Source organism: Hydrogenoanaerobacterium sp. (assembly GCF_032017025.1).
Classification (GTDB): domain Bacteria; phylum Bacillota; class Clostridia; order Oscillospirales; family Ruminococcaceae; genus Hydrogenoanaerobacterium.
In genome coordinates, this window is sequence record NZ_DALZQO010000016.1 from 1 (window position 1) to 56,382 (window position 56,382).

Annotated in this window: 64 protein-coding genes, 2 tRNA genes and 1 pseudogene (1 of these 67 only partly in view); 16 read left to right on the forward strand and 51 right to left on the reverse strand. The window is 45.4% G+C overall.

From position 1 onward, the window contains the following. The 3 genes and pseudogenes from RTV33_RS10235 to RTV33_RS10245 all read left to right on the forward strand — a co-directional run. A partial coding sequence (locus RTV33_RS10235) for a spore coat associated protein CotJA (protein WP_312643967.1) occupies positions 1-596 on the forward strand: 596 nt, incomplete at its 5' end. Then, complete coding sequence (locus RTV33_RS10240; protein WP_312643969.1) at positions 593-853, forward strand: spore coat protein CotJB; 261 nt, start codon at positions 593-595, stop codon at positions 851-853. The genes RTV33_RS10235 and RTV33_RS10240, both read left to right, overlap by 4 nt. A gap of 3 nt (positions 854-856) precedes the next feature. Then, positions 857-955, forward strand: a pseudogene (locus RTV33_RS10245) (manganese catalase family protein); the annotation flags it as partial. Positions 956-1,030: 75 nt separating this feature from the next. Here RTV33_RS10245 and RTV33_RS10250 read toward each other — a convergent pair. The 21 genes from RTV33_RS10250 to RTV33_RS10350 all read right to left on the reverse strand — a co-directional run bounded on the left by RTV33_RS10250 (position 1,031) and on the right by RTV33_RS10350 (position 17,532). Beyond that, positions 1,031-2,842: a hypothetical protein gene (locus RTV33_RS10250; protein ID WP_312643971.1), complete on the reverse strand. Its 1,812-nt coding sequence runs from the start codon at positions 2,840-2,842 to the stop codon at positions 1,031-1,033. A 202-nt stretch (positions 2,843-3,044) separates the two neighbouring features. After that, complete coding sequence (locus RTV33_RS10255) at positions 3,045-3,869, reverse strand: glycoside hydrolase family 25 protein (protein ID WP_312643973.1); 825 nt, start codon at positions 3,867-3,869, stop codon at positions 3,045-3,047. After that, positions 3,859-4,320: a phage holin family protein gene (locus RTV33_RS10260; RefSeq protein ID WP_312643974.1), complete on the reverse strand. Its 462-nt coding sequence runs from the start codon at positions 4,318-4,320 to the stop codon at positions 3,859-3,861. Before RTV33_RS10260 ends, RTV33_RS10255 begins: the two co-directional genes overlap by 11 nt. A gap of 75 nt (positions 4,321-4,395) precedes the next feature. Further along, entirely contained in the window at positions 4,396-4,764 is a 369-nt protein-coding gene (locus RTV33_RS10265; protein WP_312643976.1) for a hypothetical protein, read from the reverse strand. 16 nt (positions 4,765-4,780) lie between these two features. Next, positions 4,781-5,323 (reverse strand): hypothetical protein, encoded by a 543-nt coding sequence (locus RTV33_RS10270; RefSeq protein ID WP_312643978.1) that lies wholly within the window; start codon positions 5,321-5,323, stop codon positions 4,781-4,783. A 12-nt stretch (positions 5,324-5,335) separates the two neighbouring features. Beyond that, a complete protein-coding gene (locus tag RTV33_RS10275; RefSeq protein ID WP_312643980.1) occupies positions 5,336-6,877 on the reverse strand; it encodes a hypothetical protein in 1,542 nt (513 codons plus the stop codon). A 10-nt stretch (positions 6,878-6,887) separates the two neighbouring features. Continuing rightward, positions 6,888-7,418, reverse strand: a complete 531-nt coding sequence (locus tag RTV33_RS10280; RefSeq protein ID WP_312643982.1) for a putative phage tail protein — start codon at positions 7,416-7,418, stop codon at positions 6,888-6,890. Further along, entirely contained in the window at positions 7,415-8,461 is a 1,047-nt protein-coding gene (locus RTV33_RS10285) for a baseplate J/gp47 family protein (RefSeq protein ID WP_312643984.1), read from the reverse strand. The genes RTV33_RS10280 and RTV33_RS10285 overlap by 4 nt, the downstream gene beginning before the upstream one ends. Further along, positions 8,454-8,873 (reverse strand): DUF2634 domain-containing protein, encoded by a 420-nt coding sequence (locus tag RTV33_RS10290; RefSeq protein WP_312643986.1) that lies wholly within the window; start codon positions 8,871-8,873, stop codon positions 8,454-8,456. Before RTV33_RS10290 ends, RTV33_RS10285 begins: the two co-directional genes overlap by 8 nt. Further along, a complete protein-coding gene (locus RTV33_RS10295) occupies positions 8,870-9,250 on the reverse strand; it encodes a DUF2577 family protein (protein WP_312643988.1) in 381 nt (126 codons plus the stop codon). Before RTV33_RS10295 ends, RTV33_RS10290 begins: the two co-directional genes overlap by 4 nt. Before the next feature lie 13 nt (positions 9,251-9,263). Continuing rightward, a complete protein-coding gene (locus tag RTV33_RS10300) occupies positions 9,264-10,244 on the reverse strand; it encodes a hypothetical protein (protein ID WP_312643990.1) in 981 nt (326 codons plus the stop codon). A gap of 3 nt (positions 10,245-10,247) precedes the next feature. Further along, positions 10,248-10,895 (reverse strand): LysM domain-containing protein, encoded by a 648-nt coding sequence (locus RTV33_RS10305; protein WP_312643992.1) that lies wholly within the window; start codon positions 10,893-10,895, stop codon positions 10,248-10,250. Positions 10,896-10,975: 80 nt separating this feature from the next. After that, complete coding sequence (locus RTV33_RS10310; RefSeq protein WP_312643994.1) at positions 10,976-11,584, reverse strand: hypothetical protein; 609 nt, start codon at positions 11,582-11,584, stop codon at positions 10,976-10,978. A 58-nt stretch (positions 11,585-11,642) separates the two neighbouring features. Then, positions 11,643-13,652 carry a tape measure protein gene (locus RTV33_RS10315; protein ID WP_312643996.1) on the reverse strand — a complete coding sequence of 670 codons (2,010 nt, stop codon included), beginning with the start codon at positions 13,650-13,652 and terminating at the stop codon, positions 11,643-11,645. 141 nt (positions 13,653-13,793) lie between these two features. Further along, complete coding sequence (locus tag RTV33_RS10320; RefSeq protein ID WP_312643997.1) at positions 13,794-14,162, reverse strand: phage tail assembly chaperone; 369 nt, start codon at positions 14,160-14,162, stop codon at positions 13,794-13,796. Continuing rightward, positions 14,159-14,593 carry a phage tail tube protein gene (locus tag RTV33_RS10325; protein ID WP_312643999.1) on the reverse strand — a complete coding sequence of 145 codons (435 nt, stop codon included), beginning with the start codon at positions 14,591-14,593 and terminating at the stop codon, positions 14,159-14,161. Before RTV33_RS10325 ends, RTV33_RS10320 begins: the two co-directional genes overlap by 4 nt. Positions 14,594-14,605: 12 nt before the next feature. Then, positions 14,606-15,439, reverse strand: a complete 834-nt coding sequence (locus RTV33_RS10330; RefSeq protein WP_312644001.1) for a phage tail sheath C-terminal domain-containing protein — start codon at positions 15,437-15,439, stop codon at positions 14,606-14,608. After that, positions 15,415-15,687: a hypothetical protein gene (locus RTV33_RS10335; protein ID WP_312644003.1), complete on the reverse strand. Its 273-nt coding sequence runs from the start codon at positions 15,685-15,687 to the stop codon at positions 15,415-15,417. Before RTV33_RS10335 ends, RTV33_RS10330 begins: the two co-directional genes overlap by 25 nt. A 136-nt stretch (positions 15,688-15,823) precedes the next feature. Beyond that, positions 15,824-16,021, reverse strand: coding sequence for a hypothetical protein (locus RTV33_RS10340; protein WP_312644005.1), 198 nt, complete (start codon positions 16,019-16,021; stop codon positions 15,824-15,826). Continuing rightward, entirely contained in the window at positions 16,022-16,789 is a 768-nt protein-coding gene (locus tag RTV33_RS10345) for a hypothetical protein (RefSeq protein ID WP_312644007.1), read from the reverse strand. 230 nt (positions 16,790-17,019) lie between these two features. Beyond that, on the reverse strand, positions 17,020-17,532 hold the full coding sequence (locus tag RTV33_RS10350; protein ID WP_312644009.1) for a hypothetical protein: 513 nt from the start codon (positions 17,530-17,532) through the stop codon (positions 17,020-17,022). Positions 17,533-17,739: 207 nt separating this feature from the next. Here RTV33_RS10350 and RTV33_RS10355 point away from each other — a divergent pair, with 207 nt between their 5' ends. Continuing rightward, positions 17,740-18,255 (forward strand): hypothetical protein, encoded by a 516-nt coding sequence (locus RTV33_RS10355; protein WP_312644011.1) that lies wholly within the window; start codon positions 17,740-17,742, stop codon positions 18,253-18,255. 456 nt (positions 18,256-18,711) lie between these two features. On the opposite strand, the gene RTV33_RS10360 is transcribed toward RTV33_RS10355, so the two are convergent. Together RTV33_RS10360 and RTV33_RS10365 are read right to left on the reverse strand one after the other, a co-directional pair. Next, complete coding sequence (locus RTV33_RS10360) at positions 18,712-18,882, reverse strand: hypothetical protein (RefSeq protein ID WP_312644013.1); 171 nt, start codon at positions 18,880-18,882, stop codon at positions 18,712-18,714. Positions 18,883-18,960: 78 nt separating this feature from the next. Beyond that, a complete protein-coding gene (locus RTV33_RS10365) occupies positions 18,961-19,170 on the reverse strand; it encodes a hypothetical protein (protein WP_312644015.1) in 210 nt (69 codons plus the stop codon). 157 nt (positions 19,171-19,327) lie between these two features. Here RTV33_RS10365 and RTV33_RS10370 point away from each other — a divergent pair, with 157 nt between their 5' ends. The 3 genes from RTV33_RS10370 (at position 19,328) to RTV33_RS10380 (ending at position 22,170) form a co-directional block, all read left to right on the forward strand. Next, positions 19,328-19,993, forward strand: coding sequence for a LexA family transcriptional regulator (locus RTV33_RS10370; protein WP_312644017.1), 666 nt, complete (start codon positions 19,328-19,330; stop codon positions 19,991-19,993). A 208-nt stretch (positions 19,994-20,201) separates the two neighbouring features. Continuing rightward, positions 20,202-21,629, forward strand: a complete 1,428-nt coding sequence (locus RTV33_RS10375) for a recombinase family protein (protein WP_312644019.1) — start codon at positions 20,202-20,204, stop codon at positions 21,627-21,629. Next, positions 21,622-22,170 (forward strand): manganese catalase family protein, encoded by a 549-nt coding sequence (locus RTV33_RS10380; RefSeq protein WP_312644021.1) that lies wholly within the window; start codon positions 21,622-21,624, stop codon positions 22,168-22,170. The genes RTV33_RS10375 and RTV33_RS10380 overlap by 8 nt, the downstream gene beginning before the upstream one ends. 67 nt (positions 22,171-22,237) lie before the next feature. Here RTV33_RS10380 and msrB read toward each other — a convergent pair whose 3' ends face one another. The 4 genes from msrB to RTV33_RS10400 all read right to left on the reverse strand — a co-directional run bounded on the left by msrB (position 22,238) and on the right by RTV33_RS10400 (position 26,264). Continuing rightward, positions 22,238-23,200 (reverse strand): peptide-methionine (R)-S-oxide reductase MsrB, encoded by a 963-nt coding sequence (gene msrB / locus RTV33_RS10385; RefSeq protein WP_312644113.1) that lies wholly within the window; start codon positions 23,198-23,200, stop codon positions 22,238-22,240. A 107-nt stretch (positions 23,201-23,307) separates the two neighbouring features. Next, on the reverse strand, positions 23,308-23,916 hold the full coding sequence (locus tag RTV33_RS10390; protein ID WP_312644023.1) for an HDIG domain-containing metalloprotein: 609 nt from the start codon (positions 23,914-23,916) through the stop codon (positions 23,308-23,310). Continuing rightward, positions 23,913-24,062 (reverse strand): CPC_1213 family protein, encoded by a 150-nt coding sequence (locus RTV33_RS10395; RefSeq protein WP_312644025.1) that lies wholly within the window; start codon positions 24,060-24,062, stop codon positions 23,913-23,915. The genes RTV33_RS10390 and RTV33_RS10395 overlap by 4 nt, the downstream gene beginning before the upstream one ends. Positions 24,063-24,158: 96 nt before the next feature. Then, entirely contained in the window at positions 24,159-26,264 is a 2,106-nt protein-coding gene (locus RTV33_RS10400; protein ID WP_312644027.1) for a thioredoxin domain-containing protein, read from the reverse strand. Between the two features lie 102 nt (positions 26,265-26,366). On the opposite strand from RTV33_RS10400, the gene RTV33_RS10405 reads away from it, so the two are divergent. Continuing rightward, the gene (locus RTV33_RS10405; protein WP_312644029.1) at positions 26,367-26,600 is read left to right on the forward strand and encodes a hypothetical protein; all 234 of its coding nucleotides are present in this window, start codon (positions 26,367-26,369) and stop codon (positions 26,598-26,600) included. Between the two features lie 133 nt (positions 26,601-26,733). Here the strand turns inward: RTV33_RS10405 and RTV33_RS10410 are convergent, their stop codons facing one another. The 10 genes from RTV33_RS10410 to RTV33_RS10455 all read right to left on the reverse strand — a co-directional run bounded on the left by RTV33_RS10410 (position 26,734) and on the right by RTV33_RS10455 (position 35,678). Then, a complete protein-coding gene (locus RTV33_RS10410) occupies positions 26,734-27,378 on the reverse strand; it encodes a GntR family transcriptional regulator (RefSeq protein ID WP_312644031.1) in 645 nt (214 codons plus the stop codon). A 42-nt stretch (positions 27,379-27,420) separates the two neighbouring features. After that, the gene (locus tag RTV33_RS10415) at positions 27,421-28,689 is read right to left on the reverse strand and encodes an L-serine ammonia-lyase, iron-sulfur-dependent, subunit alpha (protein ID WP_312644033.1); all 1,269 of its coding nucleotides are present in this window, start codon (positions 28,687-28,689) and stop codon (positions 27,421-27,423) included. An 18-nt stretch (positions 28,690-28,707) separates the two neighbouring features. Next, positions 28,708-29,328: a dihydroxyacetone kinase subunit L gene (locus RTV33_RS10420; protein ID WP_312644034.1), complete on the reverse strand. Its 621-nt coding sequence runs from the start codon at positions 29,326-29,328 to the stop codon at positions 28,708-28,710. 11 nt (positions 29,329-29,339) lie between these two features. Next, positions 29,340-30,347, reverse strand: coding sequence for a dihydroxyacetone kinase subunit DhaK (locus RTV33_RS10425; RefSeq protein WP_312644036.1), 1,008 nt, complete (start codon positions 30,345-30,347; stop codon positions 29,340-29,342). A 90-nt stretch (positions 30,348-30,437) separates the two neighbouring features. Continuing rightward, positions 30,438-31,148, reverse strand: a complete 711-nt coding sequence (locus RTV33_RS10430; protein ID WP_312644038.1) for an ABC transporter ATP-binding protein — start codon at positions 31,146-31,148, stop codon at positions 30,438-30,440. Further along, complete coding sequence (locus RTV33_RS10435) at positions 31,141-31,935, reverse strand: ABC transporter ATP-binding protein (RefSeq protein ID WP_312644040.1); 795 nt, start codon at positions 31,933-31,935, stop codon at positions 31,141-31,143. The genes RTV33_RS10430 and RTV33_RS10435 overlap by 8 nt, the downstream gene beginning before the upstream one ends. Beyond that, positions 31,932-32,948, reverse strand: coding sequence for a branched-chain amino acid ABC transporter permease (locus RTV33_RS10440; protein ID WP_312644042.1), 1,017 nt, complete (start codon positions 32,946-32,948; stop codon positions 31,932-31,934). Before RTV33_RS10440 ends, RTV33_RS10435 begins: the two co-directional genes overlap by 4 nt. Next, positions 32,948-33,823 (reverse strand): branched-chain amino acid ABC transporter permease, encoded by an 876-nt coding sequence (locus RTV33_RS10445; RefSeq protein WP_312644044.1) that lies wholly within the window; start codon positions 33,821-33,823, stop codon positions 32,948-32,950. The genes RTV33_RS10440 and RTV33_RS10445 overlap by 1 nt, the downstream gene beginning before the upstream one ends. A 113-nt stretch (positions 33,824-33,936) precedes the next feature. Continuing rightward, positions 33,937-35,124: an ABC transporter substrate-binding protein gene (locus RTV33_RS10450; RefSeq protein WP_312644046.1), complete on the reverse strand. Its 1,188-nt coding sequence runs from the start codon at positions 35,122-35,124 to the stop codon at positions 33,937-33,939. A gap of 59 nt (positions 35,125-35,183) precedes the next feature. Further along, positions 35,184-35,678 carry an L-2-amino-thiazoline-4-carboxylic acid hydrolase gene (locus RTV33_RS10455; RefSeq protein WP_312644048.1) on the reverse strand — a complete coding sequence of 165 codons (495 nt, stop codon included), beginning with the start codon at positions 35,676-35,678 and terminating at the stop codon, positions 35,184-35,186. A gap of 319 nt (positions 35,679-35,997) precedes the next feature. Between RTV33_RS10455 and RTV33_RS10460 the strand changes: the two genes are divergently transcribed. Beyond that, the gene (locus RTV33_RS10460; RefSeq protein ID WP_312644049.1) at positions 35,998-36,639 is read left to right on the forward strand and encodes a GntR family transcriptional regulator; all 642 of its coding nucleotides are present in this window, start codon (positions 35,998-36,000) and stop codon (positions 36,637-36,639) included. A 46-nt stretch (positions 36,640-36,685) separates the two neighbouring features. Here RTV33_RS10460 and RTV33_RS10465 read toward each other — a convergent pair whose 3' ends face one another. From RTV33_RS10465 to RTV33_RS10480, 4 genes are all read right to left on the reverse strand, one after another. Then, a complete protein-coding gene (locus RTV33_RS10465; protein ID WP_312644051.1) occupies positions 36,686-37,681 on the reverse strand; it encodes a spore photoproduct lyase family protein in 996 nt (331 codons plus the stop codon). Positions 37,682-37,739: 58 nt separating this feature from the next. After that, on the reverse strand, positions 37,740-38,873 hold the full coding sequence (locus RTV33_RS10470) for a DEAD/DEAH box helicase (RefSeq protein ID WP_312644053.1): 1,134 nt from the start codon (positions 38,871-38,873) through the stop codon (positions 37,740-37,742). A 205-nt stretch (positions 38,874-39,078) separates the two neighbouring features. Further along, entirely contained in the window at positions 39,079-40,146 is a 1,068-nt protein-coding gene (locus RTV33_RS10475; protein WP_312644055.1) for a hypothetical protein, read from the reverse strand. 364 nt (positions 40,147-40,510) lie between these two features. After that, complete coding sequence (locus RTV33_RS10480; RefSeq protein ID WP_312644057.1) at positions 40,511-41,242, reverse strand: HAD-IB family hydrolase; 732 nt, start codon at positions 41,240-41,242, stop codon at positions 40,511-40,513. Between the two features lie 218 nt (positions 41,243-41,460). On the opposite strand from RTV33_RS10480, the gene RTV33_RS10485 reads away from it, so the two are divergent. The 5 genes from RTV33_RS10485 to RTV33_RS10505 all read left to right on the forward strand — a co-directional run bounded on the left by RTV33_RS10485 (position 41,461) and on the right by RTV33_RS10505 (position 47,145). Beyond that, on the forward strand, positions 41,461-42,639 hold the full coding sequence (locus RTV33_RS10485) for an EpsG family protein (protein ID WP_312644058.1): 1,179 nt from the start codon (positions 41,461-41,463) through the stop codon (positions 42,637-42,639). Between the two features lie 180 nt (positions 42,640-42,819). Continuing rightward, the gene (locus RTV33_RS10490; RefSeq protein WP_312644060.1) at positions 42,820-43,737 is read left to right on the forward strand and encodes a DUF2935 domain-containing protein; all 918 of its coding nucleotides are present in this window, start codon (positions 42,820-42,822) and stop codon (positions 43,735-43,737) included. A 224-nt stretch (positions 43,738-43,961) separates the two neighbouring features. Further along, complete coding sequence (locus RTV33_RS10495) at positions 43,962-44,690, forward strand: phosphatase (protein WP_312644062.1); 729 nt, start codon at positions 43,962-43,964, stop codon at positions 44,688-44,690. 417 nt (positions 44,691-45,107) lie between these two features. After that, the gene (locus RTV33_RS10500) at positions 45,108-46,490 is read left to right on the forward strand and encodes a methyltransferase MtaB domain-containing protein (RefSeq protein ID WP_312644064.1); all 1,383 of its coding nucleotides are present in this window, start codon (positions 45,108-45,110) and stop codon (positions 46,488-46,490) included. A 16-nt stretch (positions 46,491-46,506) separates the two neighbouring features. Beyond that, on the forward strand, positions 46,507-47,145 hold the full coding sequence (locus RTV33_RS10505) for a corrinoid protein (RefSeq protein ID WP_312644066.1): 639 nt from the start codon (positions 46,507-46,509) through the stop codon (positions 47,143-47,145). A gap of 498 nt (positions 47,146-47,643) precedes the next feature. Here RTV33_RS10505 and RTV33_RS10510 read toward each other — a convergent pair whose 3' ends face one another. The 3 genes from RTV33_RS10510 to RTV33_RS10520 all read right to left on the reverse strand — a co-directional run bounded on the left by RTV33_RS10510 (position 47,644) and on the right by RTV33_RS10520 (position 48,872). Then, positions 47,644-47,898 (reverse strand): CPCC family cysteine-rich protein, encoded by a 255-nt coding sequence (locus RTV33_RS10510; protein ID WP_312644068.1) that lies wholly within the window; start codon positions 47,896-47,898, stop codon positions 47,644-47,646. Between the two features lie 782 nt (positions 47,899-48,680). After that, positions 48,681-48,756: transfer RNA gene (locus RTV33_RS10515), tRNA-Pro, on the reverse strand. A gap of 42 nt (positions 48,757-48,798) precedes the next feature. Beyond that, positions 48,799-48,872: transfer RNA gene (locus RTV33_RS10520), tRNA-Gln, on the reverse strand. 240 nt (positions 48,873-49,112) lie between these two features. Between RTV33_RS10520 and trxA the strand changes: the two genes are divergently transcribed. After that, positions 49,113-49,436, forward strand: coding sequence for a thioredoxin (gene trxA, locus RTV33_RS10525; RefSeq protein ID WP_312644069.1), 324 nt, complete (start codon positions 49,113-49,115; stop codon positions 49,434-49,436). 50 nt (positions 49,437-49,486) lie between these two features. On the opposite strand, the gene RTV33_RS10530 is transcribed toward trxA, so the two are convergent. From RTV33_RS10530 to RTV33_RS10560, 7 genes are all read right to left on the reverse strand, one after another. Further along, on the reverse strand, positions 49,487-50,563 hold the full coding sequence (locus RTV33_RS10530; RefSeq protein ID WP_312644071.1) for an FkbM family methyltransferase: 1,077 nt from the start codon (positions 50,561-50,563) through the stop codon (positions 49,487-49,489). A 4-nt stretch (positions 50,564-50,567) separates the two neighbouring features. Continuing rightward, on the reverse strand, positions 50,568-51,461 hold the full coding sequence (locus RTV33_RS10535) for a patatin family protein (protein ID WP_312644073.1): 894 nt from the start codon (positions 51,459-51,461) through the stop codon (positions 50,568-50,570). 156 nt (positions 51,462-51,617) lie between these two features. Next, positions 51,618-52,850 (reverse strand): putative glycoside hydrolase, encoded by a 1,233-nt coding sequence (locus tag RTV33_RS10540; protein ID WP_312644075.1) that lies wholly within the window; start codon positions 52,848-52,850, stop codon positions 51,618-51,620. A 56-nt stretch (positions 52,851-52,906) separates the two neighbouring features. After that, complete coding sequence (locus tag RTV33_RS10545; protein WP_312644077.1) at positions 52,907-53,500, reverse strand: Rnf-Nqr domain containing protein; 594 nt, start codon at positions 53,498-53,500, stop codon at positions 52,907-52,909. Then, positions 53,497-54,201, reverse strand: coding sequence for an Rnf-Nqr domain containing protein (locus tag RTV33_RS10550; protein WP_312644079.1), 705 nt, complete (start codon positions 54,199-54,201; stop codon positions 53,497-53,499). The genes RTV33_RS10545 and RTV33_RS10550 overlap by 4 nt, the downstream gene beginning before the upstream one ends. Beyond that, a complete protein-coding gene (locus RTV33_RS10555) occupies positions 54,134-55,165 on the reverse strand; it encodes an RnfABCDGE type electron transport complex subunit D (RefSeq protein WP_312644081.1) in 1,032 nt (343 codons plus the stop codon). The genes RTV33_RS10550 and RTV33_RS10555 overlap by 68 nt, the downstream gene beginning before the upstream one ends. Further along, the gene (locus tag RTV33_RS10560; protein ID WP_312644083.1) at positions 55,146-56,216 is read right to left on the reverse strand and encodes a 4Fe-4S binding protein; all 1,071 of its coding nucleotides are present in this window, start codon (positions 56,214-56,216) and stop codon (positions 55,146-55,148) included. The genes RTV33_RS10555 and RTV33_RS10560 overlap by 20 nt, the downstream gene beginning before the upstream one ends. Before the next feature lie 44 nt (positions 56,217-56,260). Between RTV33_RS10560 and RTV33_RS10565 the strand changes: the two genes are divergently transcribed. Next, positions 56,261-56,382 carry the start of an adaptor protein MecA gene (locus RTV33_RS10565; RefSeq protein ID WP_312644085.1) on the forward strand. It continues 499 nt past the right edge of the window, so 122 of the gene's 621 nt are visible here — the first part of the coding sequence; its start codon is at positions 56,261-56,263; the stop codon falls past the right edge of the window.

Here is a 56,382-nt window from a genome sequence, read left to right on the forward strand (position 1 = left end):
ATCGCATGATGCCCGCAGCGCAAGAGAATCGTATGATGCCCGCAGCGCAAGAGAACCGTATGATGCCCGCAGCGCAAGAGAATCGCATGATGCCCGCAGCGCAAGAGAATCGCATGATGCCCGCAGCGCAAGAGAACCGTATGATGCCCGCAGCGCAAGAGAATCGTATGATGCCCGCAGCGCAAGAGAATCGTATGATGCCCGCAGCGCAAGAGAACCGCATGGCACCTGCGGTGCAAGAGAATCGCATGATGCCCGCAGCGCAAGAGAACCGCATGGCACCTGCGGTGCAAGAGAATCGCATGATGCCCGCAGCGCAAGAGAATCGTATGATGCCCGCAGCGCAAGAGAATCGAGAAATGCCTAAGTTGGCTGGAATGCAAGAAAATAGCGCGATGCACGAAATGCATAGAATGCATATGCAAGAGAGAGCTGCCATGGGAATGGAAGATTGCTATATGCCCGCTCTGGCAATGGCGTATGTTCCTATGCAAAAATGGCGCGGCATCTATGAGCCCGACGTAGCATTTGCAAGAGGCACGCTTTTTTCTGAGCTTGACAAGCCTTTTATCGGTGAGGAGGTCAGATTTAGATGAGCAATGAACAAAAAGTATTAGCCAACCGCATTAAGGTTTGCGATTTAATTCTGGTTGAAACCGGCCTTTTTCTTGACACTCACCCTACCGACAAAGACGCACTGGCCTTCTTTAAAAAATATAACGACCTGTACACTCAGGCAAAAAATGAGTACATCGAAAAATACGGCCCCATTATGCAGACCGACTACAACGGCGGCGACCGTTGGAACTGGATTGACAGCCCATGGCCGTGGGAACACGAGGAGGATAATTGACCTATGTGGAAATATCAGAAAAAATTACAATATCCCGTTAAGATCAAAACTCCGAATCCTGCCAGCGCTAAAATTATCATGGCGCAGCTTGGCGGTCCCGACCGAAAAAGGTGATAGTGACTATTAAAACAGAAAAGCAAAGGGTGCGTCCTTGGCTTTTCTACTCATATCCTATATCTATCTGTTTTTCGTAATTTCACCGTCACAATATGGGCATGAGTTTTTATTCCACGCTCCAACCATTTTCGTAATATTTATAGATTCACCACATGAGGAACATGGATAAATTTCGCCCTCCTCAATTTGAATTCTCTTAATTATTTGTGTTGGGTCGTATATGTATCGACGAACTCGATCATGAATTATACTGTACTCTGTCACATATGTCATGCGTCGATCCTTAGAGTGCAAATCGTAAATAGTTGAATAATTTAAAGCATATATTGATAATTTATTTTCTTTATTGGAGTCCTTATGAGGGACATGGCCTTTACGAAAATGCAATAAACGGTGGTATATTAAGTCAGAGTATTCTACTCGTGATAAACACTCAATATTTGTTTTTGATTCTTCAATAGCAAGATGACTAGACTTTTTGCCTAGGCAAAAGAGTTCTAAGCTATTCCAAACTTGCAGCGTTCTTGAATTATCTTTAATATTACTTAACTTCTTTTCTCCATTATTCTTAATAGCTTCGATTACCATACTCTCACTAATATATTGATAGGGTCTTCCTGGCAATAGAGATCCCGTTCTATATGATTGATATTCAGACCAACACTTTAATAGCATAGTTCCAAAATCTCTGGAATTTCCCATGCTTGCAAGAATAAGAGTTTCAAAGTTATGAGAATTATTAAAAAGTATATCGATGTTTATTGCCTCATTGTCAAAATAAAAATATAATCGTTTATTAATAAATTCCCTAAAATAGTTAATACAGATTTCCTTATCTCTTCGTGAGTTTTCAAAAACCAAGTTTTCATCTAAATTAATGTAATGTTGTAGGTCAGCGCCATTATCTAAATAATGAAGACCACCACGATATGGAACAATGCTTATCCAAAAATATAACGGATTATCTATAATACGATCTATAAAAAAGGATAAATATTCTTGTAGCACAGGTTTATAGTATATTTTTTCCCATTCATCGACATAAAAAGTAATTGCTTTAATCTGTAATAATTGCATAAGATTTAAAAATTGATCACGAACAGAATTTATATTAAGGTATTTTAAATATGTATTATTAGAAGATATCCTTTGGGATACTTCTTCGCTAAGGCTTGATGATATGTTTGACTGTAATGCGGCACTCGTAAAACCTAGTTTAGCTTCTATTGAATTTACTAAACTTATTAAACTTTGAGTATACTCTTCTTCCCCAATGGTCCCTATTGATAAGTTGCCAAATGCTTCATTTCCATTCCGAACCACGCTTTTAAATTCTGTGAGTTTTACAATAGCCTCTCTCAAATTTTGAATTAATCTTTTTTTGTCATGATTAAATACTCCTAAAAGCCTACTTAGTAAGTCTGGATTTTCTAACTGAGATAATACGAGTTTCAACTGTTTTGACATCTCATCATACATAAAAATGCTGAATATGCGGTTAAATATTTCTTGGTCAATAGCCGTGGGAAAATTCAATCGCTTTATGTTAAGATATATACATAATACTCGCTCTGCTTTATTGTTATAGAAATTTTCATTAATTGCTTGCCTCGCTAATAATAATATATGTGTCTTCCCAGTTCCTCTTAAGCCAGATACAATCCCGCTAGCAGTAGTTGAATAGGCAATCAAATCTGATAACTGGTTTTTAACATCCACATGAGTCTCTTTAAGTTCCAATATTTTTTCTTCATCAGCGTCCATACTTAACTCATAATCAGCACGTAAATCAGAAAATGCCCGGTTCATTTTTTCTATAAAATCATCATCGTTCACAAATTCTTTTAGTACTACTCTTTCGGGTCTGCTCATATTTAAATCTTCCTTCCATAAAATCGGCATAAAGTTATATTTTACTATCTAGTAAATACTTTCCATCTGTATAATACAACTATACCATCCCTCAGAATACAAGTAAATATCTTAAATACCAATATTATGCAGCATATTTCTACATACTATTGCAGCAAAAAAGCCGGGGATATGCATCAACTGCACGTCCCCGGCTTTTACTTTATCTATTCGTATTTTTTACAAATTCGCCGATACTTCTAATTGTATTCTCGGCCTTGTCAGCTCTGGCATTTGCTGCTGTGAGCTGCGCCTGCAGCTCCTTGCAGTGTTCACACTCGGCGGGCGCTGGCCTGCTCCAATTGTTCAGCCCCGCGGCCTTTATGATTGCAGGGTAGTCTTTGTAGCAGTAGTTTACATCGCAGTTGGCATTTACGCCGCTGATCTCCCCGGTGATGGTGTAATCCCTGCCCTTTTCTCCCCACTTTCCCACAACTCCATGCTGCCAGATCCCATACTCTCCTGTAAAGCCCGGCTTATCTACACCGTAGTGAGCTACCCATATCCCATAACGCTTAATGCGCTCCGGAGCGTAGCGGTACAGCTGTGTAAGCGGCGATGCCGACATATACAGTAGTGCAAAGTAACCGGCATCCTCTACAGTGCTCATAAAAGCATCAATAATATCTAGCTGCGTGTTCAGCGGCAGAGGCTTATGGTATTTACCTTTGCTGTCGTATCCGCCGAGCTGTGTAACATCCTCAAAATCAAAAGCGACGGGATACTCAGGTCTGAGCCCCTGAATTACACGCAGAAAAAAATTAGCCTCTTTGCGGGCATCTGCTGCACTGGTGGCATAGCTGTAATGGTACAGCCCGTAGGGGATTCCGATTTTACCTGCACCGGCTACGTTATTTTTAAACTGCCTATCGATCTGCTGATCGTTGTCCCATCCATAGCAGGCGCGGATCATTACCGCGTCTGCATTGACTTTTGCCCAATCGATAATCCCTTGATGGGATGATACGTCGATAACTTTAGTTTGCATCCTGTCTTGCCTCCTCCAGCTTTGCCTTATCCTCCGCTTTACTCTTAATGTTTTTTACCAGTGGCAGCAAAAATGGCGGCAGCTCTACGCCGATATCGATAATGTTTTCCAGTATGGATATAATCTCATTGCAAATCAGCCAAACCGCTGCCAAGCAGGCCACAACAAAGGTAAACTGCAACGGGATGCCAATTGTGTTAGTGGCGTACATTATCAGCCAATCTACTGCGGCACCAAGCCCTACCAACAGCCACATGCACATCTTTTTTACGATGCCGCGTATACCCTTGTAGCTGCTTACCGTCTCTCCGCGGTATTTAGCTGCATATAACCCCGTTACATAATCGGCAAAATTTAACCCTGCCAACATGTACATTGGTATCGCTAGAATACCAAGCCAACTGGAAAGCGCCGTAAAAATTGCAATAAAAAAAGCCTTTACTTTGTCCACTTTTTACTCCTCCTTATTGTTTGCAGTCAACTGCAAAATCTCGTTTTTCACCTGTTCCTGTTCTTCCGCTTTGCTTTATACTTGTATTCCAATTTTCTTCATTTGCTTTTCAAGGTACGTAAACTGACCTAGGGTCGCGAAGATGCGATATTCTGTCTGTTCCGGTGTGTCTGGCGTACTAGGTTCAACAACTACAGGTTTTTCCAGAAATCCTGCATCGATAGAATAGTCAGAATGAGTGAATTGTTCTTTGTTATCGGTGACAATTGTTATTTCTTCGGTGTTTGTCTCGTTACGAAGTAAAGTTCTTAGATTATCGTAGTTTACTTCTGACGATCTGAAAACAAATTCTAAGCCTTCTCGCACCGAACCTTTGCAAAAAGGTTTCGCACCATTTACCATTATTATTGGCAGTTCCGTTTTATCTTTTAATATGATTTTCATATACAAGCCCTTCTTTCTATTTAGAAATATTTTGAATTGCTTTCTCGGCGCCGTTAATCTTAAGGTTTTTAATCGTGCCAGTGTTAGTGCCGTTTGTGGTACTGTATTGGTCTAAAACTATATAAAATTGTCCAGACCCAGTAGTGGTGTAGCTGACAGCGCCATTTATTGTTGAGCTAAAACTTTTTACAGTTGTACCACCAATAACACCTATGAACAGACCTCTCATACTGCTTAACGAACCATAATGTTCAAATGTTATAACTGCACCACTCGTAAGATTGCCTAACATAAAATTTACCGAGCCAGATTTACCTACCGTATTTGAAGTTACACTGTATGACGCAGTTTTTGTGTTTACATCACAGCTTATATAACTTCCTGTTGCAGCATATTCATTGAACCATGATTGTAAAATTTCCACGGCAGCATGTACTAACCTGTTTACACCTTGAGAGCCTTCGAAGCGTTTCTGGATTTGCCTGTTCACGCCTTGCAAGCCCTGCCATGCCTGTGAAACTGCTCTGTTTACACCTTGAGCACCTTGAACTATCGACATCTCAACACCACCTTAATACACATGGTGAATCCAACCTTCACCCAAGAATGATGTAGGTGCCGATTGACTTATTGTGATATTTTGAGTGTGGTATATCATACTACCCGCTTCTGCGGCGGCCTTATGAAACTCTAAATGGAAACCCCTATTATGTCTACCATCCCAAGTGTTAGATTGGTAAATCTGTAATATTTGCTTACCGCCGTTTTCTGCGTCGGACTGTGATGCTCCTGTCTGAATTACAACATCATCAGCTAAGTATCCAGCTTTTTTAAATACCATTGCCACTCCTGACCATGTTCCGACCGTATTGCTATGTGGGAGTATTGCATCTACGTTTCCGTAAACTAGCGCTCTTGCTTTTTGGGCAGTTCCTCCTGCTTCTGTAACAATTTTGGTACCCGCCGCACCAGTTGCTTCATTCATTCTTAGATGGAATCCATCAAAACCTGTGTTTTCCGAAAACAAATTCAACATATCATCAGAAGCATTTTTGACGCGCTGAATTACAAAATCAAAAGGAAGCGTTCCTGCTTTCTTTAAACGAATTCCAGAAACACCCGCTGTTTCTGTATTTAAGTGTTCTGCTGATACATTACCGTTTGCACCTAACGCAACTGATCGATATGCCTCATACACCTTACGTTGGTCTACCACCGTTACGCTCATGTCCTGTAAAATTGTGTTATCACAAGATACTGTAGTTATACCGTCGTAGGTGGTCAATTTGATGTTTGGGTATGTGATTAGGGGTACGGAGAGTTCGTAGAGAATTGTAACAGGCTTTCCTGCGGCGGTCTGATTTTTAAGATAGTCGTTAAACTTATTGTGTTTTTCAGTTTTCGAGAGATTGTCGTTCCAGCCAGATAAACGTGTTTTTTTAATAGATATATAGTATCTGTTATCTGAATCGAATACGCTTGCACCCTCAGCGGAAGAAGTATATGCAGTGTTGCCATCGATCAATGGAAAGTGAGAACTTGATTGCGTGTTCTGTTCCGCCTTTAATTGTACAGGTTTGATATTGGATATTCTAATTAGAAACGAAATAAAATCCGTATCTTCGTACATCTCGCTGTACACAAATCCACTTGCATCTAAAAAAACAGACTTACCAATCCGTTTTGTAAGTTTGCCTCCAATCCCGTCATACTCGTCGCACACACCATTTGGTAAGCTATATAATTCCGCTTGCAACGTGGCGGTATTACTATTACCCTTACCATCCGAAGCGGTAAACACGGGATTGATAACACTCTGAAAGGTTGCTATATTATCTGGACTGATTTCGGCGTCGGGGTTTGGCTTAGTAACCAGTGTGCGCCCCTTGATACTCGGCAAGAGGTAGTCCCCTGCTTTGGTGTTTGGGATTGTAACGGTTTTTCCCTCGTAAACACCGAGGTTGTACTTCACCCCGCTCTCGCCCCACCCCTCTAACTCCGTATCAATTTTATCCCAGTTGTTATTTAAAGCCTCGGTGATATTAAACGTCTTTTTCTTCTCAACTTCCGGCTCGTACTGGAACAGTTTTAAAAATTTAGTTAGCTTACTCATAGAGTCCCTCCTAAAATGCAAAAATATCGAGTGTCTTTGTTTCTATCTGCTCCAATGTCATTGTCTCGTGGATGTCACGGATGAGCAAATAGCTGTAAAGGTACCCGAAGGTGAGGTGCGCAGGCTTGATCTCTTTTACCGTTGCCGTTAGGTCATCCAAATTTGGCGGCGTTCCGAGCCGGCCGGTAAACTTGACCTCGAAGTGATACTGCTGCGGATGCTCAATCACTTCTACCTCGGTATCGGCAAAGCTTGCCGCAACATTTCGGATCATCTCTGCGGTAGCTGTTCCCTGCCCGCGCATCTTGCTGATAATGCGAGTGCGGCGGTATTCATACGGTTTGGTTGTGTCTGTTTTAATTCCGTAGGTACGCTCCCATAAATCCAGCCCCCATGTTGCCGTCATCGGGTCAAGCTGTTTAAAGTAATCGTCCCGTGCTGCCCATAACTTTTCAATTGGCACCTGCAGAGCATTCTGCCAATCCACCGTCTCGGGGCTATCCTTATAGTTTGGCGTAAGGTAATCAATCAACCGTCTCACGTCACAACCACCTCTCCAAGTATCGGCACTTGATCTTCACCGATCATTACATTATCCGTGCTACCGTTTACAGTTAGCGCAGTGTAATCGATCACCCCATCTACATCCAGCAGCATATAGGCAATGCGGTTAAACGGTATTTCATACCGCTCAAATGCAATTCCGCGTAAATACTCGCTTAAGCTGACCGCAAATTTTGCCTGCACTTCCTGTGGCGTGGTCTTGCTTTCAACTTGCACTTCGGCGGCAATTTCAATTTTGAGCTCCTCCGCATTTACTACCGTTACACCCACGCAAACAGGCCTGTTTTTTTCGATATGCTCAGCACAGGCGGTAACTACTACGCTGTCTACCGGTTTCCTGTCTGGTCCGGCAATCAACACTTTTACGGTACCTCCGCCGTGCGCGGCAGGGAAGATGCGGGCAGCGCCAACACCATTTACCTCAAGTGCCCACTGCTCGTAATGGTATTCGTTTCCGCTCGTGGGTGGTTTCTTTCGGTAGGCATCCAGCCTATTGACTAGGCTTTCGTCGCTTTCCGGGTCGGTGCCTCCTTTTACTGCGGCGGTATTGGTTACAGAAGTCACTCCGGGTATGCTTACATACTGCTGTGTGATTTTATCCGCCTCAACATTGTACTGTGCCCCTACCTCCTGAGCCTCTGCCAATACCGTGGCCAGTCCGCTACTGAGCACCGCATCCGCAACGGTGATAAATTGCAGCCCATCCGTAGTGGTAAAAATCGTCCCCGCCGGTATCCTTGTGCCATCTGTACCCTTGATGGTGAGCACCGCCTGTGCCTTTGTCCCTTTTTTGCGGGTGATATTATACCACCCTGCCTGCTTATCAATGTATTTGCCACTGGTTTTGTCCACGTAAAACAGCGGTATGGTTTCACGCATTCCGGTGTAAACCTTGTACATCTCCAGCGCCATCGCCGCAGTCATCTCCTGGATAAAACTGCCCTCGCGGGTATCAATGTCTGTTTCCATCGCAGCGTAAACATTCTGTTCGATGCTCTCCGGCGTTATATTGTCAAACATGTACCTTCACCTCCCCATATGCGGTAATCAATCGGCAGCTTATTTTCAGTGCACCCTCTGAAAATTCTACGTTAATGTCGTCAATCTCCTCAATATATGGGTTGATCTCCAAGCACTCCCGCACATAGCGCGCCGCCTCGCTGCGCTTCAGCTCTTCGGTAAATGGTTGCCCGATTAACTCCTCGCACTCGTTGCCGTACCCGTGGCTGTAAATCTCATAACGGAAACGCGGTACCTGCAGAGCTTTCCACGCCCATACAAGTACCGCCTCTGCGCCTGTTATAAATACAGGTGAGCCTCTGCTCCATATCGGTATGTTGTGCTCGTAATCCCATGCAACCTCGCGGTACAGCGGCAACTCGCTTGTCTGCTCTGCTGTTCCGCGTGGCTGAATAATTGGAAACAGGCTCATCCCATTTTCACCACCTTGCACAGTACAATAAAGGTTTGATCGTCTTCGCTGAGCAGCGCTACCGTGTCACCGGGCGCAAGGCTTACTGGGTGGCTGATTCCCGTGCTCAGCATCCCGCCTGTGGCTTCCAGCTTTTTCATGCTCCCCTGCTGACAGTCGCAAGTGGCGTCCAGCGTTCCGGTAACGTCCAGTAGCGATACCTTCTCCTCATGCCCCAGCAGCGCACGGTTTACATATAGGTCACTGCCCGACAGCGGTATTCCGCCTGCCTGTATCACCAAGGGTGCAGCGCTGGTCACCGTTCCGATGCGCAGCATTTGCTTGGCTTTCCCGCCCTTCACGCCTTCGGCCATCTTTACATATGGATTGTCCTCCAATGCTCATTCCTCCCTATTTGATGATTTCTCCGACGGTTTTTTCATCCATCATCGCCTTAAAGTTTACAATCAGCTTGTTGGTGTAAACTCCGTTTTTCCACGAGTGGGTATCAGTATCTATATAAAACAGCCCATACAGGCCTGTGTAAGGCTCCTGCACAACCACGCAGTTTCCTGCGGTGCAAGAGATATCCCCCAAGTTGTTTACGGTAATTTTTTGCTCCACGTCTCCCTCATCCAGCAGCTGCTGAGCTTTAGGTGCAACGCTTTCCTTGGTTTGCTTTATTGCCTGCTGCATCAGCCCGTACAGCTTAATATTCTCTTTGTGCTGCAGGGTTTGCAGCAGGTTTCCCGATTGATCGTAGACAGCGACCGAGTTTACCATATTCTCCACGCTCTCGGTTGTGGTGGCATCCATAAGGTTGCTGCCTCCGGCAATGATGATGGTGCTTTCTCCCGGCGCTTTTACCCGCACCTGCAGCTTGGTGCCTACAAAGCCGATATGATACTTTTTCTTTGTGACCTCACTCGCCAATGTGTACATCGTGCGGATGATATCCCAAAGCGAATATCCAGGGAAGTTTCGCGATATATTGGCCCCTGTCACCGCCAGCTCCCCCACCGGTATGCCATACTCTGCGCATAGTGTCCTCGCAACGCCCTCAGGTGTTGCGCCTACGTATTTTTTCGCCACTTCAATTTTTTTGAGGTAAAATCCACGGTCATAGCACACAAGGTCAATTACACTTGCTACGGTGCTCTTGGTACGGCTCATCACGTAACCATCAAAAAGGGTTTCCCCCTCCTCCTCCAGCACGATACCACAGCCGACTTTGCAATCAACCTCCGGCACTTTGCTGTCGTAAGGCGATGAGACCAATCCGATATCCAATGTGCGGGCGCATTGACGGTAGTCTCCTGACCAGTTGATTTTCGTGACCAACTCCGATAGATCAAATGTCCCCTCGCTGTTGGTTAAGTAAACCTGCGGCATGTGCTACACCCCCAGTTTGCTTTTGCTCGGTATATTGATTACTCGCCCCGCCATGATGATATTGGCGTTTGGTATTCCGTTGTAACGGGCCAGTGCGTTGTAGGTGGCAGGTTTATCGTTGCCATAGTATTTGCGGCAGATGGCGCACATCGTATCGCCGTACTGGATGGTATAAGCAAGGTCAGATGATAGCGTATTGCTCTCTCCGGCGCGTGGTTTGTTTACCGCTGCAGAGGTATCGGCAATCTGCACCGCCTCCAATGCCTTATGCTCGCGCAGCGTAATGGTGGCATATACGTCGTTGGTACCATCCTGCTCACCGTATGCGATACTCTCAATCCTAACCGGTATGTTTACAGGTGTATCACTAACGATAAATCTCAGCACCGTTCCCCGCAAACTCCACTTCTGAAAGGTTTTCACGTAGCCGTACGGTTCGTCCTCTGCATCCGCAAAGTCGTAATCCCGCTCTGGGAACATGCATTCCAGCTTTATGGTCGCCAGCGTCTTTTTTCCTGCAATATCCGCGTCGCCTACATCGTGGATGTTTACTGTTTCAATGCGGATTCCGTAGTCCACCACGAAACTCTCCGGTGTAACAGGTAGCGCCAATTCTTTGCTGCGGTCTTTAAAAATAAATCTGCGAAGCAATGTCTCCCTCCTCCTTTTTACGTACAAAAAAGCAAGCCAACGGATTTCTCCGCCGGCTCGCTGATATAATGTAATTATTTTTACTTACTTGGTTTAATTGGTTTAATTCCCTCCTTTTCAGATACTTCTTTTGCAGCATCGTCATCTGGCATAATGTAAAACGCACTGTACCCGTCGTTCGCCTCATTGAAAAAGTATCTTACATTTCCAGCGGTCGTTGCTCTTAAGTCTAGTATGTTTTGTGGGGCATCTTCAAAAATATATAAATTCTTCTCAATTTTCTCCACCATTCCCGGATTGAAAATATCTATAAGGAGTTCAATGTAATATCCGTTTCTGGCTGCCATTTCTTCATCTTTAGCATATAGGTTAAGCTCAACCATCTTAACCTTTCCCGCTTCTTTATCTCGGTCAGGAACTCCGACTCCTACCTCAATCTTAACAAACCTTTCATCCTTTTCAAATCCATAAACAATGGTTGATCCGTAATCAGTAATCTCAAGATTTGTATACCCGTCCGCTTCCGCTCTTCTGTTTATTTCTTTTATTAAGTCATCCGAAGTCACCTCGAACCATTTTTCAGTTTTGTTTTTTTGAGCTTCATATGCGTTACTCGTTGAATACGATGCACAACCACTAATCACAATAACGCAAATTGCTAAAATTAAAAGAGCTATTCTTCTTTTCATAATAATCCTCCCTATCGGATGTTTTTTCTATCATAACATAATAGGGATAATTTTACAATTATAGTAACTCTTGCGCCCTTATTACCTGTGTAGCAATCTCCCTAGCTATAGCTTCAATATCTGCCTCCTCTCGTACCATATAGTTTCCTCCCATTTGTATCGTCACGCTGGGTGTACTCTTTGCGCTGTACGCCCTGTTTTCGCTGGCTGTTAAAACCCGCTCACCCTCATGCAAAAGTGAGGGGAAACCATTGTATGGTACGTATCCCATACCGAACGCCTTTCCAGATGGCGGGCTTGATGCCGACGCTTGATTGTGTTTAGCAGCATCGAATCCATACTGGTTTTTTGCAACATCCTGTATAGCTTTGGCAGATTCCTCTGAGTTGATATAGCTTACGATTCCTCTTGTAAACTCCTGTCCGAGCTCCCAACCAAAGTGATTCCATGATTCTTTAAGCGTTTTTCCTATCCCTTCAATTAGGTTTTTGTCCGCTTCTTCCAGCTCTTTGTATGCTTTCGAATTTCGGTAATCGCTTTCTGCCTTTGTACGGGCCTCCATTAAAACCCTGCCGGCTTCTGCGCCTTGCAGCCCTTTTTCTTCTATCTGCCTAAACGCTTCTCTTTCCGCATTTCTGATTTGCCATTCGTACTGATTTTCCAGTTCAGCCTTCCATTCTCCTATTAAACGGTTGGCTTCTTGCATTTTTTGCCCGCTTTCCCCGCTTAAGTATTCTACTTGATCAGCCAGTCCGGTTTTACGCCGCTCGTTGTACCCTTCGCCCATAGCATTCTGCATTTCCTGCTGTAAGCCTTCTACAGTTGATTTTAGTCCCGCATAAGTCTGGCTTTGCAGTGACATTGCGCCTTCGTTGGCTTCTCCCATCGAATCCGCAATAATGCGAGCTGCATCTGCGCCGGGAATCAGCCCTCTGGATACCATTTCGGTAATCTTCGCTTTGGATTTTCCCAACGCATCTGAGAGATAATCAAGTGCAGGGATTCCGCGCTCCATCAGCGGGTTTAGGTATTCCATTGTGGTTTTACCTGTAGAGTTCATGCGTCCAATGTAGGTCGATACCATCGCCATGCTCTGAGTGTCCATACCCAGCGCCGCCCCGGTGTCTCCTACCTTGGTCAAAAGTTTCGGTATCTCATCCGGGCTATAGCCGTAAGTGCTCATTACCTTACTCATTTGTTTAAGGTCGTTGTATAAAAACGGCGTGGTATTTGCCATGTCCTTGATACCACTTAGAAAGTCTTTGGCAGTGTTTTCATCCCCCATCAGCTTTGAAAACGCAATTTGATCCATCTCTCGCTCGGCAGCGAACCCGCTGCCCGTAGTTAGATCTGTCGCCATTCGCTCCTGCTGAATCCCGTACTGCTCCTGAACAACACCCTTAAACGCATCATCCTGCTTTGCAAAATGCTGTGTTGCCGCAGTGATTCCTCCAGATATAACACCGGCCACTGCTCCAACGGCAGCTCCCGGCAATCCTCCCGCCATAGCTCCCATCGCAGCGCCCGATATTGTGCCCGAGAGCATCGTGTTGATCGCACTTCCCGCTTCTCCGCCAAACGCGCTGGTAATGCCTACGCTCAGCGCACCAGACAGCGAATCACCAATCATCTTGGTCATCCCCGCAGCGGCAAGGGAGCCGAGTAAGTCGCTTTCTGTGCTCCCGCCCCTTATCCCCCCGCTTGCCCGGTTCTCCGCTTTACTTACAGCGCTTGTGAGGTTCAGCATGTCTTTTTCGGCTTGCCTTGCATTTTTTGCTACGAGGTCGAGGTTTCGCTTAACATTGTCATAGTCAGCATTCGCAAGTTCCAGCGCCATTCTATCGGCAGCATCACCGGTAGCCTCAAACTGCTTTTGTGCTTCTTTCAGCGCTTTTTTGGCGGCATCTGATTCAACCTTTAGAGTGGTTTTGTTCTGGTTCAGCTTGTCGAGTTTGAGCTGCAAGCCATCTAAGTCTTTGTTAAAGCTACGGTTTGCCGCCTGCATCGTTTTACAGGCATCCGAAAAAGTTTCTTTTGCGCTGATCATAATGCCAATGTCACGCCCCATACGATCCCTCCTTTGCACAAATGCTGTTGTAAAGTAACCGCAGCATCATTTTTTCACCATCCGGCAGGCGGTAATATGTGCCCGGGAGGATGTGCAGCTCGCACACCACCCAGAGCATCATATTTTCCTCCGTCCCGCCGGTTAAGAGTTTTTTTCAAACTCCTCCAACACATCCCTGCGGTAACCGGATAGTTTTTCAATCTCACGAGCGATATCCTCAATTTCACCGGGCAAAAGCAGCTTTTCCACTAGCTCCGTAGGCGTGGCTGCTTTGTATTTTTCCATCAGTTCTCGGTTGCGCAGTTCGGGCTCAACAACACCCTCAAGCAAAATCGATACACCCAAATCGGCAGGTTCATTTTTAATCTGCAATACCTGCTCGTACCCAAGCCCGGTAATGGTAAAGGTTACGTCACCTCCGCATTCCCTACTCAGGCGCTTCACCTTCAGCTTTTTTGTTTGGGGTTTGGTAGGCTCCATTTTGAGTAGCAAATCCATTACCTCGCTCACGTCCTCACCTCCACCTTATCCAGATATTCAAAGTCGGTAAACGTAAACGGGCATTCCACCTTGCCGGTCACATCCGCCTCCCAGTCTGCCAGCGTCAGGTCGTCAAACGATACGCCTTTCAGCGATACGCGCTCAGCTCCATACGCATCGGGGTCCGCCAACTTGGAAATTACATTAAAGCGCACGTCTTTACCCGCACGAATTGCCTCTCCCACCTTGATCGCCATGCGGCTGTTCACCTTGTACAGCTTCAGCGATCCGGTGTATTTTACGCTTTTAATTTTAAAGTCATTTCCCATTGATCCGCACATTGGGATATCCTCTTTGTTAAACGCGCCCTTTGCTTGCAGCCCATAGCACTCGCTCACAAGGTCGTTGTCCAGCCATACCGAGCCGTGGGTTCCGCTCATTGCTCTTTTTGCGCTATCCATGCAAATCCCTCCTTAAATTATGATTCCGAGTAAGATATCCTCTACCGCATCCAAAATGCTAATCTTCGCCCACAGGAATACATTGGAGCCGGTGTCCGCCTCTTTAACTTCCTGTTCGCTCATTTTGGATGTATCCATACCCTTTGCCTTGAGATGGAGTTCCTGTGCCTCTAGGTCAATTCTGACTTCAGATTTTCCTCGCGCCAGAATCCCCTCCGCCTCCAGCTGCTCAAAATAACCCTTGATGGCGGTGATGAGCAGGCACTTGTTGTCGTAACTGTTGGGGTAACGCCCAATGAAGCTGTCCTGAGCAGTGCGGCGGATGTCGGTACGGATCATTTCCACCGTTTCTACAATCTTAATTTTCTTGAACGCCTCTCCCTTGTCTACCGTCAAAGTCGTTAAGCTGGTCACCCCGCGCCCGATTTTTACCTTTTCTCCGTCGTGGTAAAGGATTAGCTCACCTGCGTCGATTGCCGCATCCATCTCCACCTTGGTAAGTCTCTTGATATCGGTTACCTCGGGCAGTGGCGCGTAAGTACAGGATATGGTCATTGGCGTGCCGGCAAGCATACCGGCAATACGGCTGCAGTATTGCGCCGTGTTGTATGTTTTTCCGTCCGCTTTGATTTCATCCGTGGTAAAATTCACAACTCCCTCGCTGTCTGCTTTTACCTTTGGCAGCACCGCTTTCGGCGTGTAGTCGTTGGTGCGCTGTGTTTTAATCCAACCTGCAATTGTGGCAGCCTCCTCTTCTGAACAGTCCGCCGGGCCTGCAAGGTAATCCACCTGCTGCATAGCAAAATATCCGAGTGCCTCAGTCAGCTCAGCGGCATCTTTACCCAATCCTCATCATCAAACTCGCACTCGTTACACTTATTTTCTTGTGCCTGTTTTTTTGCTGCTTGCCTCACCTTGTCGGTGCACTTGGCGAGGGACATTTCTTTTTTGGTAATATCCTGTGCAATAAACTCCGCAGCCTGCGGGTTGCTTTCGCACAGCTTGATCATGAGCCTACCGGCGCGGCGCTCGGCCTGTCCTTTTTTATAAGGCTCTAGCTGCTCGTTGATAAGTGCAATTACTTTTTCTAACATTGTTTTATCCTCCGCTCTAAATTGCAGTTGACTGCGAAACCGTGTTTTCACAATTTAGCCTCAGCTGCTCTACTTTTTGATTTGGTAAATAGTCATCGTTATCAGCGGTCACGGGATATTTTACGAGGTAGTCTATCTACCGGCTGCAATGGTCAGTGATGGCATCTATAAACTCTTGTGCGTTGGCCATATTCTGCGGCACTGTTGCTTTTGCGGTATCCTCTGCCCAGCAGCGCACCCGCTCGGGTTTTGCTTTTCCAGCTCGCAGGTTTCGCTCGATGCGGCGAAATAGGCAGAGCATATCAAACTGCTGGTTTAACTTTTCAAATGTCAATCAACATCGCCTCCTCTCCCCGTATCGCTCGTGATTAGGTTTGATGAGGATGAGTCCGTACCGCTGGTAGGTTAACCCTGTTACCTCGCACACACCATTTTCGAGCGGAAACGTCGAATCGAATATATAGCCTTTGGGTGGTTTAGGTTCTTCGCGCCACGTTTTCGCGTTTACCCTGCGTTTCTCCACTTTTGGCTTGCTGAGGTTTTTGCTTGGTGTGTACCTCCGTCCGGTCCAGCCTTTTTGCTTGTACATTTCACTGGTTTGCTTGATGATGTAATTTGCAAGCTCCCTGTATTGCCCCTCTGAGTACAGCGGCACAAAGTATATCGTTCCATGTGTCCACAATTCCCGTACAATTCGGATATCCACATAATTCATAATCACGTGTATATGTACTGCACCCTTTTTCCCGATTTCGACCGCGTATATGTACTTAAACTCAATTTCTAGCTTTTTCAAGCGTGTTTGCATTCTCCTTATCCATTTCTGCACATGCTTTTGAGCTTCTTTCGGGTCTTTCGGTCTTTGTGGAGGAAAGAACTTGAGCGTTGTATGCAGGTCGCCGTGCTTAAAGTTTTCATTGATCAGCTGACGCAAGGTATCTTCTGCCAGCCTTTGATTGTTTTTCTGTACCGCCTCCGGGGTATTCCCTGTATTTTCTTTGCGAGGGATGTTATATCCGTACCGAGAGGATTGCGTTTTATATATCTCTTTGGTTTCTCCTGCTGTTACTTCTTTGATTAGATACTGGTGCTTATATTTCATCGGCATCACATCCTTGCTTCACTGTGGCTGGCTCGACGACTATTTAATATCCTTAAAAGTCATTGAAAGCGCACCACAGCGCCATTATTTTGGTTGACAGATGCCGCCATATTTGATACAATAAAAGTACAAAAAGACGGCATTGTCTTACGTATTAAACAGCTTTATCATCACTTTGGTCGGTGGGAGATAAGGCTGTTTTTTTGTGTTTATTTTTCAAGGTACATCCCTCAATCTTGGGCGTATTTTTCGGGTATCCATCCCCTGCTTGTCCTAACCATTGTTTCACTGATGGTGGTCCCGGGTAGCTTGATAATCATATGTATCTCGGCGGGCATGCTCATGCTCTCCGGCAAACTTAGCCTTTGGATGCCGCGGCAGAGCTCTCGCTTAAACAGATCCGCTGCATACGGTTTGCCTTTCCGCTCCGGCAACTTTGCAGTTGTCTGCAAAATCGGCTTTTGTTTGTCTGCTTTTTCGGCATCTGCTCTGCTCCTCTCTTTGTGCAGCGAGAACACTGTTATCCCGTTGCAATCTCCAGCCAGCGTAATTCTACCGGTGCCGCTGCATTGTTTTAACTTAATGCTATACTTAAAATGTGTGGCAATTCCGCTGAACGATATACCAGTGATTCGATACAGGTCATCCCCGATCGGGACGTTAACTTGCTTTTTCTTACTGTACAGCTCTATGGCTGCGGTGGAATCTTGCAACTTGAGTTCTTCTACGCTTAATACGCGCATTAATTTTCCACTCCTTGACTATATAATTGTTGATAACTTCTGCAATGCAGATAGTTGCAATGATTGCGAAACATCCTATTTCCATTTTTCCCCCTCGATTCTTAATGTTTGGGGCTTGTCCATTAAAGTCCCACTGTTATTTTTATCTTTATTTGTTGCCAATCTTTGTAAATCGTGGTAAAATCATGTCTAAGTGAGGGGATTGTTTTGAGAGAAAAATACTGGGCAATGTATGAAGAGCTGGTCACATCAAAATATTACTACTGGCATTACAGAGCTACTTCTACGTTAATTGATAATATTGTAAATGGCGTATTGTGCGTGGCGTCCGCTGTTAGTATTTCCTCTTGGTTAATCTGGAATAAACTACCGTGGCTATGGGCTTGTATCATATCTATTTCTCAGGTAATCGGTGCTGTTCGACATTTATTTCCATTCTCTCGCCAAATATCCGCTGTTAACCTTCTCAATCCAGAGCTAGATCTTTTGATTAATGAAGTTGACTACGATTGGGATCGTGTCGATAACCTTTCAGACGGAGAGATTAGCCGATTAACGTTTGAATATCAAGAGCAATTTATAATGCTAGAAAATAAGTATATCGGAAGTGCTTACTTCCCAAGGAACCATCGTTGCGAAACAAAAGCTGTTTCTGACCGTAAAGCATATTTTTTCCAACACTATCAAGTTACAGAATCTAACACATTGGAGGTATCAAAATGAGTAAAGACCCTATTCAAAGACCACTCTCCCCTAGACCAGAACCCTCCCGCCCCTCAGGCACTCCTAACCATGAAAATAGCGAAAAGAGAGGTAACGTGCCACCGTCAACAACTTCCACTCCGCCCCCACCACGAAAAAAATAATACTTATCTATTGAGGTTCGTCTAATGGACAACCTCAATTTTTATGCCTTAAACTTTTTTGCCAAAATCCTATAGAAAACGCAGCCCACATAAACCCCTAGTAGAAATACCATCAGATGTATTCCTATTTCGCACATGCTGTTTACCCCCTCCTTTTTTAAAGGCTTGTCCGCCTTACTTTTTAAAACATCTGCCTACCGTGAGTCCCAGCATAAATGCGCAGAGTATAATCGTGAGCATCAGCGCCCCGGCTTGTCCGTCATAACGGATTATCCCGAACATAGGTTTGTCCTCCTTTCTGGCAGCCGCCGGGCTAAACCGGCAACTCAGGGTGCTCAGCATAGAAATTTGACATCACATGCCCTGCGTTTTCCATCATTTTTTTAATGTGCGGCGCTTTTTCCTCTTCGCTCATCGTGCTGAACGGTACGACTGAGCCATCCCTTAGTTTTATGTACGATGAATACGTTAAGGGCTTTCGCATTCTTTTCATCACCTCGATTATATGTATGAATTATTAAGAATGTCCTATCCAAAAATAATTTGTAGATTATAAATCTACTTAGTTGGCAAAAAAAATATTTTCCTTTTCTTCTAAAGATGTTATGCCTAAAATTTCGCAGAACTTAGCAATTTCACTTGATTTAAACTCAGACATATTGTCTATTTTTCTTTGCAGCCCATAAGTAGTCAAATTCATTTGCTTCGCAATATTCCAATACTTTAACCCAGATGCCTTTACTTTCGTTCTTAATTTTACTGTATTGGTCAAGTTCAACACTTCCTTTCTGTAGATTTTTTAGCTACAATGTTATGTTAACACCTTGTTTCCTAATTGTCAACACATTTATGCAATAAATTCAATTTTTGTTGATTTTTAATAATCAATGTGTTATTATTATAGTATCCCATAGAGAGAGGGTATTGAGATGTCACATATAGGTATCAGAATTAGGCAAAGGCGAGAAGAGTTAGGTTACTCTCAGGATGAATTAGCTAAAAAGCTTGGCTATAAGTCTAGGTCAACCATAAATAAAATTGAGATGGGTGTAAACGATATTACACAATCAAAAATACAAGCATTTGCTGACGCTTTAGGGACGACGCCATCCAATTTAATGGGTTGGAACAATGAACCTTGCCATATTAACGATTCCGGATGCAGTGATGAAGAAATCTATAAGGCCGGCGGCATTTCTGTTGTTTCATACCCTCTCATCGCAATAATTGGTTCTGTTCGTGCAGGTTATGGCGGAATCGCCTATGAAGAAATCGTAGGATATGAAACAGCCGATGTGAAAAACCCGGAAGAGTGTTTTTATTTGGTTGTTCATGGCGACAGCATGGAGCCCGATATCCACGACGGTGACCTTGCCCTTGTTCGCAAGCAAAGCGATGTGGACAGCGGCGACTTAGCTGTAGTTATCATTAATGGCGATGAAGGGACACTCAAGAGAGTGGTTAAAGCTCAGGGTGCGCTCATTCTTCAACCTTTTAACCCTAGCCATGAAACCACTGTAATTACAGGCGAAATGCTAAATGAGGTTAAAATTGCCGGCAAGGTGCTTTATACAACATCAAAAAAACGATGGTAAACAAAAAATCCACCTAATCACTGATTAGGTGGTAAAATATTAAATAAAAAATCCGTCCGCTATTGGCGTAGCGAACGGACAAATGCAGAAATTCATCTACCCGACTAAAAGTAAATACGGAATAACTCTGCCCTTTTATTGTACCTTAAACACAGTAATTTGGCAAGTTATCTCTTGCTTACAAATATACTGTTTTGAGGTGAAAACAATGAAAATCGGTGCAGCTTATGTACGTGTATCAACGGACGATCAGCTTGAGTATAGCCCCGAAAGCCAGATAGATACTATACAAGCGTACGCTAAAGCCCATGATATCATCATACCGGAGGAATTTATCTTTCAAGAAGATGACGGTGTCAGCGGTCGCAAGGTAAAACGCCGCCATGAGTTTATGCGTATGATAGGTATTGCAAAAACGAAGCCTAAGCCTTTCGACGTTATATTGGTTTGGAAATTTAACCGCTTTGCACGAAACCGTGAGGATAGTGTTGTTTATAAATCAATGCTTCGCAAGGATCTCGGCATCGATGTTGTTTCGATAAATGAACCCCTGCCAGATGATGACAAACTGTCAATTCTCATGGAGGCTTTCATCGAAGCGATGGACGAATACTATTCAATAAACCTCGGTGAAGATGTTCGACGTGGTATGATTAAAAAAGCAAGCCGTGGCGAGCCTGTATCAACCCCACCGTTTGGTTATGATATTCGTGAAAAGCAATTTTATCCCAACCCCGATGCCACTCCTATTGTTCAAATGATTTTTCAGGAGTACCTTGCTGGCAAGAGTACTCGGGATCTGGCTCTTACCGTTACCGGTATGGGAGTGAGAACCGCACGAGGCGGTCGGTTTGAAAATCGTACTATCCAATATATTTTAAATAATCCTACCTACATTGGTAAAATACGTTACAGCCCTAATGGTCGCGCCGATCGAGACTTTGATAATCCCGATCTTATTATTTCCGATGGTTCTCATGAACCAATAATTGATAACGATACATGGGAACGCGTGCAGGCAAAACTTAAAGAATCTAAAAAATTATATTCAAAACATAGCCGCATTCGAGAAAAGCAGGATTTCATGTTGCAAGGCCTTGTAAAATGCAGCAATTGTGGTGCTACACTTACACGCAGCTCGCGTAACTCTTTACAGTGCAACAAATATGTACATGGGTTATGTGATGTATCTCACTATATCACAATGAAGCTTATTATCCAGGCAGTAATCGAATGTATTGAGGAAGATTTCAAGTCTGCGAATTTTGAAATTATCAATAAAAGTATTCCTTCTAAGGTTGACATGTCAAACATTTTTGAATCTCAGATTGCCCGCGAGAAGCAAAAGCTAGAACGTGTAAAGTTTGCCTATGAAAACTGCGTAGATTCTCTTGAAGAATACAAGGAAAACAAGCAAAAAATATTGGACGCATTAGCACATCTTGAATCTCAGCAACCCACTCCTCCCGCTCCAATTACAACGCGAGACTTTATTGAAAAACACAAAGATGCCCCTCAGCTTCTCCGGGATTCAAGTATAAGCGAAACCGAAAAAAACAAGCTCCTGCGCACGTTCATCGACCAGATTGTTTTTTATCGTAAAAAGAATCATGTTCAGATTATTTACTATGCTTAAATACTATCACCTTTTTCTACATGGTGGACCCGACGGCGAAATGGGCGCTGCAACCCGCTATCTAAGCCAGCGTTACGTCATGCCTTATAATGAAGCAAAAGCAATTTTGACCGACGTAGGGACTGAAGAACTCGCACACGAAGAGCTCGTTTCAACCCTTGTATATCAGCTGACACGTAACCTGACCCCAAAGCAAATTAAAGACGGCGGCTTTAGCGATTACTTTATCAACCACACCACCGGTGTTTACCCCTGCAATGCAGACGGTCAACCGTTTTCTGCGGCGACCCTGCAATCCACCGGTGACCCAATCGCCGATCTGTTTGAGGACATGGCCGCAGAGCAAAAGGCGCGCATTACCTATGATAACATTCTGCGCCTCGTAGATGATCCCGACGTGCGCGATGTCATTAAATTCTTGCGTGAACGCGAAATTGTCCACTTCCAGCGTTTTGGTGAATCGCTGCGCGTTGTACAAGACCACCTCGACTCAAAGAACTTCTACGCATTTAACCCCGCATTTGACACCCCCAGAAGATAATACACAAAGAACATACCCCCTCCTCCTGCATTTGTGTACAGGGCGAGGGGGATTTCTCATTTGTTCTCTATTGTACATAGGGCAGCAGATAACCGTAGCCTTCCTCCTGCATTTTGCTCTTTGGCACAAAACGGATTGCCGCACTGTTGATGCAATAACGCAATCCCCCGCGCTCACGCGGGCCGTCATCAAAGACATGGCCCAAATGCGCATCGCCCACACGGCTGCGAACCTCACTGCGCAGCATTCCGTGAGAGGTATCGGTCGTCTCGCGTACCACATTCGGGTCGATTGGGGCCGAAAAGCTTGGCCAGCCGCAGCCCGATTCAAATTTATCACCCGAGAAAAACAACGGCTCACCCGAAGTGATATCGACATAGATGCCTTTTTCATCATGGTTCCAATATTCGTTACGAAAAGGCGGCTCGGTTGCACTGTGCTGCGTCACCTCGTACTGAAGCTCCGTCAGCTGCTGTTTCAACTCAGCCTGTGCAGGTACAGCATACTGTGCCGGGTCAACCAGCGCCTGCTTTGCCTGCTGAATCTTATCCCAACCGATATGGCAATAGCCGCCGGGGTTCTTGTCCAGATAGTGCTGGTGGTACTCTTCCGCCTTGTAGTAGCTCTCAAGCGGCTTTACCTCGATGGCAATGGGGCGGTCATAACGTGTTTGAAGCCGGGCAATCGAGGTGCGAATTACATCTTCATCCTCCTGCCTCACAAAATAGATACCGGTGCGGTACTGGCTGCCGACATCGTTACCCTGCCGATTCAGCGAGATAGGGTTGATTGCCTCATAATAAAGATTCAACAGAAACGGCAGGCTGATTTTATCCGCATTATAATCGACACGCACCGTTTCGGCATGGCCTGTATTCCTACGGCAGACATCCTCGTAGGTAGGGTTTTCGGTTTTGCCGTTGGCATAGCCCACCTCGGTTTCTGTCGCGCCGTTTATCTCCTGCATGTATTTTTCAAGCCCCCAAAAACAGCCACCTGCCAAATAAATCTGCCTGCATGTCCCCTTCATCAAATCAATCCTTCCCATTCTTTTCTTTGTATTGTCCTTATTATAGGTTGGCCGTTTGTATAAAACAAGCAGAATAAAAAAAGTCCGTGCTTGGCACACGGATTTTTTTACAGACGGCACTTTTGAAGAAATAAGCGGATGTTGCCCTCTTCACTTTTTCTGTCTACACCATGGCGCCCCATGCGGTCGCATAAGCCCAGCAGCGCTATCTCTTCCACGTCGGTCTGTTCTTTCATCCCTTCAACATTGGCAAACGGCATAGAGCGAACCACAAACAAAATTTGCATATGCCACCGTACAAGCCCCACTACCTGCTCGATAAAGCTTTCATCCTCGGTAAATTCCTGCAAAAACTGCCGCGCCTTTACAGCGCCTACCTTATCGTGGTCGTAGGAGGTAACCCTGTCCCTTTTTTTCCTTGTCGTATCCGCCTTGCCAATGTCGTGTAGCAGCGCCGCCCACATCAATACATCGGGGTTTTTGCTCTGCTTTTTCACTTTTGCCGCCTCATCAATCACCAGCATAGTATGGTTCCATACGCTGCCCTCGGGGTGATGCTGAACAGACTGCGGGGTTTCTTTCAGCTTGCTGAGCATCGTAAACGGAAAAACAGAGAAAAACAAATCATCCTGAATTGCGTTAAAATATTCAGAAGGCTGGGCATCTGTGAGCAGATGCTCATTTATCTGCTTGAACATCAAATGCTTTTCAATCATTTTTTGTTCTCTTCATTGGCATTGTTCAGCCCAAATACGGCTCTTGCACTCTCTGCCTGAGGGTCATGCTTAATATTCTTTGAATGGAACTTGCCATCTTCCTTTTTTCCATTCTTGGTGCTCTTCTTTTTGTTATCGGTGCTCATATTCAATCTCCATTTCATTCATTTTTATTAGTTTATGAGTTTTAAACAGTTTTATGAAGATGGAATAATATTCAAATAGGCAGTTGAATGATACTGCTATAGACGTTTCGCCAGTTCGTCCAAATTGGTAAAAGGCGGGGTGCATGCATTGTTTTCACAGATGTAGTAAGCCGTTTTGCCGTCTTTCAGCCTATAATTTTCAATCAGCTCCACAAGCTGCTCCGTCTTACCGTCACCGGTAAGGTCTTTCACCAAAACAACCGTGTTGGGTAAAAAACGGCTGCGCAATATGCCCTGTAGTTTTTGTACATCTTCACTGTTTTCTGTAACACAAACAATTTCTTTGGTGGTGTAAAGGGCGGATATCATCGCCATCAGCGCAAAGCTGTACCCTGCGGGGTAATGCTCCATGCTGCCGGCCAAAAACTTGAGCTGTCTATGGGCAAGTTCCTCAAGCTGGGGCTTACCGGTCAGCTTTGCCAACCGAATAAGCACATACGCTGCAACCGAGTTGCCCGAAGGAATCGCACCGTCATAGGTCTCTTTGGGGCGCAGGATAAGATTTTCGCTGCCTGCACCGTAAAGATAAAACCCACCGCTTTCTGCGTCGCTGAACAACTCTGAAATCTGCTGTGTGAGAAACAAAGCTTTTTCTAAATAGTTTGCTTCAAAGGTTGCCTCATAGAGGGTGAGTGCTGCCCATGCGGTAAAGGCATAATCGTCGAGATACCCACCGCCCGCCGATTCACCGTCGCGGTGGCGGACACACAGCCTGCCATCCTCGGTTGTCAGCATCTGCCTGTTAAACTCCATTGCTCTTTCTGCCGCCTCACGGTAACGTTGCGTTCCCAATACTTGATACGCCTTTGCGAATGCCACAATCATCAATGAATTCCAAGAGGTTAAAATTTTATCGTCTTTATGAAGTGCGGTGCGGGTGAGGCGGTATTCGTACACTTTTTTGCACAGGGCTTCAATTCTGTCATCGGCTTTGTCATAAGCAGCGTTTTCTATGAGGTTTGGAATGCTGCTACCTTCAAAGTTACCCTTTGCGGTAATATCAAAATACTGGTTAAAATATGCTCCGTCCTCTTCTCCCAGCAGGTTGATGATCTCATCCGGTGTAAACACATAGTATTTTCCCTCAACCCCCTCACTATCTGCATCCTGTGCGCTGTAAAACCCGCCGTCTTCACTCGTCATTTCGCGCAGAACGTAGGTGAGTGTTTTTTCCGCAACCCGTCGGTACAGTTCATTCCCCGTCAGCTGATACGTCTCCAGGTAGGCGATGGCAAGCAGTGCATTGTCGTAAAGCATTTTTTCAAAATGGGGCACCAGCCAGCGCCGGTCGGTTGAATAACGCGAAAAACCAAACCCGATGTGATCAAACAGCCCGCCTTTGTACATCTGCTGCAGTGTTTTTTCCACCATAGATAAAGCAGACTTATCTTGTTCTAACGCACTGTAGCGAAGCAGAAACATCAGATTGTGCGGTGTGGGGAATTTGGGCGCGCTGCCAAAACCGCCAAACCGCACATCAAAGCTTTTGGCAAACAGGCTTTCTGCTTGCTCGGTAAGCTCTTTTGAGAGCCTGCCCTCGCCCGTTTCCTGCTCTTGTTTTTTCATAATTCCGGTAATCTTTCCCGCAGAGTCAAGCAGCCTACCCTTATCCTGCCGCCACTGTGTCGCCACCGTCTGCAGAATATCGAGTATGCCCGGCATATTGTAGCGCGATCGTTTTGGAAAGTATGTGCCCGCAAAAAACGGTTTTTGCTCCGGTGTCATCAGAATTGTCATCGGCCAGCCGCCCGAGCCCGTGAGTGCCTGGCACACGTTCATATAAACCGAGTCGATATCGGGGCGCTCCTCTTTATCCACCTTGATTGCAATAAAATTACGGTTCAGCGCCTGCGCCACCTCATCATCTTCAAACGACTCCTGCTCCATGACATGGCACCAATGGCAGGTGCTGTAGCCAATGCTCAAAAAAATAGGTTTATCCTCCGCTTTGGCGTGGGCGAAGGCCTCTTCTCCCCAAGGGTACCAATCTACCGGATTGTAGGCATGTTGAAGGAGATAGGGGGATTTTTCATGTATGAGTTTATTGGATTTTTTGTTTGAATTAGCCGTACTATCACTTCCTTCCAGAAACTGTTTGAGCCTAGTATACCCTGAAATAAAAAAGATAGCAAAAATAGTCATGCGAAGTCCTTAGCTTGACCGTTATTGAAAAAAGCCCCGCTTATAAAACAATTTTTTCTTGATACAATATATACTATTATAAAGCTTCAAAGGAGGCCATTTATGAATCAAGGGCAGAAACAATTTTCAGATTATATTTTGAAAAGAGTAAAAGAGAACAAGATTGAGGAAGCGAGAGCATTGCTTGCAGAAAACTTTAGAAAACAGACCGAGGGCAGCTTTACACATGATGATATCGCACAGTTTGCTTCTAAAATAATTGCCTTGTTAAAACCAGATAAGATAGAGGAAGTACAAGCGGTAATAGAGCAGTTTTCTGAACATTTTAGTCACTAAGCAGTAACTTTATATTGAACCATAAAGACCGATATTGTTTTACAAAATAAGGGTGTATTCTGTTTAGAATACACCCTTAGCATTTGTTTGGAGATAACTTCCACCCTGTAGTATCTCGCTTTTTTTGGTCTTGTTACCAGTTCAGCAGAACGCTGCCGAACCGGCTGATATCCTCTTTGAGTACTTTTACTGCCAGCTCTGAGTCTCGTGCACGGATGCACCTTATAATTTCAAGATGCCCTTCAATTCCCATAGAAAATTCAGTTTTGTGCCACTGGTTCCAGTGCATTTGTGCATAGGCTCTTGTTAGTATATTCATGCTCTCTTTCAGCTTATCGTAGATGTACTGGTTTTGAGCATAGGAATTCAGCCGCAGGTGAAACCGTATGTTGTTGTCCCAATGTTTCCAAATATCCACCTCTTGGGGGATGCTGCAGCACTGACGAGTATATTGTTCCAACTCGTCAATTTCCTGATCCAACATTTTTTTTGCGGCTATTCGTACACATTCGCTTTCCAGTATCATCCTGTATTCAATAATATTCTGAATATCTGTTTCGGTTATCCTCACAAGCTCATAGCCATAGCGGGGGATACTGCGCAGAATCCCCTCGTTGCACAGCTCTATCAGCGCATCTCTCACAGGTGATTTGCTTACCTGATACTTTTCAATCAGCATCTTTTCGCTGATGATGGTATCTTGAGTGTAGTTCCCCTGCAAAATATCGCTCAGCACGGAGTTGTAGATTTTATTTTTTAGGGAACCGCCCTGTGCCATCCTGCTTCTCTCCTTGTCTGTCGCTGTACCGTCTCATTTCTGTCATTTGCCAATCATAATGTTGAGGATCTCGACATCGGTGGATTTCATACCCACTCTGCCCATTCTACCGAGGTTTTGGATCGTGTGCTCGACATCCCCTTGCACCAGACCCTCGCCCGGCTGAAATACCCGGTCTTTTTTGGCCATCAAAAAGCCCATAATTCCCGCATCTACTGCGGATGCAATCTTGGCAGCGCAGGACGGTTTTGCACCGTCGCACACCATGCCACCGATGTTGCCGATGGTATTGACGATGGTTTTTGAGATGTCCTCGTATCTGCCGCCGTGCAGGTAGGTGATGCCGCAGCCCGCCCCACAGCCTGCACTGGTTGCACCGCAGTAAGCCGAAAGGCTGCCGATGTATTTTTTCTGGTGAATGGAAATTAGGTTTGCAACCACCAACGCACGGTATAACTGCTCTTTGCTCGCGCCCAGCTCGTATGCGTACTCAATTACGGGCAGCGAAACGGTCATACCTTGGTTGCCGCTGCCGGAATTGATGACAACCGGCAGTGCACAGCCACTCATGCGAGCGTCCGACCCGGCGGCACTTCTTGCACGTGCACGCACTCTAACATCATTGCCGTAAAATTCCAGCAGGGTTCTGCCCACCTCGGTGCCGTAGCTGTGTTTCAGCCCCTCATCCGCAATGGCAGTGTTCATCTCGATCTGGCGATCCAAAAGCTCACTGACATCGTCAATGCATACGGTATCGGCAAACTCAATAATATCCTTTACGTTGAGCAGCGATTTGTCGCCCGTTTCAGCGGTATTTGAGATATCATCCTGTTTATAAATAACTTCGCCGTTTTTGGTAATTTTGGTAATATGCGTGTGTTTGGATTTGATTTCTACGGTCGCAGATTGTTCGCCCGCCCACGCTTTTGCAATGATATAGAGGTTTTCTACCCCTTCAATCAGGCTGCATTTGCAGTAACCGTTTGCAACGAGTTGCTTTGTTTCTTCAATATGCTCGGGTGTAATCGACTGGAGCACCTCCAGGTTTTTATCTGCTCTGCCACCCACAACGCCCAGCACCGCCGCAACATCAATGCCCTTTAAGCCACCGGAATTGGGTACTGTTACGCCTTTTACGTTTTTGATGATGTTGCCGCTGCAGGCCATCTCAATGGACTGCGGCCTGCAGCCCAGCACCTCACACACCTTGGCCGCTGCAAATGCAATTGCAATCGGCTCAGTGCATCCAAGTGCCGGTATCAGTTCACTTTTTAATATTGCCAAATAATGATTGTATGTGCTTTTATCCATGTAACAATACGTCCTCTCTTACCTGCAGCAGCACTGGTATAGTCCTTCAAAGATTAGTTTGCCCACTACAGAGCCGCCGTCCAGCAAACCAATGCTTTTTTCTCCGTAATAAGCCGCCCTGCCATGCACCGATTTCATTGCTTTGGTACTTTCAGAGCCCGCTGCCGCTGCGTCATATGCTGCCTGAAACGCCGTCTTAGCATCTGCCGCGCTGTTTGCTTTTAGTGTTTCCACTGCGGGGCACAACGCATCCAGAATGGTTTTTTCACCCGGTTTGGATTTTGCCTTGTCCATAATTTTTTCAACCCCAGCACACAATGCTTCTGCTGTTTCGGCGAGGGTTGTCTCCTCTTTGCCCTTAAGCGCTTTTGCCATACCCATTAGGCCAAACGAGGTGATGGTGCCCAGCGAGGAGGGCGCAGCCTCGTTGAATACCGTGCTTGATTTCAGCAGCAGCTTGCCGAGGTCTTTTTCCTCGGCATCGGCGAGATAATCTGCCACAGCCTTATAGCCTCCGCTCATCGAAATTCCCAAATCTCCATCGCCGTTTTGCTGGTCAAGCTCAATCAGATAATCCTTGTTTTTCAGCATAATATCGCTGATGACAGCAAACGCTTCTTTTAACGTAGTTGCGTTCATTTTTCTTCCTCCTATTTGTTTGCGTTGGTGTAGAATGGTGTGGATGCGGGGCTTCTCAGCAGCTCTTTCAGCTGATCGTCCAGCTTGAGCACCGTAATGGAAAGACCCGCCATTTCCATGGAAGTTGCAAACTCGCCTACATGCGGCATATAAATGGTAACGCCCTTATCTGCGAGCAGGAGGTGCAGCTTGCGATAAACAATCAGCAGCTCTTCCAGCGGGGTTGCGCCCAACCCGTTCACCATAATCGAGACCTCGTCTCCCTTTTCCAGCGGCATATCGGCGAGAATTTTCTCCAAAACAGTCTGTGCAACCTCATCTGCGGTCATCATTTTACGAACCTCAATACCGCGCTCTCCGTGAATGCCCATACCAATCTCAATTTCATCATCATTGATTGAGAATGTGGGCTTACCCACCTCCGGTACAATGCAAGGAGAGAGTGCAACACCCATCGTTCTGGTGCAATCCAAAGCTTTTTGCGCTACCTGCGCAACCTCATCCAGGCTCATCATTTTTTCGGCTGCAGCACCGGCGAGCTTAAATGCATATACCATTCCGGCAACGCCTCTTCGTTTGTCCGCTGCCTCCTTGGGGCTGGACGCAACGTCATCCTTGACGCGTACGGTTCTGGTTTCCACATCGTCAAATTCCACCAGCTCGCAGGCCATATCAAAGTTCATGTTGTCGCCGCCGTAGTTTCCGTACAGGCAAAGCACACCGCTTCCGTAGTCGCACGCCTTAATCATGTCCGCCATCTTCTGCGACGAGGGGGATGCAAACACATTTCCCACTGCGCATCCATCCAACATGCCCTGCCCGACATAACCCAAGAATACAGGGAGATGCCCGCTTCCGCCTGCTGTTACAATACCTACCTTGCCCTTTTTCACGGGGTAGTTGGTGAGGATGACCCGTTTGTCCTCGTTTAAAAGCTTTACGCGGTCGCCATATGCAAAAAGAATGCCTTCTATCGTCTCATCCACAAAGTTTTCCGGTTTGTTGATAATCTTTCTCATAGCTTCCTCCAATTTGCCCGAAAGCGCAGACAAAATTACACTGCTGTGTCATTTCGTACTGCGCACCGGGCTTGTTATTTTTATATGTGGTTATGCACCCAAATAGGCACGTTTTACCTCTGGGTTTTCCAACAGACTCTTTCCTTTTCCCTCAAGGATGACATTACCGGTTTCTAGCACGTAACCCCTATCGGCGATGGAAAGCGCCATAGACGCGTTTTGCTCGATGAGCAGCACGGTTTTGCCTTTTTCTCTGATTTTTAGAATCAGCTCAAAAATTTCTTCCACGACGATCGGTGCAAGCCCGAGCGAGGGCTCATCCAGCATGATGATGTCGGGTTCCATCATTAACCCTCTCGCAATCGCAAGCATCTGCTGCTCACCGCCCGAAAGGCTGCCGCCGCCCTGCGTTGCACGCTCTTTCAGCCTTGGAAAGAGCAGGTAGTTCTCTTCAATCAGCTCTGCTACCCTGTCTTTTTTCAGCGATGGATTGCCGAGCGTGCCCGCAATCAAATTCTCGTAAACCGTAAGCGCGGGGAATATCTTTCTGCCCTCGGGCACATGGCTCAGCCCCATTTTAACAATTTTATCGGGCGCTTTTCTGGTGATATCCTCGCCTTTAAAGGTGATTTTACCCCTTGCCTTCTCCACCAGACCGGAAATTGACATTAGTGTTGTGGTTTTGCCCGCGCCGTTACCGCCAATGAGGGTGATGATTTCGCCCTGGTTTACCTCAAGGTTTACGTTGGTGAGCGCGGTTATGTAGCCGTAGTTTACCGAAAGGTTTTCTATTTTAAGCATTTACTTTAACCGCCTCTCCTGCAATGATTCCCTTGCCGAAATATGCCTCATGTACATGGCGGTCGGCCTTTACAACATCGGGCGTACCCTCGCAGATTTTCTGCCCAAAGTTGAGCACCAAAATGCGGTTGCAGGAGTTCATTACAAATTTCATATCGTGCTCAATCACCGCAATGGTGTATCCGTCATGATTCAGCTGTTTGATAAATTCCATCAGTGACTGTGTCTCCAGCGGGTTCATACCTGCCGCTGGCTCGTCGAGCAGAAGAATTTTCGGGTCAAGAGCGAGGGCTCTTGCAATCTCAACCTTGCGCTGAATTCCATAAGCGAGGTTGCCCGCCATCGTATCCTTATACTCGGAAAGCCCTACCTTCTCCAAAATCTCAAGCCCTTTTTGCACTGCAAACTCTTCGTCCTGCTGATAGGTTTTAGTATGCAGAATAGAGTCGAGCATTTTTGTTTTGGTGTGGATATGGAACCCGATTTTGACGTTTTCCAGAACAGACATGTATTTGAACAGCTGAATGTTCTGGAAGGTTCTTGCCATTCCTTTTTTGGCGATCTGCTCGGAGTGCAGGGAGGAGATTTTTTCTCCATCCAGCCAGATTTCACCCTTGGTGGGCTGATAAATGCCGGAGCAGATGTTGAAAAAGGTGGTTTTTCCCGCACCGTTTGGGCCGATGATACCAAAAATATCACCCTTGTTGATGGACATATCCACGCCCTCAACCGCTTTCAAGCCCCCAAAGTATTTACAAACACCTTTTGCTTCCAGAAGAGCACTCATGCGCGCACCTCCTCTTTCTTTTGTCTGACCGATTTTGGTTTGGTTATTTTACCGCCCGCCAGGATACTGTCGGAAGCGCCGACCAATCCCTGTGGTCTCCACCACATCATAACTATAATGAGTATTGCGTAGGCAACCATTCTCCATTGGCCAACCGGTCTTAAAATCTCGGTTAAGAAGTTTACGATAACGGAACCGAAGATGGGCCCGACCAACGTACCTTGCCCGCCGATAATGACCATAGAGAGGATGTTAAAGCCCTCATCAAGGCTGAAGAAAGTGGAATCGATAAACCGCACATAGGGAGCATACGCCGCACCCACAACGCCCGCCCAGAAAGCGCCGTACATAAAGTTGAGTGCTTTGTACCGGGAGGTTTCAACTCCCAGCGATTTTGCTGCGAGCTCGTCCTCACGAATCGACATCCAAGCCCTACCCAACCTAGATTTGATAACCCTGTTTGTAACAAACACAAACAGAACCGCAATTGCGAGAAAAATATAGTAATAGGTTTTGGAGTTTTTGATTTCGAGGCCGAAAAGCACAGGAACGGGAATCCCCTTAATGCCCATTGGGCCGCCGGTGAGCCATTCCCAGTTTAGCGCAATGAGGCGCACAATTTCTGAGAAGCCAAGGGTTACAATCGAAAGGTACATACCCTTCATCTTCAAGGTGGGCAGTGCAATCAGCAGGCCGATGATTGCCGTAACAATACCCGCAACCGGCAGCAGCAGCCAAAAGTTAAGCCCCAGCCTGGTTGCCAGAATTGCCTCACAGTAGGTGCCAATGCAGAAAAAGCCCGCATGACCGATACAGGTCTGTCCGCTGTAGCCGTTAATCGCGTTCAGCGAGCCGGCGAGGGTCGCATACATCAGAATACGGCACATAATGCCCATAACGTAGCTTTTGGGGAAAAGCACCGGAACAAAAAGGAGAAGCACCAACAGTGCCAGCATACAGATGAGCTTATGCTTTTTATAAATTGCCTTGCATGTTTCAATTATTTCTGACATTAAGGGCGCACTCCTTTCTTGGAAGCGAAGCCTTCCGGTTTGATGATGAGCACCAGGATGAGGAAGCCAAACGCAAAGATATCACGGAAGCTTGCGGAAGAAATGGTAATGCCGAGGTTCTCGATAATACCGATGCACAGACCGCCCAATGCAGAGCAGCGGATATCGGTAAGACCGCCGAGAACCGAGGAGGAAAACGCCTTCATACCCATAGAGCCGCCCATGGTGGCACTCAGGGTTTGATAATATATTGCAAGGAGCATGCCGGCAACACCGCCGAGGCCGCAGCCGATGCAGTTGCCGATCATCGCGGTTCTTTTTACGTTTACACCCATCAGATAAGCCGCGCTTTTGTCCTGGCTTACCGCCCTTAACGCAATGCCCCATTTTGTCTTATAAAAAAACAGCGAAAGAAGAATTGCCAGTACAACAACCGTTATAATAACGATAACCTGTACCATTGAAATTTGCACCGTGCCGAAGTTGAAAAACTTATTTTCAACCACATTCAGCATCGGTTTTTGGTTTGGACCAAAGATAATCTGAGCAAGGTTTTTAATCAGCATACTGGCACCAATGGTGCAGATAAGAGAAATATGTCTCGGCGCATTAAAGAATCGCTCGTAACAAACCTTGTAAACAAACATACCGATAAGCCATGATGCAAGAAAACTTGCCGCGACACCCAGCAGCAAATTGTTGCCGCATGCCTCAAAAACATAAAAAGACGCAAACGCACCAATCATAATTACTTCACCGTGTGTGAACGTAACCATGCCTACCACACCAACAACAACCGAGTATCCAATTGCCATCAGCGCGTATATGGCGCCTTGACACAATCCGTTGATCAACTGATTGAGAAAATACTCCATAAATGCTCCCCCCGAAACATATTTTAACAGCCTGATACTCAAAGTGCTTTGCAATTTGTATGATTGCAAAGCACTTCGGTAGCAGTTTTTTTAGAAGAATGATCGCAGCAGAATTACTCCACAGAGTAATCGAAGCCTTCTTTTACAACATACTTGCCGTTTTCAACACCGCAGATTAGGTACTGCCTTGTGATATCGCCTGCTTCATTAAATTTAATGGGACCGGTTACACCCTGCATTTCAACCTTGGCAAGGTTGTCACGAATCGTCTGTCTGGTTACTTCGCCGTCGCCGCTGGCTTTGATTGCCTCTGCAAGCAGGTTAACGCAATCGAACGCGCAAGCGGGATGGATGGTAGGCTCAAAGCCTGCTTTGGAGACAAACTCATCTTTCCATGCAGTAATCTCAGCGTCTGCAGGGTCAAAGAAGAACGGAGAGGTGAGCAGCAGACCTTCTGCATTTTCGCCGCAAAGGTCAATCAGCTGCTGCGAAGTACCCGGGCCCAGTGTGGTGATGGGAACATCCCAGCCTGACGATTTGATTTGGTTAATGATCTGAGGAACTGCACCCTGATCCATAATACATACGGTATCGGGGTTTGCAGCCTTCAGCTTTGTGATTAAAGAGGAAAAGTCCTTTTCGTCCTGTACATAGCTTACGGTTTCCACAATCTCCAGGCCTTCAACATCCGCCTGTTTTTTGAAGTTATCGTAGCAGGATTTACCCCAGTCGCTGTTAATGTAGATGACACCCAGCTTTTTAGCGCCCATATATTTGTTCAGAATATATTTTGCATAGAAAGGGGCCTCGCCGTCCTGACGGCCCATGATGCTGAAGCAGTACTCGCTCATAGCAGCATAGTCGGGGTTGGAAGCCGTGGGAGAAAGCTGAACAATGCCTGCCTCATCAACAATCGGCGCGTTTGCCATACAAGCACCCGATGGGAAGTCGCCCAAAATTGCCAGAATCTCTTCATCGTCGGCAAACTGTCTTGCAAGGTCGGAGCTTTCTTTTTGGTCACCCTTAGAGTCTTTGATTACGAGCTCCAGCTTGTAACCGTTGGCGCCGCCGGCTGCGTTGATTCTGTCAACAGCCATTTGCATTCCAACCTCAAAGCCTTTGCCGTACTCAGCATTTGTGCCGGTGAGAGGGGCAAGTACACCAAATTTGATGGTGCCTTTTTCTGCGGGGGCTGAACCGTCTGCAGCCGGAGCAGAGCTAGATGCGGGAGCCGATGCACACCCTGTGAAGATTGCGGTGATCATCAATACGCTAAGAACCAGTGCGATTAACTTTTTCATGATTTTCCTCCTAAAAACGTTGTTTCGTTCCGTATGTAAAAACCATTTGTCCTTGCAGATTATTTGTGGAAGCGCAGTTTACAAGAATCGCAGCCTTTTGCAATGGTGTCGGTTAATTCCAAAGTCATGCCCATAGCCTCTGCAATGCCTCTGTCGCCATCCATTGCAATATCGCAAAGCTTTGCACATCTTTCATCGCTAAAGCCCAGCTTCTGCCATGCATTTACCAGTGCACAGTAATGGAAATCTACGCTTACCTCGTCGTAAGACGCTTTGATGTTATCCATCTCAAAGGTTTTAACGCCAACCTCACCCAAAAATGCATCTTTGAAATCCTCGCCGTTCTCGGGGTTCTTGCAGGCTTCTTTGAAGCCCTCTCCATGAATTAGGCCGCAGCGCTTGATTGCTTTTCTTGTCAGCGTCTCTGCATCCAGTCCTGCTTTTTCAGCCTCGTCGTAGATGAGACCCATCCATGTTGCTCTGTGCTCAATTTGAGCTCTGTTGATTTCAATTTTCTCTTCTGCTTTTTTTGCTACGTTTTTGATGTTAGACACGATTTTTTCCTCCTGAATTTGTGTTTTATTTTGAATCGCAGTGTTCGCGTTTCATTCTCATTGTAAGAAATCCAAGTCGCTAGATTTTTAATAATATATCTGTAATATGTTAGTAATAATATCAGAGAAGCATTCAAAAAGCAATATATTTCTTTATTTTCCACAGAATGCATTGATTGTCAGTCCTCAATTTGTGGGTTATGACTAATTTCACTTTCACAGGAGCCCGAACGGTACATTTCAAATGTTGACAATTGCATTTTACCTGTTATCATTAAGATATATTTTATATTGGAAAGGTATGTAAGGTGTTTGCAAAATGGCGAACGAGGGTAGCTTAAAATCAAAAATATATGCCGCAGTTTTTGAAAGCATTATCAAAGGGGAATACCAGCCAAACGATGTTCTCAGCGAAAAAGGGTTAGTCGAGAAGTTCAATGTCAGCAAATCGCCGGTACGCGAAGCTTTGATTGAGCTTTGCAACGAAGGCGTTTTGCGCAGCATCCCACGCTATGGCTACGAGGTCATCCGCCTTACCGACCGCGATGTGCAGAATATTCAGCGGTTTCGGCTGGTTCTGGAGTGCGGTTGCCTTACACAATATTGGGAAATGATTACCCCCAAACACATTGAGCATCTCGAGCAGATGCTTGAGGAAGATTACCGTGGCAGCTTAGAGCACGACGCCCTAATCCATTGGGCGAAAAACTCCAAGTTCCACCTCGCACTGATTTCCTGCTTTAACAATGAGTATATTTATCGCAGCTTAAAGGCTTCGCTAACCACACTGTCCCGGGCATATGCACAGTTTTATTGGGATAAATGGCATAAGACTGAGTTCGTGAGTTTTGCCGGCGGACATAAACAGTTCTTAGAGCACCTGAAAAACAACGATAAGGAAGCAGCGGTATTGTGCCTGCAAAAAGATATCAGCGGATTTGATGACTTAGATTCCAAATAGCATAAAAAAAGAAACGAAGCTTATTTAAGGCTTCGTTTCTTTTCCTTTATACAACATAAATAATGCTAACACCGCCAAGTTTCTGCTCAATTTGCGCCCTCAAAAACTCCTCCGCATCACTGCGTATCTCGGGGCGATAACAATATTTGCCGCGCCCGCGCACGGTCATCAGCTCCTTATCATACAGTTCAACCGCGCTGGGAAAAGCTTCATTATTGATCATACGGTGAATATAGCTGTAGGTCATAAAAATAATTTCGATAAAGAGCTGTTTTTTCGCTTTTTCTGAAAGAGTGTCTGCCAATTGGGTAAGCAGTTCAGAGTACTGCCTGCGCCAGTCGCCTGTCAAAACCACAGGTGCAATTAAAATACCGGTGGGGTACCCCGCCTCGCACATTTGATTGATCGTATTAATGCGCTTCTTAAGCGGTGATGTGCCAAGTTCAATTTTATTGATAACCTCCTGCGGGTTTACACTCATGCGGAAGATAACACGCCTTCTATGATTGAGGGGCAGCAGCGCCTCAACCATATCGAATTTTGTGGGAAAGGTCAGAAAGCCTTTTTCGTTTCTTCCAAATTCAGTGATTGTCCACTCAAGATTGCGGGTAATGGTATTTTCCAAAACAAGATCGCTGTTGCTGCCTATTTCAAAGGTGAGCGGGCGATCACTTTTGTTTGCAGTTTTGATGAGCTTTTCAAGCATCTGCTCACGGTTTACAAACAGACGCAGATAAGCACACTTGTTGTAGTTGCAAACCAGATAGCAATACAAGCACATAGCACTGCAGCCCGATGACGTATATGGTACAAGGTAATCCGATACCTTGTGGTTTTCTACATATTTATGCGTCTTTCTTATCCCAATAATCAAATTGCGTTTCATCTTGGCAAACTCAGAGTTTTGTTTCGCCTGCATCTGTTCAATGCGGTTGTGGCTCTCAATTTCAATCCATGGGATATTATTAAACTTTTCATGCAAAATTCTTCCTAGATCATAGTCTAAGCTGTTTGACTCATAGTAAACGTTGTCAAACTTCATACCATCACTCCTTAACAGCAATAGTATAAGCAGCTTAAGCCCATCTAGTATTCTTGCTCTATTTTTTTATAATTCTGCCCTCTCGCAGCGCAATCTCGGTCATTACAATCGAAAAAGTACGCTGATATTTTCGGATGAGCGGCAGCTCCTGTTCCGTCACAATCGAAACTGAAAGCCCTTCGGTTTCGCCGCGCCCAGCCCTGCCCGAACGGTGCAGATAATCCATCGGGTCATCGGAAATGCTGAGGCTGAACACAGTGGATACCTCTGCAATGTGCAGCCCGCGCGCCGCAATATCGGTTGCGATCAACAACGAAACTTTACCGGCAGAAAAATCTGCAATCGCTTTCTGGCGCTCTTGCTTGGCACTGGTGCCATGGATATACGACACATTCAGCTTATGGTATTTCAGCTTGGCGGCGGCAACCTCGGTTTCCTCCGGCTTATTGATAAATACCAGTGCACGCTGCGGCTGAATGATTGAAATCAGCTTGCGCAGCGTCTCCAGCTTATCGCGCGATTGCACCACGGTATACAAATGCTGTATATTTTCGGGGATTTTGTAAGTTTCAGTGGTTTTAACCAGCTCTGTATCCTTTGCAATTGCACCCGCCTGCTCCAGGGTTTTTGCAGAAATACTTGCAGATACCAGCACCACTTGAGTATCGCGCATCACCGCTTTGCGGATGGCCTTAACTCCCTCAATGTTCTGTTTATCGAGCATCTTGTCTGCTTCATCAATCACAACTGTTTGGACGGTATGCGCCGTAATTTTCTTTTTTTGAATCAGCTCGTTGATTCTGCCACAGGTACCAATAATAACCTGTGGCTTGTCACGCAGCTTTTCAATCTGCCCTTTGATGTTGACATCGCCAAAGATTACCACTGATTTGAGAGGGATCCCCGAGTTTTCAGCCAGTATCTCTACTTGACGGTGCACCTGCATGGCGAGTTCCTGCGTTGGCACCAAAACCAGCATTTGCATGGTTTTGTTCGGCTCGGTTTGTTTGGCGTATAGCGGTAGCAGGTAGGCAAGCGTTTTGCCCGAACCGGTTTCCGACTGTATGATCACATTTTTATTTGCCATCAATTTCGGAATTGCCATCCCTTGAATTGTGGTCGGCTCCTTTATCTGTTGTGCGGCAAGCGCTTGCACAAGCGCATCGTTTAAGCCCAATGCTTTAAAATTCATTGTTATCCTCATTTACTCGAAATTTTATAGTATCATTTTATCCTATTATATTTATTTTATCAGTGTATCTGTCTTTTGCAAGGCTGTCAATGTTATTGTACTTTTTTTGCTGCTTTATACCCAAAATTAACAGCAAAAAGCCCCCTGCCGTTGGAGATCGGCATGGGGCTTTTGGGCTATGGGTTTATTAACTTTTAAGAGTTAATTATTTGCGTTTTGCAACAGCGATACCAGCAATAGAAACGACAGCCATAGCTACAGCCAGGCCTACGAAATCGTTAGCGCCGGTGTCGGGGTTTTTCTCGCCAGTGGTGTTGGAATCGTCTTTGTCATCGGTAGGTTCGTTGGTATCTACAGATTTCAGTGCGATGTCGGAAACAACGTAGTTGCCCAGTTTGTTGGTTTTGATGGTGAATGCAGCAGCATCCTCATCGTATTTAGCGTCTTTGAGAGCAACCAGTTTGCCGTTCTCGTTGGAGTAGATGTAAGGAGCAACCAGTTTGCCGTCTTTGTTCTCGATCATCTCAGCAGGGATGGTGAGAGTACCGCTTCTGCGGAAAGTTTTGTTGTTGCCAGCGAAGTAGTAAACAGAGAGGTCAGCCTCAGGGTTTTTGTCTTCGAGAGCCTCATCTTCAGTGTCGAGTCTCAGGAACAGGTCTTTCTGACCAGCAGCGTTAACAGCAAATACTACGTCGTTGTCGAAAACCATCTCAACATCGTCGCAATCGTCAAAGCTGATTACCTGGCCTTTGAGAACGCTGTATGTAGAAGCGTTGTCTACCTCGTAAGCAACCTCGGTGTTGATTTCAGCTACAGCAGCTTCAGTTTTACCGGAATCGATTACGTAGTTCTCTTTACCGTAGATGTTTACAGACATCTCCAAAGCTTTGCCTTCCATCTGGAATTTGTCAGCAGTTTTGAAGGTGATGTAAGCTTTTTTCTCAGCGCCATCTTTTTTGATTACAAAAGCAGGCTTAGAAGCGATGTAAGAAGAGCCCTCTTCGATGCTGGTCCTGAGTTTGTAGTTGTCAAGTTTGGACAAAGAGTCGATTTCGCCAGCTTCGTCTTTTACATGCATGTAGTAAGTGGTGTTAGCAGGCAGAGTGCCGTCTTTGTTCAGAGCAGCATCTTCCATTTTGTCGTTTTTGTAGGTGAGAAGCTTGTTCTCAACAGAGATGTTGTTTGCTTTGCCTTTTGCATCAGCAGCAAAAGCAACCGTTGTCATGCCGAAAGCAAGAACAACCGCAAGTACAAGAGCAAGTACTTTTTTCATTGTGAATTCCTCCATAAATTTTGTTTTGTCTGTCAGGCGGGCTCTCCATTTCCCACTTAACGTAACCCTAGTATAGCCGTACAGGTTACAAAAGTCAATACTTTTGGAAGAAGTTTTGTAACTCTTCTGTAATTAGTTGTTTCGAATTTCCAATTAATTGTATTCGTTTTACAGTACAAAACGGAATTTATTGCATTTTAGTGCTTATTCTTTTTTCCAACATATTACAAAATGTTATAATTTCCAGTTTAGCCCAAATTTACTCTTTTTACTGCTTTTTGACTAAAATTCATCTGTTTTCTTTTAAAATTTTAGCTGCAAAAAAGCACCTGAGAGCAAGCTCAGGTGCTTGGTTATTATATTCTCACCACAGTAAGTCAAGCATATCGACATTCAGCCGGTAGGTCACATCCTTACGTTCTACAATCACATGAATTCTCTGTTTAAGTTGTTCATCTTCCAAAATGCGCGCGAGCAGTTCTTTTGTAGGGTTTATGGCAAATGGGTTGCCTACCAGCTTGAGCATTGAGAAATCGCCGGTTGTATCTCCATAGGCATAGCTGGCAGAAAGGTCGATGTCATGCTTTTGCGCCATTTCCAACACAGCCTTGCGTTTGCTTACAGAATCCCACATTGGTATAATCTCACCGTTGTAGGTTCCGTCGTCACCCACCTGATAAATCGTTCCTCTAAAATCATCCATGCCATATTTTTGAGACATTTCGCACACCAGCTCTACAGGTGAACCCGAAATCGCAATTACCTTATGCCCCTGTGCCTTATGCCATTTAATTCGCTCACGCGAATAGGTGTATACCCGCTCACCTTTTTGCTCAATCACCTTTTGTGCAATGTAGGCGATGTGAAACGAATTGGTATTGATAACGGTATCGGTGTAGATATCTACCATTTTCTGCAGATATGTATCGTAGTCACCTACACGTTTATCCCATTTGGTAAATGCCGGCTCAACCTCACTGTACCATTTGCTGTCATCAATCAGTTCATATTTTATCATCTTTTTAAACATTTCGCTAATCATACCCTCACGGGAAATTGTGCCGTCAATATCAAAAAAAGCCGCACAGTTTGCCATGCCAGTCACTCCTTCCAATCTTATTACTGCCTATTTTCATATCTATAGTATACGCAGGACTCAAGCAGATATCAACCCAATTTTAGGTTGATTTCAGCAACGAAATCAGGTTTTTAAAGGATTTTTTCGTGCATTCTCGGTCATCCGCAGAAATTGACATTAGCGCTGTAAAAAGCTATACTGTAAAGTAAACTTGGTCACAGAAAGTAGGTATGCAAGTGGCTCCGTATTTAGTATTAGCGGCTGCTGTAGCAGTGTTTGGCTATTTGATTTGTGAGCGTCACCCCAGTAAGCGCAATGATCTCATTTTTTTATCGGTAGTTTCTATTGTGCTTATTGCCATGTCCACAATACGGGCAAGCTCTGTAGGGGTCGACTATGAACCCTATCTTGCTTATTTCAAGCAGGTTTATGAGGGCGGGCTTGGTTTTGTATTCAGCGGAGCAAACCAATACCGAATTGAAATTGGCTACAGCCTGCTGAATTATGTGATTTCACTGTTTGGCGGCACGCAAATTGTATTTGCGCTGGGCATTGCTGTCGTATGCATTGGCTTAACAGCTGTTTTTCTTTATCGATATTCTCCATCTGTATGGGTAAGCATGTTCGTGTTCATCAGTTTTGGCTTTTTTGGTTATACCCTCTGCACCATCCGCCATCAAATTGCCATCTGTATTTTTATGTTTGCTCTGCCTCACCTGCAAAACAAAAAGTTTTTTCCCTATCTGCTGATTGTTTTGCTTTCCGCCACCTTCCACAAGAGCATGCTGGTGCTGATTCTTGTCTATTTTCTGGCACAGCTGCCGCTGAATAAAGTTACACTGGGAGTATACTGCGGCGGCACACTTCTGTTTGTGATGTTTTCCGAGCCGATTATGACGTTTATTACAAAATATATCTATCAAAGCTACCAGGTGGACAGTTACTACATGCAGGGGCGTGATTTTCAAACCGGTCTGATTCCAATTGTGCTGTTCCTTGTGGTTTTTCTTTTGAAAAAGCAGTTGCTCGCACGCAATCCGCGCAATCTTCCGCTCATTAACCTGTGCTTTTATTCTGCCCTGCTGTTCTTTATGACCTATAAGCATTTTGTATTCCAGCGGTTTGCACTGATTTTGCTGCCCGTTGCAATGCTGCTTCTGCCCGAGATTATGCGCTGTATGGCAATCAGCGAAGAGGACAGGCTGGAGCTCGAGCTCGCACAGAAAGCGGTAAAATCCTCCGCAGGCGATAAAAAACGGGCGTTGCAAAAATACGGTGAGGTTAAGGCCCGTCTGCACGACCGTCAGGCGATGTACCATGCAACCATTGGGTTTATTTTGTTCGGCGGGTTTACGTACTTTTTGTTCCTGTTGGTTGCAAACCGATTACTGCTGGTACCATATGTGACAATTTAGCGATTTTAATGGTTTAAAAGCCCTTCGCCGGAATGCTCTGGTGAAGGGCTTTTTTTGGTGTCCCCATGCTTGTGTATCCAATGGATTTTTTAAGTACAAACACCCTGTAATGAAAGTATGAATGCAAACATAAAAACAGACATAAACTGGTTTATAACTATAATACATAGGGGTGATTGGATGATAAGTCAAAAGAAATATGTAGTCTTGTCCCTTGAGCTACACCTTTTTTTCGGCAGGATTATGAAGGAGCATTCTATTTTTTTAGAAGCAGGTTTTACACCCAAAAATGCAGATTATGCAAAAAAAGCGGATAGCTTTAAAATGAGATTTGAAGCGCTTTTATCCAATGCGGTAGGCATTAGCAACGGCATCATACGGCCAAAGGTGTTGTCATCGGGTGAAATCATCACCGACTTTACGCTGGGGGCAGAACAAAAAACACAAAACCTTACCGGTATCTCCATCAATCAGAATATTACCATGATGGAAGCAAGGCTGCGCAGCGGCTATAACGAGCCTATTACACCGGAGATGGTTAGTAGTGTTAAAAGGATCAACAGGGACGCCAAAATGCTGTTGGATGGGTTGATCGCCTTCAAACAGGATATTTTGGATTCTGTGCTATCTTGCAACATGTTTACCGTAAATTATCCATTGCTGATCGAACATATTCTGCGTGAAGCCCGCTTGTATCGTAGTTATCTCGAAAACATCGAGCAGGGACAAGACATCGATAATATCGATATCAGACAAACCGAACTGTTCTGGAACCAGATTATGCTGGAGCATGCACTGTTTATTAGAGGGCTGCTTGACCCAACAGAGAACAGTCTCATACAAACATCAAACGATTTTGCCTTTGAATATGGCAAGTTACTGCTAAGTGCAGAGCAGGCAACCGATGCAACCATAGCGAGTATCACGAATGCCACGCTGAAAGAGACCATTAAATACAGAGATTTTAAGCAAGCGGGAACAAAGGGCATAGCGGAGTGTAAAATTCGCTCTATTATACTGCCACTGCTTGCAGACCACGTACTGCGCGAGGCAAACCATTATATTCGGTTGCTTAAAATGGATGAACGTATGATGTGAAATAATAAAATCTGCTAAAATGGAAGCAATGGCTTATTGAAAACAACGAGAACTCGATACAAAATCGAATTCCCGTTGTTTTTCTTGTTAGTCTTGTATTATGCTTTTTACCTGCACAGGGCTTAATTGTTTCGACTTCTTTACCCCTCTATGTTATAGTTATTATAAGAAATAATTTTTGCATGATCAAATATCGAAGTGATAAAAACAGGAGAGATTTACAGATGAAACGGATTGATTTGGATGTACATACACACACAATTGCCAGTGGACATGCCTATGGAACGGTTACCGAAATGGCACAGGCTGCTGCACAAAAAGGGTTAAAGCTGCTGGGAATTACCGAACATACAACCGGTATTCCGGGCACGTGTGATGATATCTATTTTCAAAATTTAAAGGTGCTGCCCCGAAAAATGTTTGGCATCGATTTGATGTTTGGGGCGGAAATTAATATTCTGGATTATCAAGGGACGCTGAGCTTCGATGAGAAGTATATGGATTGTCTGGACATAAGAATTGCGGGTATTCATCAGTTTTGCTATACCTATGGAAACGCAAGAGAAAATACCGATGCAATCGTTAATGCGATAAAAAACCCTTATATCGATATTATCAGCCATCCGGATGATGGGAATTGCCCTTTGTTTTATGAAGAAGTGGTAAAGGCAGCTAAAGAATTCCACACCCTGCTGGAGGTTAATAACAACTCATTAAGAAGCACCGGTACCAGGAAAAACGTGATAGAAAACACCTTGACCTACCTTGAATTATGTAAGCAATATGAGGTGCCCATTGTTTTGAGCAGCGATGCTCACTATATGGCCGATATTGCAAATATGGACTATATCTGCCCAATGATTGAGAAGGTGGATTTTCCTGAAGATCTCATTATAAATTATTCGGTAGAAAAATTTAAGAAGTATCTTGCATCTAACAGGCAGGCCGAATAAAGAGAATGAATATAGCTTTTTATAAAGATTATTTTCTTTCCATTTCGTTTGTTCTAAACTATTTATGTCTTTCCATTTAAAGAGCTCCTCGATATTTTTCAGTTAGGTTGACAGACCTTAACCTTAAAGATATCGAGGAGTTTTTACTTTGCCCTTAGCTTAGGTTTTCTTATGCCAACTGCCACATTAAACCCAATATTATAGATTCTGCTATTTTAATTATTGAAGCATCTTATTTTTTAAATGAAGGGGAGCTTCTATTAACATCAGAAGATAGGCACTCCTTTAGCAAATATTCATATTAATTTGGTAGGTTAACAATAATTTACTAAAAATAAAAGAAATGTATGAGATTTTTAAACAAAATTTTATGATAATGGGGAAAAGCAGAAAAACTTAATTGAAGGGGATGTTTTAGTGGCAAAGCAAGCTTTTACAAAAACAGCATACGAAAATCTGCATGACTTTATCTATGGAAAGGCAAAGTACCCTGTCAATCTTAAAAACGGCATGGCAATCGGCGGCGGTACTATGTACCCGGAAATTAACTTTACTCTTCCTACCATGCTGATAACCCAAGACACCATGCCAGAGGTGATTAAAAACTACAAAGAAATTATCACAGGAATATGTGAAAGAGCAAGAGAGCTTTATGTACCCGGCTTTGTAGCTGAAATTGAAACACTGCCTCCCATGACCTTTAACCCTCAATGGGGCGTTGAGGTATGCAAAACCGTTGTTGATATTGTTAAAGAATATGAAGCTAAGCATGGTATAAAGGGTGCTGTTAGAATTACCCCTAATGACATCCGCGAAGGCAGAGACCTAGAGCACATGTGGCACGGCAAACACTGGGAAGCAATTTTAAAAACCTTTGAAGGCTGTGCAGGGGCCGGTGCCGATCTGCTTGCAATTGAGTCAGTGGGCGGAAAAGAAGTGCATGATGATGCAATTATGTATTGTGATATTTCCAAATCTATATTTGCATTATCGGTGCTTGGTTGTACAGATATGAACAACCTCTGGACAGAAATTGTAGGCATTGCAGATAAGACAGGCACCATCGCATCTGGTGATACCGCCTGTGGGTTTGCCAATACGGCAATGGTGCTGGCAGAGAAAAACTACATACCTCGCGTCTTTTCTGCCGCTGTAAGGGTCATCTCCTCCGTCAGAAGCCTTGTTGCTATCGAATGCGGTGCTCAAGGGCCTCATAAAGATTGCGGTTACGAGGGCGTTTATGTAAAGGCGATTACCGGTACACCCATATCTACAGAGGGCAGAACCGCCGCATGTGCCCATCTGTCCCCCATTGGCAATATCGCCGCCTGTGTGGCAGATATTTGGAGCAATGAATCGATACAAAACATTAAGTTGCTTGGCGGAATGGCACCGACCGTGTCGTTTGAACAGCTTGCTTACGATTGCAGACTTATGAACACCGCTTCCGCAAAAAGTGATGAAGCAGCACTTCTGCTGCGTGATCTGCATGCCGATAGCGACAGCAGGCTTGACCCACAGGCCTACGTGCTGCGCCCTGATGTCGTGCTTGAAATTTCAAAAGAGCTTGTAAAAACTCAGGGCTATTACCCGAGGGCAAAAAAAGCAGCTTCATTAGCCTTTTCACATATGCAAAAGGCATATGACAGCGGAGAGCTGATGTTAAACGATAAAGAACTGATGTGGCTTGAAAACCTGGCTCAAACTGTTGAATCTCTGCCAAGCGATGCAGGTGAGTTTACAGAGAGTATGATTGATGATTGTGAAAAGCTTGACCCTAAAAAATATAATATGGAATAAAAAGGGAGGAATCGCTATGTCGATATTGAATAATATTTCTATAGCATTGCAAAAAGGCAAATCGAAAGACGTCGTTCAGCTTATCCATGAGGCATTGGACAGTGGTATTACTGCACAAGAAATACTGGATAATGGGTTGCTGAAGGGAATGGGCGAGCTTGGCGTAAAGTTTAAAAATAACGAGGTTTATGTTCCCGAGGTGTTGATTGCCGCAAGAGCTCTCAATAGTGGTACCATGGTTTTAAAAGCAAAGCTTGTTGAAGAAGGGGTTCAGCCGATAGGCACGGTTGTGATTGGTACTGTAAAAGGTGACTTGCATGATATAGGCAAGAACCTTGTAAAAATGATGCTTGAAGGTGCAGGTTTCGCGGTTATCGACTTGGGTGTAGATGTACCGGAGGAACGAATTGTTGAAGCGATAACCGAGCATGAGCCTAATATTGTTTGCCTTTCAGCGTTGCTAACTACAACTATGAATCAGCAGAAAGTAGTAATTGAAGCCCTAAAGGAAGCAGGGCTAAGAGATAAGGTTAAGGTAATGATAGGCGGCGCCCCTGTAACTCAAAGCTTTTGTGACCAAATCGGCGCAGATGTGTATACACCCGATGCCGCAACTGCAGCAGAGGTTGCTAAATCGTTTGTTCTACAACATTAAAACATTATAATTTTAAGGCAATTGTATTTTCCGGGTGCAACCTCTTTTTGCATGAGATATTAGGATGGGATAAAGAGGGAATTCCCATATTGGAGAATTTGGCCCTGTGCAGAAAACCAGTAGCCGTTGGCGAGGATGTTGAGCAGCAAACTATACGGCACTGACGAGCAGATTGCCGAGACTACTAGCTTATGAAGCATATTTATTCTTCAAAAATCAAGTGCGTTGGCTCATAGGAGCAAAATAATAAAAGAGCAAGGTTGCTTATTCGGCATCCTCGCTCTTTTTTATATCCACTTGTATTAGTTGGTTGATAGAACTGTTTCATGAAGAATCGCCCCGTTCTTTAGCATAAGCCGTAATCCTTTCCTTTTCTCCTGCTTTTACTCTCATAAGAAAACTGTCCTAAACTTTTTGGTGTTATAGTATTTCTGCGAGTAATGTCATTTCTGAATGTCCTGCTATTTTTAGATGGCAATTATCATTTTACAAACCGCTCTACTGCTTTCCAGTCAACTCATCTACTTTGGGTGGTCGCACATGAACCAGCAACTCTCGTGAACAAGCTCCAAACTGTTTAAAATTTTCTCGTGCTTCATTTAAGGTCAGACTACGGTTTTCATCACTCGGCTCATCGTCACCCAAAGTAAAAATATCATTTTCCCAAAAACAAACGGGGCATATATAGGCTATAGCATCTTCCTTTGGAACAGAAAATGTATAATATCCACAACATGGACAACTATACTTCATTTTAGTCACCCCACAATATCTATCATACTCTGTACTACATTTTATCATAAAAAAATAAAAAATCATGCATGGGACAAACCCTCACACATGACTTTTCGCCGGTCGGAGTAAAATTATAGGGTTTGGAAAAAGACAGTCCTATCCAGCGAGCGATACTTTCATCAAAAAATTAGCTCTGAACATAAAAGACCCCAAACGAATACTATATAAACAGCAAGTGCGAAAAGAAGATGCAAAACCTTCTTTTCGCACGTGCTTAAGAGGACCGGGCTACACTAGTTCACATATTTTATACGATTTCAATCCACAGCTCACGCTGACACGTCCAGAGTAACATATAATATGCATATTTTTTGTAGAATTTGTGTGTCTGTAAAATCAATTCCGTATAAAATATTGGAAATAGTATTTTATGAGACTTGGCATTAAAATATGAAATACTGAATATCATTTAATCAGGAGGGATAATTTATGATATTCATACGTGCACCGGCATATAGGCAGAGCAGCATTCTAATTACCGCTCAATCAGATAAGGAGGCAAAAACCTAATCTTTGTCTGCTTTTGGCTGCAGTAAAATTATAGGACCTCCCAGATTCCTCGCGGGCTGACTTCAGAACTTTCATTCACCTAGTCTTTCCAAGCACAGTAGCTGCCCATCTAATATCATATTGTCATGTGCTAAATAAATCATCAGAGTGCTCAAGGTCAATTTAATAATGCCCCCCAAATATTATAGAAAATAAAGAAAAGCCGACTTCTATTTCTAGAAATCGACTTCTGGTCGGAGTAGCGGGATTTGAACCCACGGCCTCTTGGTCCCGAACCAAGCACGCTACCATCTGCGCTATACCCCGTAAAACAAAACTGCTCCGCCCTAAGTGGAAGAAGCAGTCATTTGGTTGCCCGACTAGGATTCGAACCCAGACAAACAGAGTCAGAGTCTGTCGTGCTACCTTTACACAATCGGGCAATATGTGTAACGCTGTGTATTAAACAGCTTTATTATTATATCCCATCCTATGTATTTTGTCAATCCTCTATCTGCTAAAATTTTTCTGGTGAGGCAAGAATTTTTGAATAATCCCTTAAATTTTTAACCAGGCCTCACATTACCTTGTAAAGTATGATTGATGCTGATAAAATAAGACCTAAAGAGGTATACTAATATCAAATTGCGGCGTTTTTCGCCGATAATAGGAGGTAGCATAAAATGGCAACAGAACATTTTACCGTAGATAGTTTTGAACAGGAGGTCATAGGCGGAAACGGCGTGGCTCTTGTAGATTTTTGGGCAGAATGGTGCGGCCCGTGCAGAATGCTGGGTCCCACCATCGACGAGCTTGCCGATGAACTGGACGGAAGCGTACTGGTTGGAAAAGTGAATGTGGACGAGCAGGGCGACATTGCCGCACGCTTCAATGTCATGACGATCCCCACGGTAATTCTTTTTAAAGACGGCGCTGAATTTGACCGTTCCGTTGGATTCCTTCCCAAACAGCGTTTTCTGGATATGATTGCGAAAGCACAAGCATAAAAACATCCTACTTAAAAGAACGAGCCATAAAAGGTTCGTTCTTTTTTATTTCAGATACAGTATAAATTTGTATCCCATGCGGGCACATAAGGAAAATGACGCAAATAAAGCCGGTAGGAGGGGTTCATGGCATGAATCTGCAAGGGCAGCGCGAAAACATCCTCATTGCGGTGGTATACCGAAACACACAGCTTCGGTCTAAACTGCGCAATGGTATTTTTACAGCCGGCCAGCGCCTCACGTTCCGCACCCTCTACATCCATTTTGATATAGCTCGCACGTGCACCGCTGAGGATATTATCCACCGAATTAACCTGCACAATACGGTCGCCTTTTTGTGACAGTGCTGAGTTTCGTCCCGCTTTCCCGGCAAAGCGCAGCCCAGCTTGATGCGACCATGCACCTAAATTACAGCACCGCGCCCTTACAAGCGCCAACTGCTCCACTTTGCTTTGCAGCTTCGCAAAGGTTTTTACATCTGGCTCAAAAGCGGTAATACTGTGGTACGCACCGCCGGTATGCGTTAAAAACTCTTCAATCGTATCGCCACGATATGCACCGAGGTCGACATAGTCCTCTTCTGTGCCAAGGTCAAGCAGCTGATACGCTTCATCTACCGTTGTCTCACACTTTTCCAAGTAACTCAGCTTACCGCTGATTTTATAGTTTAAAATGTTCGCATACACTTGTCTCGATTGCTCATCTGCCAACAGCAAATACACCCGCTTCAGCTCATCCCAATGCAAGTGCAGGTAGTCGAGGTCAAACAGCGTGCCATCCACAATCACCGGTACATCGGGGGCAACCGTCTCGTGCTCACCTGCAATACGGTACAGCTTTTCGAGCACCCCGGGTAACTGGGTGGCAAACGAAACTGCCACCAAAAAGTCATCGTATTTTTCACATACCTCGCTGTATTTCAGCACCCGATATCCCGCAAATGAATGCCCGCGCACAAACTCATCGCTGGCAAAAATGTCTGCTATCTCAATGCCGCGCTGCTCGCATACATCGAGTATTTTCTGCGCGCCGTCACCCATACCATATAAGACTACCGGTTTACCACAGGTGCGCATTCTGTCCCACACACTTTGCTGCTCACAAAGCAGGAATTTCAAGTCTTGCATCGTTTCACCCTTTCACACAGTCTGCTTGCGGCTGTCTCTTTAAATTGGCAGTTCCACTCATAAAGGTGCGAATTCGGTCTGCCAGCTCACGGGTATCATCGATACCGTCTTGATAAAGCTGCCGCATTCCCTCAGGGTTCTTTTCAAAGCCTGAAAACGGAATCGGTTTTCGGGGCGCCAGCACCAGGGCTTTTCCCTCCCTCTCGAGCTGATCAATAAAGCGCAGCGTATCGTTATACTTATTGTGGCGGTTTTCCATCGCCCGAATAAACTCGGGGTAGCGGCGGTAGCGCAGCTTGCGCAAAGTGCTGCATTGCATTGGTTTTTTTACAAAGCCACGCGGCTGAGTCAGCACAATTACATTTCTCTCGCAGCCCTTCCCCATGGCACGGCATACCGGAATTGAGTCACCAATGGCTCCATCAAGATATTTTTTCCCATTGATCGTTACAATCTTCGCCACCAAAGGGATTGAGCTGGATGCGCGCAGCACCGCAAATTTATTTTGGCTAATGGTACTTTTATCGTAAAATTCGGTTTTTCCGGTATGCAGGTTGGTCACGCCCACCTCAAACCCAACAATACTGCTTTCAAATGTGCCAAAATCAAACGGATCCAACTTGTTGGGGATTTCGTTAAACATAAAATCCATACCAAAAATAGAGCCATGCAGCAGCAGGTTGCGGTAACTAAGATAACAGGGATTCATAAAATTTTGCAACATTACCCTGCCCGTCCTGCCCTGCTGCCGGCTAATGTATGAGGTTGCGTTGCAGGCACCCGCCGATACACCGACGATATATTCAAAATCAATTCCAAGCTCAAGCAGAGTATCCAGCACACCTGCGGTATAAATACCGCGCAGCCCGCCACCCTCTAAAACCAGCCCTGTTTTCATAAAAACCTCCTGTATGTCGCAAAGCAGGGGCGGATATAAATCCGCCCCTGCTTACTTGCCCAAAGGGCACACTGTAACGGCATTGGCTACGAAAAGCCGTTTGCACGGCAGTTGCAAATGCCTGCTTCTAGTTAACACCAAAAAATCTATTGTTTGCTAAAACGGATAGACACCCTCGGGGTTGTAGAGGATATAGCTTTTTATGCTCAGCTCTTTGAGTGCTTTCAGTTGAGCATCCACATCCTCTTTTGTATACTGTTTGTTTTTTGCTGCAGGAATCGTACCATCTGTATATGCTTGCACAAAGGGCATCAGGCTTTGTTCCGTTTTGCTCTGCGCGGTGCTCAATGTGGCAAGCACTGTGTCGTAAGGGTTCTGCACAGGGTTTACAAGCCCCGCCAGTTTGCTGCCTGCCCCCCATACTGCGGGCATTGAATTCACCGCAATGGCGCTGTTATAAGCAAACGGCTTGCCAAGGTGCTCCAGTCCGCTGATTCCCATAACGGAGCTCACGGGGGAAGCAACTGCAAATTTTGCACCTTTGGCGGTAACTGCTTCCTCCATTTTTACAACAAATTCGTTCAGTACCTGATCCCAGCTCTTGCCCTGTGTATCACCAAAGGTGGCAAGGTTCATCCCGGATGCATTGGGGAACTGTACACTATCAGCGATAATCATCGTCACACCGGCCTCGGCACATTCCTGCGCCAGCGCAATATGATATCCCTGTGCTTCGGTATTGTATGGGTTCAGCCACGGCTTTCCGCCGCGATCGGCAAAATTGTCAAGCCAGAGCATCTCTTGCCCCTGATAATGCACGGCGGCCGCAACCTTCTTCTGCGATACAATATGGTCTTTAAACGTATGCAGCCTGGCCACGGGCTGCATTTTATATTGAGCCAGTGTTTCGATTAGAGCCTTTAAATCGACAGGGCTGTCCGCAATTGCGGCACATTCCTTCGCTGTGGCATTCTGCGTGTTGTAAAGCACTTTTCCGGTATTGTCTTTCACGTCGAACAACAGCGCATTGTAGCCTGCCGCCGAGGCCTGCTGCAGCAACGTTTCCAGCTTAGCAGTATCCTTAATCATTGCATTTGGTGCATATACTGCTTTCAGTTCAGACGGCAGCACCGGCGTTGTCTCCGGCTTCGATTCAGAGGCTACACTCTCGGGCTGAGAAGAAGGCTCCTGCGGCTGGCTGCTTGATGGACGCGGAGGTGTTTGCCCCGTGATAAGATCGTAGACAGGCGGATAGACAAACCACCCCACTACAAACAGCACCACAACAAGTGCCACCATGCCTACAATGGCCAATGGTGAATGCGACCTGCTGCGGTCTCGCCGATAAATTCTGCTGCTATGTCGTTTGATTTTAAACCCTTTTGACAATATCTTCACCGCCCGTTTGTTTTACTTTACTGCAGTCTATGCAGGGTTGTCCGCTTTTAGAACGGCAGCTGATGCCCGACCAAGCCATACATAGCCAGCGCCACCATACCAAGGTACATCAGTGTGATGGGAAAACCGCGAAACGATTTTGGAACCTCGCTGAGCGTCAGCCGACGCTTGCCCTCGTAAACCAGCAAAGTTGCAATGGTAAAGCCAAGCCCTGAGCCAAAGCCGAAGCCAAGCGTTTTTGCAAGGTTAAAGTTTTGGTCTGCCGACAAAAACACCGAGCCAAGCAGCGCACAGTTAAAGGTAGCAAAGGTGAGTGTTGCACCCAGCTTGGTGTGTAGCGCAGGCAGAAATTGCTTCATTCCAAGGTAGATGCCAATATAAATAATGGTAATGGCAAGTACAAAGAAAAACGGGCGGTAGTAGAACTTCAGCTCAGTCTCTTTGAGCAACCCGTTGATAAAATAGGTTGCTGCTGATGCAAGCGTGGTCATCACCGTAAGCAGTGCACCAAAGCCCAGCAGGTTCTTCCCCTGCTTTAAAATATTCAGCATCCGGCTGGCGCCCAACGCACGGGAAAAAACCACGTTTTCCAAAAAAATCGCAGTCATGGCAAGGGTGAAAAATTCAGCAAAAAATCTCATCGTGCTACCTCCTCACCCACCGGTAATCCAATAATCGGCTGCTTGGTGCGCATACGGCGCTTATTGGCAATCTTATAGGCAAGTTCACGCAGGTATCTGCCCACAGCCGCAAACATTGCCACCAGCATAAAGCCCGCAAAGGGTAGCACCGCCGCGGTAATCTTAAACGGCAAGGGCACAGGCAAGCCCCACAGGGTGTTGGCATAAAGCAGCTCACGTACTGCCGAAATCATAACAATGGCAAATGCAAACCCCGTACAGTAGCATGCACCGTCAACCAATGCTTCGATCGGAGATTTTTTTATGGCAAACTTTTCGCAGCGCGAAAATAACACCGAATTAAAAATCATCAGTGAAAAATACATGCCCATAGAGTCAAAAATCGTCGGTGCAATTGGGGCCACAAGCATCGCAGCGGGAATCAAAAAAAGCGATGCAATCAGGGTGTACATCGGGATACGCAGCCACTGCGGGACTGCCGTTTTAACAAAGGACGCAACCACCATAGTAGGAATGGTTACAATCGCCAGTGTAATCGAAAGTGCAACCGCATTTTTCAGTGAGGTAGATGCTACCACGACCGGGGCAAGCAACAGCCCCCCTACTAAGACAGGATTATGCGATAGAATGCCGCTAAACCTGTGCAGAGCTTTTTTTCGATCTGTGCGGCGCACGTGTTTTGCTACGTTTTTTCGGCTCAAAATTCATCCTCCTTAGTATTCTCAGAATAGCTTCGCTTACTCTGTCAATCACCGGAGCGAACGCGTTCATCAATAGAATGGCGAACATCACCGTTTGTTCATAGCCGCCGTAGCGCCGGAACAGCATAGTGACGACAGCCGCGATGATTCCGTAAAAATATTTAGAAAGCCCGCGTTTTGGTGCCGTAACCGGGTCGGTGAGCATAAACACCGCACCGTACATCAGCGAGCCGGAAAGCATCTCCAACACTACCGACGACAGCCCCGAGGTGGGAATGCGCGGAAAAGCGTAAGCGATGACCGCAGCAGTTGCCAAAAAGCTTACCGGCACCTGCCAGCTTACTGTTTTACGAAAAATTAGGTATATCAGACATGTTGTTAGCACTAAGATATTAGTAGCACCCATAGGGCCTGCAAAGTTGCCTGTTATCATGTCCAGCGTGTTGATGACCGGCACACCGCCAAGCTTTAGTGTGTGCGCAGGCCCCTCAATCAGCTTAACAGCCGCCTCGCCAAACACTTCCAGCTTCATCAGCGGCTCGGGGTACAAAAACACCTGATCAGGCCAGCTGATCGCCATCAAGGCAAACGCACCGGCCGCAGGGTTAAACAGGTTTTGCCCCACGCCGCCAAACGGCTGCTTTACAAAAACAATTGCGAACAAACCGCCGATAATCACAATATGATATGGAATAGAGGCAGGCAGCAGCAGCGGTATCATCATGCCCGTTACAATGGATGAAAAATCACGCAAATTGATTTTTTGCCCACGCAGCAGGATACATAAAATGTCCGCTGCCACACAGGTTACCACCGATATAACCCCCAACATCGCCGCCCGCTCGCCGTAGAAATAAAAAGCCATCAGGTAGAGCGGCAGCAGCGCGATGATGACATCGCCCATTACCGTGCGGTTGGTCTCCCTTGCCTTGATGTGCGGAGCGTTATGATCTTTTAGCAGCACCGGGCTTCACTCCTTTCCTTCTTGGCAGTGTGGCACGAGCCGCCTTGATGTTCGCGGCGATATCGAGGTTGGCAGGGCAGATATACGAGCAGGTACCGCAGCCGATGCAACGGTCAATTTCATAGAAATACAGCTCTTGGGTTTTGCCATGCTCAATGCATTTATTCATGTAAAACGGGGTGAGGTTTTCAGGGCATACATCTACGCAACGCCCGCAGCCGATGCACTTATAATTGCGGTCCTTGGTATCCTCGTTAAAGGCAAGGATTGCACGGGTGCTGTTGGTGACAACGGTATTATCGGGATCTTTGCACGAAATGCCCGTCATCGAGCCACCTAAGATAATGGTATTCGGCTCGGAGGCCAGCCCACAGCGCTCCAACACCTGTATAATGGGCATTCCCAGCGAAACCTCTAGGTTGGTGGGGTTGGCAATGCAGTTGCCCGCCACCGTGATAAAGCAGCTCGTTTGCACCTTACCCCGTGTTGCCGCACGTGCCAGATGAATGAGCGCACCTACACCAATCAGCAAAATGGGGCGGTATTCCTGAAATTCATCGCTGATGCGGTATTCGGCAGGGTATCTGCCGCGAATACGCTTTACCTCAACACCCTCAATTTTCTTAGGAATCTTGACGGAGAGATCGGTAATGTTTTTATAAACCGCAAAGAATACATTTTTAGCACCCACTGCGGTTTTCGCAAGCTGCAGCCCCTGCACGGTCAGCTCCGGCTTTTTCAGCATCGGGTTAATTTGGCTCGATATGTAGGGCTCATCGTCCGATGCGTCTCCTACAACGGCAGCTACGCCGGTATCGTGCGCCATCATCAGCTTTTGATACAGCGGTATGCCATCACGCTCGTCCACAATGTTCGCACGCCGCGCTATCTCAATCACCTGTTCGGGGGTTAACTCATTCGGTGGCGGATAAAGCGTATGATCAAAGGTAATATTGTTTGTATTCACATTAAAGAATTTGCGCAGGTCGCGGCTAAGCGCGGGCTCCTTGCGCTGTTCCAGAACAATGCCTCTGGTAAAAAATCCTGCCATCTTTTCAAAATCACCTACCAATTTTAAAATGGGGATGCTTGTTTATGTGCTTTGAACTGCTAAGTCAACAAAAACTAAAAGCGGTGCTTACCGGGGTCGATTTGCAGCAATATCATCTTACTTATGAAAAAATCGATTACCGTGATGCCGAAACCAAGGCGGCACT

Bases quoted from the DNA above. Each gene is read 5' to 3' on its own strand.
- RTV33_RS10505 (WP_312644066.1), top strand. From the start codon at position 46,507: ATGTCGATATTGAATAATATTTCTATAGCATTGCAAAAAGGCAAATCG.
- RTV33_RS10360 (WP_312644013.1), bottom strand. From the start codon at position 18,882: ATGCGAAAGCCCTTAACGTATTCATCGTACATAAAACTAAGGGATGGC.
- RTV33_RS10410 (WP_312644031.1), bottom strand. From the start codon at position 27,378: ATGGCACAGGGCGGTTCCCTAAAAAATAAAATCTACAACTCCGTGCTG.
- trxA (WP_312644069.1), top strand. From the start codon at position 49,113: ATGGCAACAGAACATTTTACCGTAGATAGTTTTGAACAGGAGGTCATA.
- RTV33_RS10265 (WP_312643976.1), bottom strand. From the start codon at position 4,764: ATGAAAATCATATTAAAAGATAAAACGGAACTGCCAATAATAATGGTA.
- RTV33_RS10345 (WP_312644007.1), bottom strand. From the start codon at position 16,789: ATGAAATATAAGCACCAGTATCTAATCAAAGAAGTAACAGCAGGAGAA.
- RTV33_RS10490 (WP_312644060.1), top strand. From the start codon at position 42,820: ATGATAAGTCAAAAGAAATATGTAGTCTTGTCCCTTGAGCTACACCTT.
- RTV33_RS10310 (WP_312643994.1), bottom strand. From the start codon at position 11,584: ATGAAAAGAAGAATAGCTCTTTTAATTTTAGCAATTTGCGTTATTGTG.
- RTV33_RS10450 (WP_312644046.1), bottom strand. From the start codon at position 35,124: ATGAAAAAGTTAATCGCACTGGTTCTTAGCGTATTGATGATCACCGCA.
- RTV33_RS10335 (WP_312644003.1), bottom strand. From the start codon at position 15,687: ATGTTAGAAAAAGTAATTGCACTTATCAACGAGCAGCTAGAGCCTTAT.
- RTV33_RS10530 (WP_312644071.1), bottom strand. From the start codon at position 50,563: ATGCAAGACTTGAAATTCCTGCTTTGTGAGCAGCAAAGTGTGTGGGAC.
- RTV33_RS10395 (WP_312644025.1), bottom strand. From the start codon at position 24,062: ATGAGCACCGATAACAAAAAGAAGAGCACCAAGAATGGAAAAAAGGAA.
- RTV33_RS10510 (WP_312644068.1), bottom strand. From the start codon at position 47,898: ATGAAGTATAGTTGTCCATGTTGTGGATATTATACATTTTCTGTTCCA.
- RTV33_RS10250 (WP_312643971.1), bottom strand. From the start codon at position 2,842: ATGAGCAGACCCGAAAGAGTAGTACTAAAAGAATTTGTGAACGATGAT.
- RTV33_RS10290 (WP_312643986.1), bottom strand. From the start codon at position 8,873: ATGAGCCTGTTTCCAATTATTCAGCCACGCGGAACAGCAGAGCAGACA.
- RTV33_RS10380 (WP_312644021.1), top strand. From the start codon at position 21,622: ATGCTTAAATACTATCACCTTTTTCTACATGGTGGACCCGACGGCGAA.
- RTV33_RS10535 (WP_312644073.1), bottom strand. From the start codon at position 51,461: ATGAAAACAGGGCTGGTTTTAGAGGGTGGCGGGCTGCGCGGTATTTAT.
- RTV33_RS10440 (WP_312644042.1), bottom strand. From the start codon at position 32,948: ATGTCAGAAATAATTGAAACATGCAAGGCAATTTATAAAAAGCATAAG.
- RTV33_RS10285 (WP_312643984.1), bottom strand. From the start codon at position 8,461: ATGTTTGACAATATAACGCCGGAGAGCATCGAACAGAATGTTTACGCT.
- RTV33_RS10405 (WP_312644029.1), top strand. From the start codon at position 26,367: ATGAATCAAGGGCAGAAACAATTTTCAGATTATATTTTGAAAAGAGTA.
- RTV33_RS10255 (WP_312643973.1), bottom strand. From the start codon at position 3,869: ATGCAAACTAAAGTTATCGACGTATCATCCCATCAAGGGATTATCGAT.
- RTV33_RS10480 (WP_312644057.1), bottom strand. From the start codon at position 41,242: ATGGCAAACTGTGCGGCTTTTTTTGATATTGACGGCACAATTTCCCGT.
- RTV33_RS10370 (WP_312644017.1), top strand. From the start codon at position 19,328: ATGTCACATATAGGTATCAGAATTAGGCAAAGGCGAGAAGAGTTAGGT.
- RTV33_RS10375 (WP_312644019.1), top strand. From the start codon at position 20,202: ATGAAAATCGGTGCAGCTTATGTACGTGTATCAACGGACGATCAGCTT.
- RTV33_RS10415 (WP_312644033.1), bottom strand. From the start codon at position 28,689: ATGGATAAAAGCACATACAATCATTATTTGGCAATATTAAAAAGTGAA.
- RTV33_RS10465 (WP_312644051.1), bottom strand. From the start codon at position 37,681: ATGAAGTTTGACAACGTTTACTATGAGTCAAACAGCTTAGACTATGAT.
- RTV33_RS10425 (WP_312644036.1), bottom strand. From the start codon at position 30,347: ATGAGAAAGATTATCAACAAACCGGAAAACTTTGTGGATGAGACGATA.
- RTV33_RS10545 (WP_312644077.1), bottom strand. From the start codon at position 53,500: ATGAGATTTTTTGCTGAATTTTTCACCCTTGCCATGACTGCGATTTTT.
- RTV33_RS10420 (WP_312644034.1), bottom strand. From the start codon at position 29,328: ATGAACGCAACTACGTTAAAAGAAGCGTTTGCTGTCATCAGCGATATT.
- RTV33_RS10270 (WP_312643978.1), bottom strand. From the start codon at position 5,323: ATGTCGATAGTTCAAGGTGCTCAAGGTGTAAACAGAGCAGTTTCACAG.
- RTV33_RS10325 (WP_312643999.1), bottom strand. From the start codon at position 14,593: ATGGATAGCGCAAAAAGAGCAATGAGCGGAACCCACGGCTCGGTATGG.
- RTV33_RS10275 (WP_312643980.1), bottom strand. From the start codon at position 6,877: ATGAGTAAGCTAACTAAATTTTTAAAACTGTTCCAGTACGAGCCGGAA.
- RTV33_RS10495 (WP_312644062.1), top strand. From the start codon at position 43,962: ATGAAACGGATTGATTTGGATGTACATACACACACAATTGCCAGTGGA.
- RTV33_RS10430 (WP_312644038.1), bottom strand. From the start codon at position 31,148: ATGCTTAAAATAGAAAACCTTTCGGTAAACTACGGCTACATAACCGCG.
- RTV33_RS10400 (WP_312644027.1), bottom strand. From the start codon at position 26,264: ATGACTATTTTTGCTATCTTTTTTATTTCAGGGTATACTAGGCTCAAA.
- RTV33_RS10460 (WP_312644049.1), top strand. From the start codon at position 35,998: ATGGCGAACGAGGGTAGCTTAAAATCAAAAATATATGCCGCAGTTTTT.
- RTV33_RS10315 (WP_312643996.1), bottom strand. From the start codon at position 13,652: ATGGGGCGTGACATTGGCATTATGATCAGCGCAAAAGAAACTTTTTCG.
- RTV33_RS10560 (WP_312644083.1), bottom strand. From the start codon at position 56,216: ATGGCAGGATTTTTTACCAGAGGCATTGTTCTGGAACAGCGCAAGGAG.
- RTV33_RS10300 (WP_312643990.1), bottom strand. From the start codon at position 10,244: ATGCCGCAGGTTTACTTAACCAACAGCGAGGGGACATTTGATCTATCG.
- RTV33_RS10470 (WP_312644053.1), bottom strand. From the start codon at position 38,873: ATGAATTTTAAAGCATTGGGCTTAAACGATGCGCTTGTGCAAGCGCTT.
- msrB (WP_312644113.1), bottom strand. From the start codon at position 23,200: ATGAAGGGGACATGCAGGCAGATTTATTTGGCAGGTGGCTGTTTTTGG.
- RTV33_RS10435 (WP_312644040.1), bottom strand. From the start codon at position 31,935: ATGAGTGCTCTTCTGGAAGCAAAAGGTGTTTGTAAATACTTTGGGGGC.
- RTV33_RS10240 (WP_312643969.1), top strand. From the start codon at position 593: ATGAGCAATGAACAAAAAGTATTAGCCAACCGCATTAAGGTTTGCGAT.
- RTV33_RS10350 (WP_312644009.1), bottom strand. From the start codon at position 17,532: ATGCGCGTATTAAGCGTAGAAGAACTCAAGTTGCAAGATTCCACCGCA.
- RTV33_RS10475 (WP_312644055.1), bottom strand. From the start codon at position 40,146: ATGAAAAAAGTACTTGCTCTTGTACTTGCGGTTGTTCTTGCTTTCGGC.
- RTV33_RS10445 (WP_312644044.1), bottom strand. From the start codon at position 33,823: ATGGAGTATTTTCTCAATCAGTTGATCAACGGATTGTGTCAAGGCGCC.
- RTV33_RS10390 (WP_312644023.1), bottom strand. From the start codon at position 23,916: ATGATTGAAAAGCATTTGATGTTCAAGCAGATAAATGAGCATCTGCTC.